The sequence below is a fragment of the Pseudomonas sp. 1D4 genome (assembly GCF_001728925.1).
GTDB lineage: Bacteria > Pseudomonadota > Gammaproteobacteria > Pseudomonadales > Pseudomonadaceae > Metapseudomonas > Metapseudomonas otitidis.
Genome location: NZ_LXJQ01000007.1, coordinates 111,804 through 158,216, shown reverse-complemented (window position 1 = coordinate 158,216; position 46,413 = coordinate 111,804). Strand labels below are relative to the sequence as shown.

At 64.4% G+C, this 46,413-nt stretch carries 45 protein-coding genes (1 of these 45 cut by a window edge); 12 read left to right on the top strand and 33 right to left on the bottom strand.

Going from position 1 to position 46,413, the window contains the following annotated elements; translation table 11 throughout:
• Window positions 1–261, top strand: a 261-nt coding sequence (locus tag A7D27_RS28510) for a hypothetical protein (RefSeq protein ID WP_205895360.1), incomplete at its 5' end; no start/stop codon positions are given.
• A 150-nt stretch (window positions 262–411) separates the two neighbouring features.
• Here A7D27_RS28510 and rpoS read toward each other — a convergent pair.
• The 8 genes from rpoS to A7D27_RS05990 all read right to left on the bottom strand — a co-directional run bounded on the left by rpoS (window position 412) and on the right by A7D27_RS05990 (window position 7,583).
• Window positions 412–1,413 (bottom strand): RNA polymerase sigma factor RpoS, encoded by a 1,002-nt coding sequence (gene rpoS / locus A7D27_RS06025; protein ID WP_069562165.1) that lies wholly within the window; start codon window positions 1,411–1,413, stop codon window positions 412–414.
• Window positions 1,414–1,517: 104 nt separating this feature from the next.
• Window positions 1,518–2,366 (bottom strand): peptidoglycan DD-metalloendopeptidase family protein, encoded by an 849-nt coding sequence (locus A7D27_RS06020; protein WP_069562164.1) that lies wholly within the window; start codon window positions 2,364–2,366, stop codon window positions 1,518–1,520.
• Window positions 2,367–2,522: 156 nt separating this feature from the next.
• On the bottom strand, window positions 2,523–3,158 hold the full coding sequence (locus A7D27_RS06015) for a protein-L-isoaspartate(D-aspartate) O-methyltransferase (protein ID WP_170832274.1): 636 nt from the start codon (window positions 3,156–3,158) through the stop codon (window positions 2,523–2,525).
• 41 nt (window positions 3,159–3,199) lie between these two features.
• On the bottom strand, window positions 3,200–3,949 hold the full coding sequence (surE, locus tag A7D27_RS06010) for a 5'/3'-nucleotidase SurE (RefSeq protein ID WP_069562162.1): 750 nt from the start codon (window positions 3,947–3,949) through the stop codon (window positions 3,200–3,202).
• The gene (gene truD, locus A7D27_RS06005) at window positions 3,937–4,995 is read right to left on the bottom strand and encodes a tRNA pseudouridine(13) synthase TruD (protein WP_069564373.1); all 1,059 of its coding nucleotides are present in this window, start codon (window positions 4,993–4,995) and stop codon (window positions 3,937–3,939) included. The genes surE and truD overlap by 13 nt, the downstream gene beginning before the upstream one ends.
• Window positions 4,992–5,465 (bottom strand): 2-C-methyl-D-erythritol 2,4-cyclodiphosphate synthase, encoded by a 474-nt coding sequence (gene ispF, locus A7D27_RS06000; RefSeq protein ID WP_069562160.1) that lies wholly within the window; start codon window positions 5,463–5,465, stop codon window positions 4,992–4,994. Before ispF ends, truD begins: the two co-directional genes overlap by 4 nt.
• A gap of 81 nt (window positions 5,466–5,546) precedes the next feature.
• Window positions 5,547–6,392 (bottom strand): S-formylglutathione hydrolase, encoded by an 846-nt coding sequence (fghA, locus tag A7D27_RS05995; protein ID WP_069562159.1) that lies wholly within the window; start codon window positions 6,390–6,392, stop codon window positions 5,547–5,549.
• A gap of 78 nt (window positions 6,393–6,470) precedes the next feature.
• Complete coding sequence (locus A7D27_RS05990; protein WP_069564372.1) at window positions 6,471–7,583, bottom strand: S-(hydroxymethyl)glutathione dehydrogenase/class III alcohol dehydrogenase; 1,113 nt, start codon at window positions 7,581–7,583, stop codon at window positions 6,471–6,473.
• Window positions 7,584–7,687: 104 nt separating this feature from the next.
• Between A7D27_RS05990 and A7D27_RS05985 the strand changes: the two genes are divergently transcribed.
• Window positions 7,688–8,575 (top strand): LysR substrate-binding domain-containing protein, encoded by an 888-nt coding sequence (locus tag A7D27_RS05985; protein WP_069562158.1) that lies wholly within the window; start codon window positions 7,688–7,690, stop codon window positions 8,573–8,575.
• A 323-nt stretch (window positions 8,576–8,898) separates the two neighbouring features.
• On the opposite strand, the gene ispD is transcribed toward A7D27_RS05985, so the two are convergent.
• From ispD to rpsB, 24 genes are all read right to left on the bottom strand, one after another.
• Complete coding sequence (ispD, locus tag A7D27_RS05980; protein ID WP_069564371.1) at window positions 8,899–9,606, bottom strand: 2-C-methyl-D-erythritol 4-phosphate cytidylyltransferase; 708 nt, start codon at window positions 9,604–9,606, stop codon at window positions 8,899–8,901.
• Window positions 9,603–9,884, bottom strand: coding sequence for a cell division protein FtsB (gene ftsB / locus A7D27_RS05975; RefSeq protein WP_044414324.1), 282 nt, complete (start codon window positions 9,882–9,884; stop codon window positions 9,603–9,605). The genes ispD and ftsB overlap by 4 nt, the downstream gene beginning before the upstream one ends.
• 60 nt (window positions 9,885–9,944) lie before the next feature.
• Window positions 9,945–11,234: a phosphopyruvate hydratase gene (gene eno / locus A7D27_RS05970; RefSeq protein WP_069562156.1), complete on the bottom strand. Its 1,290-nt coding sequence runs from the start codon at window positions 11,232–11,234 to the stop codon at window positions 9,945–9,947.
• Window positions 11,235–11,381: 147 nt separating this feature from the next.
• Window positions 11,382–12,227 carry a 3-deoxy-8-phosphooctulonate synthase gene (kdsA, locus tag A7D27_RS05965; protein WP_069562155.1) on the bottom strand — a complete coding sequence of 282 codons (846 nt, stop codon included), beginning with the start codon at window positions 12,225–12,227 and terminating at the stop codon, window positions 11,382–11,384.
• A 2-nt stretch (window positions 12,228–12,229) separates the two neighbouring features.
• Window positions 12,230–13,861, bottom strand: coding sequence for a CTP synthase (locus A7D27_RS05960; RefSeq protein ID WP_069564370.1), 1,632 nt, complete (start codon window positions 13,859–13,861; stop codon window positions 12,230–12,232).
• Window positions 13,862–14,025: 164 nt separating this feature from the next.
• Window positions 14,026–15,396 carry a tRNA lysidine(34) synthetase TilS gene (tilS, locus tag A7D27_RS05955; protein WP_069564369.1) on the bottom strand — a complete coding sequence of 457 codons (1,371 nt, stop codon included), beginning with the start codon at window positions 15,394–15,396 and terminating at the stop codon, window positions 14,026–14,028.
• Window positions 15,383–16,333: an acetyl-CoA carboxylase carboxyl transferase subunit alpha gene (accA, locus tag A7D27_RS05950; protein ID WP_044414343.1), complete on the bottom strand. Its 951-nt coding sequence runs from the start codon at window positions 16,331–16,333 to the stop codon at window positions 15,383–15,385. Before accA ends, tilS begins: the two co-directional genes overlap by 14 nt.
• A 105-nt stretch (window positions 16,334–16,438) precedes the next feature.
• A complete protein-coding gene (dnaE, locus tag A7D27_RS05945) occupies window positions 16,439–19,963 on the bottom strand; it encodes a DNA polymerase III subunit alpha (protein ID WP_069564368.1) in 3,525 nt (1,174 codons plus the stop codon).
• Between the two features lie 93 nt (window positions 19,964–20,056).
• Window positions 20,057–21,469: a sodium:alanine symporter family protein gene (locus A7D27_RS05940; protein WP_069564367.1), complete on the bottom strand. Its 1,413-nt coding sequence runs from the start codon at window positions 21,467–21,469 to the stop codon at window positions 20,057–20,059.
• 177 nt (window positions 21,470–21,646) lie between these two features.
• Window positions 21,647–22,249, bottom strand: coding sequence for a ribonuclease HII (rnhB, locus tag A7D27_RS05935; protein WP_069562149.1), 603 nt, complete (start codon window positions 22,247–22,249; stop codon window positions 21,647–21,649).
• Window positions 22,249–23,382, bottom strand: coding sequence for a lipid-A-disaccharide synthase (gene lpxB, locus A7D27_RS05930; RefSeq protein WP_069564366.1), 1,134 nt, complete (start codon window positions 23,380–23,382; stop codon window positions 22,249–22,251). The genes rnhB and lpxB overlap by 1 nt, the downstream gene beginning before the upstream one ends.
• 3 nt (window positions 23,383–23,385) lie before the next feature.
• Window positions 23,386–24,162, bottom strand: coding sequence for an acyl-ACP--UDP-N-acetylglucosamine O-acyltransferase (lpxA, locus tag A7D27_RS05925; RefSeq protein WP_069564365.1), 777 nt, complete (start codon window positions 24,160–24,162; stop codon window positions 23,386–23,388).
• Window positions 24,159–24,599 carry a 3-hydroxyacyl-ACP dehydratase FabZ gene (fabZ, locus tag A7D27_RS05920; protein WP_044414358.1) on the bottom strand — a complete coding sequence of 147 codons (441 nt, stop codon included), beginning with the start codon at window positions 24,597–24,599 and terminating at the stop codon, window positions 24,159–24,161. Before fabZ ends, lpxA begins: the two co-directional genes overlap by 4 nt.
• A gap of 48 nt (window positions 24,600–24,647) precedes the next feature.
• Window positions 24,648–25,706, bottom strand: a complete 1,059-nt coding sequence (gene lpxD / locus A7D27_RS05915; protein WP_069564364.1) for a UDP-3-O-(3-hydroxymyristoyl)glucosamine N-acyltransferase — start codon at window positions 25,704–25,706, stop codon at window positions 24,648–24,650.
• Window positions 25,707–25,708: 2 nt separating this feature from the next.
• A complete protein-coding gene (locus A7D27_RS05910) occupies window positions 25,709–26,212 on the bottom strand; it encodes an OmpH family outer membrane protein (protein WP_069562145.1) in 504 nt (167 codons plus the stop codon).
• Between the two features lie 45 nt (window positions 26,213–26,257).
• Window positions 26,258–28,609, bottom strand: coding sequence for an outer membrane protein assembly factor BamA (gene bamA, locus A7D27_RS05905; protein WP_069564363.1), 2,352 nt, complete (start codon window positions 28,607–28,609; stop codon window positions 26,258–26,260).
• Between the two features lie 72 nt (window positions 28,610–28,681).
• Entirely contained in the window at window positions 28,682–30,037 is a 1,356-nt protein-coding gene (rseP, locus tag A7D27_RS05900) for an RIP metalloprotease RseP (RefSeq protein WP_069564362.1), read from the bottom strand.
• 16 nt (window positions 30,038–30,053) lie between these two features.
• Window positions 30,054–31,244: a 1-deoxy-D-xylulose-5-phosphate reductoisomerase gene (gene ispC / locus A7D27_RS05895; protein ID WP_069564378.1), complete on the bottom strand. Its 1,191-nt coding sequence runs from the start codon at window positions 31,242–31,244 to the stop codon at window positions 30,054–30,056.
• On the bottom strand, window positions 31,241–32,056 hold the full coding sequence (locus tag A7D27_RS05890; RefSeq protein WP_069564361.1) for a phosphatidate cytidylyltransferase: 816 nt from the start codon (window positions 32,054–32,056) through the stop codon (window positions 31,241–31,243). Before A7D27_RS05890 ends, ispC begins: the two co-directional genes overlap by 4 nt.
• Window positions 32,056–32,805 (bottom strand): polyprenyl diphosphate synthase, encoded by a 750-nt coding sequence (gene uppS, locus A7D27_RS05885; RefSeq protein WP_044414376.1) that lies wholly within the window; start codon window positions 32,803–32,805, stop codon window positions 32,056–32,058. The genes A7D27_RS05890 and uppS overlap by 1 nt, the downstream gene beginning before the upstream one ends.
• A gap of 12 nt (window positions 32,806–32,817) precedes the next feature.
• The gene (gene frr / locus A7D27_RS05880) at window positions 32,818–33,375 is read right to left on the bottom strand and encodes a ribosome recycling factor (RefSeq protein ID WP_044414379.1); all 558 of its coding nucleotides are present in this window, start codon (window positions 33,373–33,375) and stop codon (window positions 32,818–32,820) included.
• Window positions 33,372–34,115 (bottom strand): UMP kinase, encoded by a 744-nt coding sequence (gene pyrH / locus A7D27_RS05875; RefSeq protein WP_044414381.1) that lies wholly within the window; start codon window positions 34,113–34,115, stop codon window positions 33,372–33,374. Before pyrH ends, frr begins: the two co-directional genes overlap by 4 nt.
• A 191-nt stretch (window positions 34,116–34,306) precedes the next feature.
• Window positions 34,307–35,176: a translation elongation factor Ts gene (tsf, locus tag A7D27_RS05870; RefSeq protein WP_069562141.1), complete on the bottom strand. Its 870-nt coding sequence runs from the start codon at window positions 35,174–35,176 to the stop codon at window positions 34,307–34,309.
• A gap of 127 nt (window positions 35,177–35,303) precedes the next feature.
• The gene (rpsB, locus tag A7D27_RS05865) at window positions 35,304–36,044 is read right to left on the bottom strand and encodes a 30S ribosomal protein S2 (protein ID WP_044414387.1); all 741 of its coding nucleotides are present in this window, start codon (window positions 36,042–36,044) and stop codon (window positions 35,304–35,306) included.
• Window positions 36,045–36,301: 257 nt separating this feature from the next.
• Here rpsB and map point away from each other — a divergent pair, with 257 nt between their 5' ends.
• The 9 genes from map to A7D27_RS05820 all read left to right on the top strand — a co-directional run bounded on the left by map (window position 36,302) and on the right by A7D27_RS05820 (window position 45,090).
• On the top strand, window positions 36,302–37,096 hold the full coding sequence (map, locus tag A7D27_RS05860) for a type I methionyl aminopeptidase (RefSeq protein ID WP_256557148.1): 795 nt from the start codon (window positions 36,302–36,304) through the stop codon (window positions 37,094–37,096).
• Between the two features lie 29 nt (window positions 37,097–37,125).
• Entirely contained in the window at window positions 37,126–39,828 is a 2,703-nt protein-coding gene (locus tag A7D27_RS05855; protein ID WP_069564360.1) for a [protein-PII] uridylyltransferase, read from the top strand.
• Between the two features lie 30 nt (window positions 39,829–39,858).
• Window positions 39,859–41,055 (top strand): succinyldiaminopimelate transaminase, encoded by a 1,197-nt coding sequence (gene dapC, locus A7D27_RS05850; protein ID WP_069564359.1) that lies wholly within the window; start codon window positions 39,859–39,861, stop codon window positions 41,053–41,055.
• A gap of 160 nt (window positions 41,056–41,215) precedes the next feature.
• Complete coding sequence (locus tag A7D27_RS05845; RefSeq protein ID WP_069564358.1) at window positions 41,216–41,602, top strand: hypothetical protein; 387 nt, start codon at window positions 41,216–41,218, stop codon at window positions 41,600–41,602.
• Window positions 41,603–41,612: 10 nt separating this feature from the next.
• Window positions 41,613–41,834 carry a hypothetical protein gene (locus tag A7D27_RS05840; protein WP_069564357.1) on the top strand — a complete coding sequence of 74 codons (222 nt, stop codon included), beginning with the start codon at window positions 41,613–41,615 and terminating at the stop codon, window positions 41,832–41,834.
• Window positions 41,835–41,932: 98 nt separating this feature from the next.
• Window positions 41,933–42,280: an ArsC family reductase gene (locus A7D27_RS05835; protein ID WP_069562134.1), complete on the top strand. Its 348-nt coding sequence runs from the start codon at window positions 41,933–41,935 to the stop codon at window positions 42,278–42,280.
• A gap of 85 nt (window positions 42,281–42,365) precedes the next feature.
• Window positions 42,366–43,400, top strand: coding sequence for a 2,3,4,5-tetrahydropyridine-2,6-dicarboxylate N-succinyltransferase (gene dapD, locus A7D27_RS05830; protein WP_069562133.1), 1,035 nt, complete (start codon window positions 42,366–42,368; stop codon window positions 43,398–43,400).
• 86 nt (window positions 43,401–43,486) lie between these two features.
• The gene (locus tag A7D27_RS05825) at window positions 43,487–44,689 is read left to right on the top strand and encodes an aminotransferase class V-fold PLP-dependent enzyme (protein ID WP_069564356.1); all 1,203 of its coding nucleotides are present in this window, start codon (window positions 43,487–43,489) and stop codon (window positions 44,687–44,689) included.
• Window positions 44,686–45,090, top strand: coding sequence for a SufE family protein (locus A7D27_RS05820; protein ID WP_069564355.1), 405 nt, complete (start codon window positions 44,686–44,688; stop codon window positions 45,088–45,090). The genes A7D27_RS05825 and A7D27_RS05820 overlap by 4 nt, the downstream gene beginning before the upstream one ends.
• Window positions 45,091–45,367: 277 nt before the next feature.
• On the opposite strand, the gene tcdA is transcribed toward A7D27_RS05820, so the two are convergent.
• Window positions 45,368–46,168 carry a tRNA cyclic N6-threonylcarbamoyladenosine(37) synthase TcdA gene (gene tcdA / locus A7D27_RS05815; protein ID WP_069564354.1) on the bottom strand — a complete coding sequence of 267 codons (801 nt, stop codon included), beginning with the start codon at window positions 46,166–46,168 and terminating at the stop codon, window positions 45,368–45,370.
• Between the two features lie 148 nt (window positions 46,169–46,316).
• Here tcdA and A7D27_RS05810 point away from each other — a divergent pair, with 148 nt between their 5' ends.
• On the top strand, window positions 46,317–46,413 hold the start of the coding sequence (locus tag A7D27_RS05810) for an iron-containing alcohol dehydrogenase (protein WP_069564353.1). It continues 185 nt past the right edge of the window; only the first 97 of its 282 coding nucleotides appear in the window; its start codon is at window positions 46,317–46,319; its stop codon lies beyond the right edge, outside the window.

The following is a 46,413-nucleotide window of genomic DNA, read 5'->3' as shown; positions in this document are numbered from 1 at the left end:
CAAAAAAAGGGGCGGTTGCCCGCCCACTCTTTTGTCCCTATCCCTTTGTTTCCCAATCATCATCCTGATGAACCGCAATCCTGCGGCGTTCCTGGCAGAAATCCGTCTCTGCCTGCAACCATTCCGTGTCGCGTGGAAGTGATATTAACGGCTTCCTTGAACGGGACAAGCTCACTCCACGGTGCTGGAGAGCAATGCTCTCGTTTTTTATTTAGAAAAATATTATTTAATTTCAATAAGATAGAAACAAAAAAATCCTGAAGAGCTCGTTCACGTCGCGCTTTTTACATACTTCACTTACGCGACATGTAAGCGATAGCTTACAAAAGCTCTATCACTTCGGCCGGATACCCGCTGAGAACACCTCAATAAAAAACCCGGCCGAAGCCGGGTTCTCAAGGGCAACTCGCTTTATTGGAAAAGTGCGTCGCTGGAAAGCCCATTCTTTTCAAGGATTTCACGCAGGCGCTTCAGGGCCTCAACCTGAATCTGGCGCACGCGCTCTCGGGTGAGGCCAATCTCCTGGCCCACCTCTTCCAAGGTACAACTCTCATGACCACGCAGGCCGAACCGACGCACCACTACCTCTCTCTGCTTGTCCGTCAGATCGGAAAGCCACTGGTCGATGCTCTGGGACAGATCATCGTCCTGCAGAAGCTCGCAGGGATCGGTGGGGCGGTCGTCGGTCAGTGTGTCCAGGAGGGTCTTGTCGGAGTCCGGGCCCAGAGACACGTCAACCGAGGTCACCCGCTCGTTCAGGCCGAGCATGCGCTTGACCTCTTCGACAGGCTTCTCCAGCAGATTGGCAATCTCTTCGGCCGATGGCTCATGGTCGAGTTTCTGTGTGAGCTCACGAGCCGCACGCAAATAGACGTTCAGTTCCTTGACCACGTGAATCGGCAGCCGGATGGTCCGGGTCTGGTTCATGATCGCGCGTTCAATGGTCTGACGTATCCACCAGGTGGCGTAGGTGGAAAAGCGGAAGCCACGCTCGGGATCAAACTTCTCAACCGCCCTGATCAAGCCGAGGTTACCCTCTTCGATCAGGTCCAGCAGCGAAAGACCACGATTGACGTAGCGTCGCGCGATCTTGACCACAAGCCGGAGGTTGCTTTCGATCATGCGCTTGCGTCCGGCGGGGTCGCCCCGCTGAGCCAATCGCGCAAAGTGGACTTCTTCTTCTGGAGTAAGGAGAGGGGAAAAGCCGATTTCGTTGAGGTAAAGCTGGGTCGCGTCCAATGCGCGGGTGTAGTCGATGTACTTGTGTTGCTTGGGTGAGTTCGACTGCCTGGAACGCGTGCCAGACGGAGTTGCCTCGGGCTCCTCGATCAGCACGTCATCCACGACGCCCGGCTCAAGAATGAGCAGATCGTCATCGACATCAAACTCCGGCGCTTCTTTGTTGAGTGCCATTGTTGTTGTCCCTTGCTGAGTTCGACAACAAGCTCTGGCGGTACCATTTCCCTGGCTACGCCTGAGCCCGTCCAACCTACGAGGACGACGGGCTGAACAAACGATCAGCGAGGCGGCAGATATTGCAGCGGATCTACAGGTTTGCCCTGGCGGCGAATCTCAAAGTGCAGCTTCACCCGGTCGGTACCTGTGGAGCCCATTTCTGCAATGGTCTGGCCAACCTTGACCTGCTGTCCCTCCCGAACCAGCAACCTGCGGTTGTGACCATAGGCGCTCACGTAGGTATCGCTGTGCTTGATGATCACCAGTTCACCGTAGCCCCGTAATCCACTTCCGGCATACACAACGGAACCATCAGACGCAGCCAGGACAGGCTGGCCTAATTCCCCGCCTATATCAATGCCTTTATTCAAACTCCCGTTTGAGGAGAATCGGGCAATCAAGGGACCACCAGCCGGCCAGGCCCAACCTGCGTTGGAACGCCCGCGTGGCGGGGCCGGAGGGGGCTGGGAAACGCTTGGCGCAGGCTGCGGTTTAGTGGTGGACTGCGGAGCCTTGGTGGTAGAGGGGGGCGTGGCTGGCCGAGTCGACGTCGTAGGAGCCGTTGCCACGGTACGGGTAGGGGTTGAGCCGGTCTGGCCATCGAAACGGATGACCTGGCCCGGACGGATTACGTAGGGGGCCGGGATGCTGTTGCGCGCCGCCAGCGCCTTCCAGTCCCAACCGAAACGGAATGCAATGGAGTACAGGGTGTCGCCCCGCTGGACACGGTACTGCCCGGTGGTGATCGGCTGTCGTTGCGCACCGGTGGCCGACGGGTGGTTACGATCCACGACCTGGACACCGCCCTTGGGCGAACTGGCGCACCCCGCCACCAGCCAGACGATGACGGCCATCGCTGCCAGTGCGCGCATGCTTCCAGTGCTAATCCCTTGCCGAATGGCCAGGCTCATTCCCGTCCCCTTTCCATACGTCCCAAGGTCATGCCAATTGTTACCGATTATATCTGAGGGGCACGTTATCCAATGCGCACCGCAACGTACGGAGGTGCACCTGACCACCAGTTATTCATAGAGATGACCGGCTCTCCGCAGTCCTCGCTGACCCCATCAGGCCAACGGGCCGCTCAGCAAGGGTACAAACCGTACCGCGTCAAGGACATGCCGGGAGAAACCGTTTTCCTCACGGACGATCAGCATCAATTGCTGAACGTCCCCTGCCCCCACCGGAATCACGAGTCGCCCCCCCGGTGCCAACTGGTCCAGCAGCGCTTGCGGTACCTCGGCGGCGGCAGCCGTGACGATGATGCCGTTATAAGGTGCCAATGCGGGCCAGCCTTCCCAACCATCGCCCCAGCGGAAGACCACGTTACGCAGATTCAGCTCGGCCAGTCGCTCCTTCGCACGATCCTGCAATCCTTGGATCCGCTCGACGGAAAACACCCGCTCTACCACCTGAGCCAGGATCGCGGTCTGATAGCCGGAGCCGGTGCCGATCTCGAGCACCTTGTCCAATGGCCCTGCCGCCAGCAGCAGCTCGCTCATGCGCGCCACGATATAGGGCTGCGAGATCGTCTGGTTGTGGCCGATGGGAAGCGCCGTGTCTTCATAGGCACGATGGGCCAAGGCCTCATCGACGAACAAATGGCGCGGAGTCCGACGAATGGTTTCCAGTACGTGGGCGTTGGACAGCCCTTCCTCGTAGAGACGCTGGATCAGGCGCTCGCGGGTGCGCTGCGAGGTCATGCCAATGCCCCGACGCAAGAGATCATCCTGCTCACGGGCCATCAGGACAGGCCTCCCAACCAGCTTTCCAATGGGTCGAACGCCTGAGTGAAGGTGCGATCGAGCTGGAGCGGCGTGATGGATACGTAACCCTGCATTACGGCGTGGAAATCAGTCCCGGGCCCACCATCCTCCGCGTCCCCAGCGACAGAAATCCAGTAGCCCTCTTTCCCCCTCGGGTTCACCACCTTCACCGGCGCTGCAGCACGAGCGCGGTGGCCAAGGCGAGTGAGCTGGATGCCACGGATATGGTCCAGTGGGAGGTTGGGGATATTCACGTTGAGCACGGTGCGGGGCGGCAGGTCGAGCTGCTCGTGCGCCTCGACCAGCAGGCGCGCGAAATGCGCCGCTGTGGGCAGGTTGTCCGGCTGCCGGGAGAGCAACGAAAAAGCAAAGGCCGGGCGATCGAGGAAGCGCCCTTCCAAGGCAGCAGCCACCGTCCCGGAATAAAGGACGTCGTCCCCCAGGTTGGCGCCCAGATTGATGCCGGAGACCACCATGGCTGGGGCCTTCTCCAGCAAACCGTTCAAACCGAGGTGCACGCAGTCGGTCGGGGTGCCGTTGATGCTGATGTAACCGTTGGCCAGGACCTGCGGATGCAGGGGGCGGTCCAGCGTCAGTGCACTGCTGGCGCCGCTCCGGTCCTGGTCGGGCGCGATGACCACACACTCGGCATAACCCTCGAGCGCAGCATGGAGGGCGGCGATACCGGGTGCGTTCACCCCGTCGTCGTTGGAAATCAGAATACGCATGGATTGTCCGTGTGCCCCACCGGCACCAGATCGACAAGCTCGCGCACCACTGCGGTAGCGAAGCATCCGGCCGGCAGGACGAATTCCAGTTGCAGAACGTCAGGCCCGGGATAATGCCACGTAAGTCCCCCGATGGGGAGGCGCAGGATGCGCCGTTCGTGCGCCATGCCCGCCTCGACGAGCCAGTCACGCAGCGCCGGCTCGGCCAACGCCACGGATTGCTCCAATGCCTGCGTCAAAGCGCCGGCCGGCGAGTCACCCTGTCCCCACAGTGGGCCGGTGGGATGCAGGTCGAGAATCGCCAACCTGGGATCGGCGCACTCGGCCTCTCCTGCCGGGAAGAAACTCCGGCTGTCGGTAAAGGCCAGGAGATCGCCGACCTGCGCCTGGTTCCAGTTGCCATTGGCCACACGCGCAGCCAGTACCCGGTTGAACAGGTAACTGCGACCTGCCGAGAGCAAACGAGAGCGCAGGTTGCGCTGCTCGGGCAGTACCCGCTGCTCGGCGAAGTGCCTTGCCTGCAGCAGGTTGCCGCCTTCGTGGCCAAAGCGCTGCAGACCGAAGTAGTTGGGCACGCCGACGGCAGCCAGTGTCTTCAGCCGAGCCTCCAGGGCTGCCGGGTCGGCCCGCAAGGCCGTCAGCCTCAGGGTGAAGCCGTTGGCCGAGTGGGCGCCCCGCTGCAGCTTTCGCTTGTGGCGGACCTGGCGCAGGATGCGCAGGGTCTCGCCTTCTGCCGAAGCAAGGTCCGGATCAGCCTTGCCCGGCAGGTGCAGGCTGAACCACTGGCGGGTCAGCGCCTGGCGATCCTTCAGGCCGGCGTAGCTGATGGCCCGCTGGGGAACGCCCGCAGCCCGTGCAATGCGCCGCGCGGCCTCTTCGGTATTGAGGCCACGCTTTTCCACCCACAACCACAGGTGTTCGCCTTCACCGACCAGGGGAATATCCAGCACCTCGTCCACCTGGAAGTCTTCGGCCACCGCCTTGAGGACGGCCTGGCCGAGCGCTTCGCCATGGGCCCGCGGTCCCAGCAGTTCGAGTTCGGTCATAGCGGCAGTAGCAGGGCAACAGCGTGGACGGCGATGCCCTCCTCGCGCCCGGTGAAGCCGAGCCTCTCGGTGGTGGTCGCCTTGACGTTGACCTGGTCGATGCCGACTTCGAGGTCAGTCGCAATGACCGCGCGCATCGCCTCGATGTGCGGCGCCATCTTCGGCGCCTGAGCCACGATGGTGGCGTCGACGTTACCCACCTTCCAGCCCTTGCCCTTCACTTGGGCCAGGACATGGCGGAGCAGCACGCGACTGTCCGCTCCCTTGAACTGCGGATCGGTGTCCGGGAAGTGCTTGCCGATATCACCGAGTGCCGCCGCACCGAGCAAGGCGTCGGACAGTGCGTGAAGCACCACGTCGCCGTCGGAATGGGCCACCAGGCCGAACCTGTGGGGGATGCGTACCCCGCCGAGGGTAATGTGATCACCGTCACCGAAGCGGTGTACGTCGTAACCGTGTCCAATGCGCATGAGAGGAGTGCCCCGAAAGAACAGGAGCGGGATTCTACCCGAAAGCGGAGCGACCGATGGCCGCCCCGCCTGGGTAACGCGTCAGCCCCGCAGGGCTGCGGCGTGATGGTGCAGGTGATCGTCGATGAAGCTGGCGATGAAGTAGTAACTGTGGTCATAGCCCGGCTGCAGCCGCAGGTTCAGCGGATGACCAGCGGCGCGGGCGGCAGCCTGCAGCGCGTCCGGCTTGAGCTGGCCCTCCAGGAAATCATCGCGGTCACCCTGGTCCACCAGGATCGGCAGGCGTTCCCGGGCTTCGGCCAGCAGTGCACAGGCATCCCACTCGCGCCAGCGCGAACGGTCATCACCCAGGTAATGGGAGAACGCCTTCTCGCCCCAGGGGCAAGCCATTGGGTTGCTGATCGGCGCAAAGGCCGAAACCGACTGGTAGCGCCCGGGGTTCTTCAGGGCGCAGACCAGCGCGCCGTGCCCGCCCATGGAGTGCCCCGCGATGCCGCGGCGGTCCGAAACCGGGAAGTTGGCCTCCACCAGGGTTGGCAGCTCCTGCACCACGTAGTCGTACATGCGGTAGTGGCGGGCCCAGGGTTCCTGGGTCGCGTTGACGTAGAAGCCTGCACCCAGGCCGAAATCCCAGGCCTTGTCCGGGTCATCCGGCACACCCTCGCCCCGGGGGCTGGTGTCGGGCGCGACGATGATCAGCCCAAGCTCGGCCGCCAGGCGCTGGGCGCCGGCCTTCTGCATGAAGTTCTCGTCGGTGCAGGTCAGCCCGCTCAGCCAGTAGAGCACGGGCAGCTTCTCGCCCTGTTCCGCCTGGGGCGGCAGGTACACCGCGAACACCATGTCGCAGTTCAGGCAGGTCGAGCGATGGCGGTAGCGCTTGTGCCAGCCACCGAAGCTCTTGTTGCTGGAAACGATCTCGAGGGTCATGGGGGCCTCCGGGTCGTCCTCGGGGCAACGCACAGGCGACAGGCAATCCCTGCCGCCCTGCGCCAGCCGAAAGGGCGCTCAGTAGTGGATGACGGTGCGGATGCTCTTGCCTTCGTGCATCAGGTCGAAGGCCTCGTTGATGCGATCCAGCCCCATGGTGTGGGTGATGAAGGTGTCCAACGGGATCTCGCCCGACTGGGATTTCTCCACGTAGGTCGGCAGCTCGGTGCGGCCCTTCACCCCACCGAAGGCCGAGCCACGCCACACGCGACCGGTGACCAGCTGGAACGGACGGGTCTTGATCTCGGCACCGGCCGGGGCCACGCCGATGATGACCGACTCACCCCAGCCCTTGTGGCAGCACTCCAACGCCGCACGCATCAGGTCGACGTTGCCGACGCACTCGAAGCTGTAGTCCACGCCGCCGTCGGTCATCTCGACGATCACGTCCTGGATCGGCTTGGCATGGTCCTTCGGGTTGACGAAGTCGGTCGCCCCCAGCTCGCGGGCCACGTCGAGCTTGGAGGGGTTGATATCGATGGCGATGATGCGCGAAGCCTTGGCCATCTTGGCGCCGATGATGGCAGCCAGGCCGATGCCGCCGAGGCCGAAGATGGCAACGGTAGCGCCCTCCTCCACCTTCGCGGTGTTGAGCACGGCCCCGATGCCGGTGGTCACGCCACAACCCAGCAGGCAGACCTTCTCCAGCGGGGCTTCCTTGGGAATCTTCGCCAGGGAGATTTCCGGCAGCACGGTGTACTCGGAGAAGGTCGAGCAGCCCATGTAGTGGTAGATCGGCTGGCCGTTGTAGCTGAAGCGGCTGGTGCCGTCGGGCATCAGGCCCTTGCCCTGGGTCGCGCGAACCTTCTGGCACAGGTTGGTCTTGCCGGACTTGCAGAACTTGCACTCGCGGCATTCGGCCGTGTAGAGCGGGATCACGTGGTCGCCCACTGCCAGGGAGGTGACGCCTTCGCCCACCGCCTCGACGATGCCGCCGCCCTCATGGCCGAGGATGCACGGGAACACCCCCTCGGAATCCGCGCCCGACAGGGTGTAGGCGTCGGTATGGCAGACACCGGTGGCGACGATGCGCACCAGGACTTCACCCGCCTTGGGCGGCGCGACATCGACTTCGACGATCTGCAGGGGTTTGCCAGCCTCGAAAGCAACTGCGGCGCGGGACTTGATCATGGCGCTTCTCCAGCGATGTGAACGGTGGCGGGAGTGTAGATGACCTCGATTTGGTAAATAATCCGCCGCAAAGCAAAACTTTATTGCCATACAGGGATAATCAAATGAATCGCTGGGAAGGCCTGGACGAATTCATCGCCGTCGCGGAAACCGGCCAGTTCACCGCCGCGGCCCAGCGCATCGGCCTCTCTTCATCCCAGGTGAGCCGCCAGATCGCCCGCCTGGAAGAACGCCTGCAAACCCGCCTGTTCTACCGCAGCACCCGCAAGGTGGCGCTGACCGAGGCCGGGCAGACCTTCCTGCAGCACTGCCAGCGCCTGGTGGATGCGCGGGACGAGGCCATGCGCGCCATCAGCGACCTGACCGGCGAACCCAAGGGCCTGCTGCGCATGACTTGCGCAGTGGCCTACGGCGAGCGCTTCATCGTGCCGTTGGTGAACGCCTTCATGGCACGCCACCCGCAGCTGCGGGTCGACATCGAGCTGAGCAACCGCCCGCTGGACCTGGTACACGAAGGGCTGGACCTGGCCATCCGCCTCGGCCGCCTACAGGACTCGCGGCTCGTGGCGACGCGCCTTGCGCCCCGCGTCATGTACCTGTGCGCCGCCCCGAGCTACCTGGAACGTTACGGCCGGCCCCACAGCCTCTCCGAGCTGGCCCGGCACAACTGCCTGGTGGGCAGCTCGGATCAGTGGACCTTCCAACAAGACGGCAAGGAACAGAGCCTGAGGGTGCAGGGCAACTGGCGCTGCAACAGTGGCCAGGCCGTGCTGGATGCCGCGCTGCGTGGCTTCGGCCTGTGCCAGCTCCCCGACTACTACGTGCTGGACCACCTGAAGAGCGGCGAACTGGTGTCCCTGCTGGAGCAGCATCGCCCGCCGAATACCGCCGTATGGGCGCTGTATCCCCAGCAGCGCCATCTGTCGCCCAAAGTCCGCCAACTGGTGGACGCACTCAGGGACGGCCTGGCGTCGACCCACCCAGCGGCATAGGCGTCAACGTCCATCCACGTCGATGCAGGAAGCCATGGACATGCCCCGGGATGCGCGAGCCCCCAGGCAACCCCAGATACTTGAACACCTTGCCGGCAAGAAAGGCGGCGAACGCCCCCGGGTAGGCCAGCCGCATCCATCAGTGCCGAGGCGCAATGAGCACGGCGAGAACAACAACGGAATTGGTGGAAGAGAGCCGCCATCAGGTTGTCGCTGAAGGCCAGGCCCAGGCACACCCAGAGCAGTCGCCAGCCGTCACCGGCCCAGGTGCAAGTAGCCTTCCGGGCTGTACAGCCGGTGTCCCAGACACTTCATGGCAGGGCTCATCGGTCGAACAGGCCACGCTGCAGGCGCTGCAGGTCTTCGGGGGTGGTGACCTTGATGTTGTCGGCGCGCCCTTCCACCAGGCGGGGCGCGGCGCCGGCCCACTCCATCGCCGACGACTCGTCGGTGATCGCCACGCCGGCGACCAGTGCATCGGCCAGGGCCCGGTGCAGCGCACCGAAGCGGAACATCTGCGGGGTGTAGGCCTGCCAGACCTGGCTGCGGTCGATGGTGTCGGCGACTCGCCCATCAGGGCCGATCCGCTTGAGGGTGTCCCGGGCGGGGACCGCCAGCAGGCCGCCCACCGGATCGTCGGCCAGCTCCGCCAGCAGGCGATCCAGGTCGAAACGGGACAGATTGGGTCGGGCCGCATCGTGCACCAGCACCCAGTCGCGCGGTTGCGCGCCGAGTTCGGCCAGACGCAGTAGAGCATTGAGCACCGAGTCCGCACGCTCCCGGCCACCCTCGGCGCGCTCGATGCGCGGGTCACGGGATGCGGCAAGGCTCGGCCAGTACGGGTCATCTGGACTCAGGCTGACCACCAGGCGCCTGAGCCGAGGGTGGTCGAGAAAGGCTGCGAGGGTATGTTCGAGCAAGGTGCGCCCAGCCAGCTCCAGATACTGCTTGGGCCGATCGGCACGCATGCGGGCCCCCACGCCGGCGGCGGGGATCACAGCCCAGAATTCGGGGAGTTCGGGTGAGGTCATTCGGTGATCTGGTAGAGGGTCTCGCCCTCTTTGACCATGCCCAGCTCGTGGCGGGCACGCTCCTCGACGGTTTCCGTACCCTTCTTGAGCTCCGACACTTCGGCCTCGAGGATGCGATTGCGCTCGAGCAGGCGCTCATTCTCGCCCTTCTGCTCGGCGATCTGCTTTTCCAGTTCGGCGACCTGGGCGAGGCTGCCATCACCCACCCAAAGGCGATACTGCAACCCGGACAAGGCCAGGATCAGCACGACGAACAACCAGTAGGGGGATTTGGCCATCGAAAGAGGAGTATCCATACGAAAAGGGCAGCTTTCGCTGCCCTTTTTATCATCCCCGGCTTAGCCGCGGAACTCGGCACGACCACGGTAAGGGGCCTTTCCGCCCAGTTGCTCTTCGATACGCAGCAGCTGGTTGTACTTGGACACGCGGTCGGAGCGACACAGGGAGCCGGTCTTGATCTGGCCGGCAGCGGTGCCCACGGCCAGGTCGGCGATGGTGCTGTCCTCGGTTTCACCGGAACGGTGGGAGATCACCGCGGTGTAGCCGGCAGCCTTGGCCATCTGGATCGCTTCCAGGGTCTCGGTCAGGGAACCGATCTGGTTGAACTTGATCAGGATCGAGTTGGCGATGCTCTTGTCGATGCCTTCCTTGAGGATCTTGGTGTTGGTCACGAACAGGTCGTCACCCACCAGTTGCACCTTCTCGCCGATCTTCTCGGTCAGGGACTTCCAACCGGCCCAGTCGGACTCGTCCATGCCGTCTTCGATGGAGATGATCGGGTAGCGCTGGGTCAGGCCGGCCAGGTAGTCGGCGAAACCATTGGCATCGAACACCTTGCCTTCGCCGGCCAGGTCGTACTTGCCGTCCTTGAAGAACTCGCTGGAAGCGCAGTCCAGGGCCAGGGTCACGTCGGTGCCCAGCGTGTAGCCGGCATTGGCGACGGCTTCGGCGATGGCGCCCAGGGCGTCTTCGTTGGAGGCCAGGTTCGGGGCGAAACCGCCCTCGTCACCCACTGCGGTGTTCAGGCCACGGGCCTTCAGCACAGCTTTCAGGTGGTGGAAGATCTCGGCACCCATGCGCAGGGCGTCGGCGAAGTTCTTGGCACCAACCGGCTGGACCATGAACTCCTGGATGTCGACGTTGTTATCGGCGTGCTCACCGCCGTTGATGATGTTCATCATCGGGACGGGCATGGAGTACTGACCCGGAGTGCCGTTCAGGTCGGCAATATGGGCATACAGCGGGACGCCCTTGGCCTGGGCAGCTGCCTTGGCAGCCGCCAGGGACACGGCGAGGATGGCGTTGGCGCCCAGCTTGGCCTTGTTCTCGGTACCGTCGAGCTCGATCATCGCGCGATCCAGGGCTTTCTGGTCGGTCGCGTCCTTGCCCAGCAGCAGGTCACGGATCGGGCCGTTGATGTTGGCCACGGCATTCAGCACACCCTTGCCCAGGTAACGGCTCTTGTCGCCATCACGCAGTTCCAGCGCCTCGCGGGAACCGGTGGATGCACCGGACGGCGCGCAGGCGCTGCCGATGAAACCGTTCTCGAGGATCACGTCGGCTTCCACGGTGGGGTTGCCACGGGAATCCAGAACCTCGCGGCCCTTGATGTCGACGATCTTTGCCATTGTTGTTAGCACTCCAAAATTGACGATTACGCTGCTGCGAAATTAGAGGGGCGGGTCGTCCGGATGTTCATTCGGCAGCTCCGGCGAAAAAACATGACCACATGGTCAGCTTGCGCCCGCCCGGCACTTTACCGGAGAACTGCCGGCTCAGGCAGTCTCGATCGGCGGGAAAGCCTTGACCAGGTCATCCAGGTGCTTGAGCTGGTCGAGGAACGGCTCCAGCTTGTCCAGGCGCAGGGCACAGGGGCCATCGCACTTGGCGTTGTCCGGGTCCGGATGGGCCTCGAGGAACAGGCCGGCCAGCCCCTGGCTCATGCCAGCCTTGGCCAGGTCGGTGACCTGGGCACGACGACCGCCTGCGGAGTCCGCGCGGCCACCTGGCATCTGCAGGGCGTGGGTGACGTCGAAGAACACCGGGTAGCCGAACTGCTTCATGATGCCGAAGCCGAGCATGTCGACCACCAGGTTGTTGTAGCCGAAGGACGAGCCGCGCTCGCAGAGGATCAGGCGATCGTTACCGGCCTCTTCGCACTTGGTCAGGATGTGCTTCATCTCCTGGGGTGCAAGGAACTGGGCCTTCTTGATGTTGATGACCGCGTCGGTCTTCGCCATCGCCACCACCAGGTCGGTCTGGCGGGAGAGGAAGGCCGGCAGTTGGATGATGTCGCAGACCTCGGCCACAGGAGCGGCCTGGTGCGGTTCGTGCACGTCGGTGATGACCGGCACGCCAAAAGTCTTCTTCACCTCTTCGAAGATTTTCATCCCCTCTTCCAGGCCGGGGCCACGGAAGGAGTTGATGGAAGAGCGGTTGGCCTTGTCGAAGCTGGCCTTGAACACGTAGGGGATGCCGAGCTTCTCGGTGACCCGCACGTACGCTTCACAGACCTTAAGCGCCAGGTCACGGGACTCCAGCACGTTCATGCCACCGAAGAGCACGAAGGGCTTGTCGTTGGCGATCTCGATGTCGCCGACGCGAACGATCTTCTGTTGCATGCTCACGCCTTCTTCGCTTTCTGGGCCAGGGCGGCCTTGACGAAGCCGCTGAACAGCGGGTGGCCGTCACGCGGGGTGGAGGTGAACTCCGGGTGGAACTGGCAGGCGACGAACCACGGATGATCCGGTGCTTCCACCACTTCGACCAGAGCGCCGTCGCCGGAGCGACCGGTGATCTTGAGGCCGGCTTCCTTCAATTGCGGCAGCAGGTTGTTGTTCACTTCGTAGCGGTGGCGGTGGCGCTCGACGATCTCGTCCTTGCCGTAGCAGGCGTGCACTTGCGAGCCGGCCTCCAACTGGCAGGCCTGGGCGCCGAGGCGCATGGTGCCCCCCAGGTCCGAGGCTTCGGTGCGGATCTCGGTGGCGCCGGTGGCGTCCTGCCACTCGGTGATCAGGCCGACCACCGGATGGCCGCTGGCCTTGTCGAACTCGGTGGAGTTGGCGTCGGTCCAGCCCAGTACGTTACGGGCGAACTCGATCACGGCCACCTGCATGCCAAGGCAGATACCCAGGTAGGGGATCTTGTTCTCGCGGGCGTACTTGACGGTACTGATCTTGCCCTCCACGCCGCGCAGGCCGAAACCGCCGGGAACCAGGATGGCATCGACGCCTTCCAGCAGGCTGGTGCCCTGGTTCTCGATGTCTTCGGAGTCGATGTAGCGCAGGTTCACCTTGGTGCGGTTCTCGATGCCGGCATGGCTCATCGCCTCGATCAGCGACTTGTAGGCATCCAGCAGCTCCATGTACTTGCCGACCATGGCGATGGTGACGTCCTTCTCGGGGTTCAGCTTGGCGTCAACCACGCGATCCCACTCGGAAAGGTCGGCACCGCCGCACTGCAGGCCGAAGCGCTCGACGACGAAGTCGTCCAGGCCCTGGGCGTGCAGCACGGAAGGAATGCGGTAGATGGTGTCGACGTCCTGCAGGGCGATGACCGCACGCTCCTCCACGTTGGTGAACAGCGCGATCTTGCGACGGGAGGACAGGTCGACCTCGTGGTCGGAACGGCAGATCAGCACGTCGGGCTGCAGGCCGATGGAACGCAGCTCCTTCACCGAGTGCTGGGTCGGCTTGGTCTTGGTCTCGCCGGCGGTGGCGATGTAGGGCACCAGGGTCAGGTGCATCAGCATCGCGCGCTTGGCGCCGACCTCCACCCGCAGTTGGCGGATGGCTTCGAGGAAGGGCTGGGACTCGATGTCACCCACGGTGCCGCCGATCTCCACCAGGGCCACGTCGGCATCGCCGGCGCCCTTGATGATGCGACGCTTGATCTCGTCGGTGATGTGCGGGATCACCTGGATGGTGGCACCCAGGTAGTCACCACGGCGCTCCTTGCGCAGCACGTCGGCGTAGACGCGGCCGGTGGTGAAGTTGTTGTTCTGGGTCATGGTGGTGCGCACGAAGCGCTCGTAGTGGCCCAGGTCGAGGTCGGTCTCGGCGCCATCCTCGGTGACGAACACTTCGCCGTGCTGGAACGGGCTCATGGTGCCCGGGTCCACGTTGATGTACGGGTCCAGCTTGAGCATGGTGACCTTCAGGCCCCGCGCTTCCAGAATGGCGGCCAAGGATGCCGAGGCGATGCCTTTCCCCAATGAAGAAACAACACCACCCGTGACGAAGATGTAGCGCGTCATGAATAACCCTAGAAGTCAGCGTTTAGGCGGAAGGCCGCCGGAGAGAGCGAATCGGGCCAGGGCCCGGAATCTGGAACAGTGCCGAAACGGCAAGCACCTGCCAGTTCCGAGGGAATCGGCAGGTGCTCTGTAAGACGGGAGCGTAGTCTACCGGAAAGACCCTTTCAGCTCAAACCTCGGTCATTCGTCGGGGGTGTCCAACACAGGGTCCAGCCCCCCTCCCGAGGCCCCTCCAGCCCTTGCAGATTGGCTACCGCAAGCAGTTCGTCGCCTCGGTAGAGCAAGGGCAGGCGACCCCGGGCAAAAGCCGGGAAACCCCGCTCGTTGAGCAAGCGCTTGAGGTCACGGCGCCCCCGTCCGTCGATCTGCATCGACTCCCCACCTTGGCGATAGCGCACCTGCAAGGGACCTTCCGGTTCCCGCCCTTCGATCCACACCACACCATTGCCGTCCAGGGCCAGGGGATGCTCGGGATTAGGCCAGGGCTGAGCCGTCGGCACGGCATCCAGCCAGGCGTTGCCGAGCCACCAGAGCCGGCCACCGGCGCGGCGCAGCTCGCCATCGGCCAGACGCCAGACCGGTTCGGCATCCGGCGCGGCGTCACGCAAGGCCACCCAGCCCGTCCAGTGATCGCTGTCGGGCATGGCCGTGAAGGGGGCGAGCCAGTGACGCAGGGCATTGCGCTGCCTTGGTTCGGACAACGCCAGCAGCGGATCGAGGGAGAGGGTCGGCAAACTCAGCCAGGGGAATACCTCGGTGTCTCGCGCGGCAGCCAGATCGATGGCTGCCAACTCCCCCAGCAGCGCCTCACCCTCGGCCAGGTGCGCAGCACTGCGGGCCATGCCACCGAGCGCGCGCGGCCAGCGCGACACCAGGGCAGGCAGGACGATCTGTCGCAGGTAGTTGCGGTCCAGCCGGGTGTCCTGGTTCGACGGGTCCTCGACCCAGTCCAGCCCTTGCTCCCGCGCATAGGCCTCCAGGTCCTGGCGAGCCACGTCCAGCAACGGCCGCAGCAAATGACCGTCGCCCAGAGCGCGGCTCACCGGCATCCCCGCCAGGCCTCGCACGCCAGCGCCGCGCATCAACCGGAACAGCAGCGTCTCGGCCTGGTCGTCACGGTGCTGGGCCAGCATCAGCACCTTCCCGCCCTCCACAGCCCGCTCGAAGGCGCCATAGCGCGCCCGACGAGCGGCATTCTCCAGGCTGGCGCCCTCCTCCACGACCACGGAGGCATGCATCAAGGGCACGCCGAGTCGGTCACACACGGCCTGGCAATGGGCCGGCCATGCCTCGGCAGCCGACTGCAGGCCGTGATGGACATGAAGTGCGCTGAGCGGCGGCACGTCACCCTGGCGGGAGAGCGCAACCAGCAGATGCAGCAGGACGGTGGAGTCGAGGCCACCGGAGAAGGCGACCGTCCACCCCGGCGCGGAACGCCAGGGCAGGGCGCGGGACAGCAGGAGGGAATGGAGCGAGCGGGCCAGTGGCGAGCCCTCATCAGCCCGCCCCGGCGCGTGGCCCTCAGGCCACGCCATAACTCATCAGACGCTCGTAGCGACGGGCCAGCAGGTCGTCGACCGACAGCTTCTTCAGGGTCTTGAGCTGGCCGAGCAGCTCCTCGCGGATCGACTGGGCCGCAATGGCGGGCTCGCGGTGGGCACCACCCAGCGGCTCGGGAATGACCTTGTCGACGATCCCCAGACCCTTCAGGCGCTCGGCGGTGATGCCCATGGCCTCGGCCGCGTCGGGCGCCTTCTCGGCGGTTTTCCACAGGATGGAGGCGCAGCCTTCCGGCGAGATCACCGAGTAGGTGGAGTACTGCAGCATGTTCAGGCGATCGCACACGCCGATGGCCAGCGCACCGCCGGAACCACCTTCGCCGATCACGGTGGCGATGATCGGGGTCTTCAGACGCGCCATGACCCGCAGGTTCCAGGCGATGGCCTCGCTCTGGCCGCGCTCTTCGGCATCGATGCCCGGGTAGGCACCAGGGGTGTCGATGAAGGTCAGGATCGGCATCTTGAAGCGCTCGGCCATCTCCATCAGGCGGCAGGCCTTGCGGTAGCCCTCGGGACGGGGCATGCCGAAGTTGCGACGGACCTTCTCGCGCACTTCACGGCCTTTCTGGTGACCGATCACCATCACCGGCTGGTCGTCCAGGCGGGCTACGCCGCCGACGATGGCCGCATCGTCGGAGAAATGGCGATCGCCATGCAGCTCGTCGAACTCGGTGAAGATGTGGCTGATGTAGTCCAGGGTGTAGGGCCGGCGCGGATGGCGGGCCAACTGGGCGATCTGCCAGCTGGTCAGGTTGCCGAAGATGCTTTCGGTCAGGGCGCTGCTTTTTTCCTGAAGGCGGGCAATCTCGTCGCTGATGTTCAGCGCATTGTCGTTGCCGACCAGGCGCAGCTCCTCGATCTTGGCTTGCAGGTCAGCGATCGGCTGTTCGAAATCCAGAAAATTCGGGTTCATAGGCTTCCGTCGTGCGCGTGGGGCCAGGCGGCTGGGTCCATTTGGCGCCCTACCTTAAAGGAAGGGCGCATGTGGGTCGAGAGAACGCGGCGCGTCAGCCGCGTCTCACCGGTAGTGCAGGAAGACGTTGTCGCGCCCGAACTGGTCACGCAATGCCTGAATCAGCGTATCGGCCGGGTCGATGCACCACTGCTCGCCGAACTGCAGCAGGGCACGGGCACTGGGGCCTGCGTAGTCGATGGTGATCGGGCAGGAGCCCCGGTGGCGCCCGCACAGGTCGGCGAGCCAGCGCAGGCGGTCGCCTTGCAGGGCGCTGTGATCCACCTTCATCCGCAGGCTCTCGGCCAGCCCGGTACGCGCCTCCTCCAGGCTCATGACGCGCTTGGCACGCAGGCGCAGGCCACCGGAGAAGTCGTCGTGGCTCACCTCCCCTTCCACCACCACCAGCGCATCGGTCTGCAGCAGGGTATGGGCGGAGGCGAAGGCATCGGCGAACAGGGAGGCCTCAATACGCCCGGAGCGGTCGTCGAGGGTGATGAAGCCCATCTTGTCGCCCTTCTTGTTCTTCATCACCCGCAGGTTGACGATCAGGCCGGCGATGGTCTGGGTATCCCGCGCGGGCTTGAGCTCGACGATGCGCTGGCGGGCGAAGCGGCGCACCTCGCCCTCGTACTCGTCGATGGGGTGGCCGGTGAGGTAGAGCCCCAGGGTGTCCTTCTCGCCCTTGAGGCGCTCCTTGAGGGTCAGCTCCTTGGCCCGACGGTGGTTGGCGTAGACGTCGGCGTCGGGCTCGGCAAAGAGCCCGCCAAACAGGTCCATGTGGCCGCTGTCGTGGCTGCGGGCGGTCTGCTCGGCGGCCTGGATGGCTTCCTCCATCGCTGCCAGCAGCACGCCCCGGTTGCGGTCGATGCCAGCCTGGTAGGCCTTGGGCTCGTCACTGAAGAACGGCCCGAGGCGATCCAGCGCACCGCCACGGATCAGCGCTTCCAGCGTGCGCTTGTTGATGCGCTTGAGGTCGACACGGTTGCAGAAGTCGAACAGGTCCTTGAACGGCCCGCCCTCGTCACGGCATTCGACGATGGCCTCCACCGGCCCCTCGCCCACGCCCTTGATCGCACCGAGGCCATAGATGATCTGCCCGGCGTCGTCGACGGTGAAGCGGTAGTCGGAGTTGTTCACGTCCGGCGCGACGATGCGCAGCTTCATGCTGCGGCACTCTTCGATGAGCGTCACCACCTTGTCGGTGTTGTGCATATCCGCCGTGAGCACCGCCGCCATGAAGGGCGACGGGTAGTGGGCCTTCAGCCACGCGGTCTGGTAGGAAACCCAGCCATAGGCGGCGGAGTGGGATTTGTTGAAGCCATAACCGGCGAACTTCTCCACCAGATCGAAGATGTTGCCCGCCAACTCGGCATCGATCCCATTGCTGGCGCAACCTTCGATGAAGCCGCCGCGCTGCTTGGCCATTTCCTCGGGCTTCTTCTTGCCCATGGCGCGACGCAGCATGTCCGCGCCGCCGAGGGTGTAGCCCGCCATCACCTGGGCGATCTGCATCACCTGCTCCTGGTACAGGATGATGCCGTAGGTGGGCTTGAGCACCGGTTCGAGGCCGGCGTACTGGTAGTCCGGGTGCGGGTAGGACAGCTCGGCACGGCCGTGCTTGCGGTTGATGAAGTCGTCCACCATGCCGGACTGCAGCGGCCCCGGACGGAACAGGGCCACGAGGGCGATCATGTCTTCCAGGCAGTCGGGCTTGAGCTTCTTGATCAGCTCCTTCATGCCGCGGGATTCAAGCTGGAAGACCGCGGTGGTCTCCGCCTTCTGCAGCATGTCGTAGGTTTTCTTGTCATCCAGCGGGATGCGGTCGATGTCCACCAGCGGCAGGCCGTTCTTCTCCTGCTCGCGGTTGATCATCTCCATGGCCCACTTGATGATCGTCAGCGTGCGCAGGCCGAGGAAGTCGAACTTCACCAGGCCGGCCGCCTCCACGTCGTCCTTGTCGAACTGGGTCACCAGGCCGCCGCCTTCCTCGTCACAGGCGATGGGCGCGAAGTCGGTCAGCTTGGTGGGGGCGATCACCACGCCGCCGGCGTGCTTGCCGGTGCCCCGGGTGATGCCTTCGAGCTTGAGGGCCATGTCCCAGATTTCCTGGGCTTCCTCGTCGGACTTGAGGAAGTCCCGGAGGGCCTCTTCCTGGTTGTAGGCCGCCTCCAGGGTCATGCCCACTTCGAAGGGGATCATCTTCGACAGGCGATCAGCCAGGCCATAGGACTTGCCCTGCACCCGTGCCACGTCACGCACCACCGCCTTCGCCGCCATGGAGCCGAAGGTGATGATCTGGCTCACCGCGTTGCGGCCGTACTTCTCGGCCACGTAGTCGATCACGCGGTCGCGGCCGTCCATGCAGAAGTCGACGTCGAAGTCGGGCATGGAGACCCGCTCGGGGTTGAGGAAGCGCTCGAACAGCAGGTCGTAGGCCAGCGGGTCGAGGTCGGTGATCTTCAGCACGTAGGCGACCAGCGAGCCGGCGCCCGATCCACGGCCAGGCCCCACCGGGACGCCGTTGTTCTTCGCCCACTGGATGAAGTCGGCAACGATCAGGAAGTAGCCGGGGAAGCCCATCTGAATGATGGTGCCCAACTCGAACTCCAGGCGGTCGATGTAGAGCTGGCGCTTCTCTTCGTAGTCCGGGGTCGTTTCCTTAGGCCAGAGCACCGCGAGGCGCTCTTCGAGGCCTTCGTAGGAGGCGTGGCGCAGGTAGTCGTCGATGCCCATGCCATTGGGCGTCGGGAAGTCGGGCAGGAAGTGCTTGCCCAGGCGCACATCGATGTTGCAGCGCCGGGCGATCTCGACGGTGTTCTCGATGGCGTCGGGGAGATCACTGAACAGCTCGGCCATCTCTTCCGGCGACTTCAGGTACTGCTGGTTGGAGTAGTTGCGCGGCCGGCGCGGGTCGTCGAGGGTCCGGCCCTCGCCGATGCACACGCGGGTCTCGTGGGCCTCGAAGTCGTCGGCCTTGATGAAGCGCACGTCGTTGGTCGCCACCAGCGGCGCACCGCAGCGATCCGCCAGGGCCACGGCCGCGTGCACATGTTCCTCGTCATTGACCCGGCCGGTGCGCTGCAGCTCCAGGTAGAAGCGATCCGGGAACACAGCCTGCCACTCCGCCAGCAGGCGCTCGGCGGCCGCCGTGTCGCCGTTGAGCAGCGCCATGCCGATCTCGCCTTCCTTCGCGCCGGACAGGGCGATCAGGCCTTCGGCGGCTTCCTTCACCCAGTCACGCTGGATGATCACCAGGCCGTTGCTCTGGCCATCGGACCAGCCACGGGAGATCAGCTCGGTGAGGTTGCGATAGCCCTTGCCGTCCATCGCCAGCAGCGTCATGCGGCTGAGGGGGCCGTCTTCGTCCAGGCTCGCCAGCCAGATGTCGGCGCCACAGATGGGCTTGATGCCGCCACCCTGGGCCGCCTTGTAGAACTTGACCAGGGAGCACATGTTGCTCTGGTCGGTGACCGCCACCGCTGGCATGCCGGCAGCCGCCACGGCCTTGATCAGGGGCTTGACCCGCACCAGGCCGTCGACCAGGGAATACTCGGAATGGAGACGGAGATGCACGAAGGAAACGGTCATGACGATCCTTTGGAAGAGGCAGAAACGGCAGGGCCCGGATTGTACCGGGCCCGATGGTAAAGCTACAGGTTTGCGCTCAATGCCTTGGCGAGGTCAGCGGCGGTCGTCCCAGATGCCAGGCTCCAGCTTCTCCTGGATCTCCGGGTACTGGCTGGCGTCGAAGGTCGGCAGCTTGCCGGCCTTGCGCTGTGCGTTGTAGTCACGGGCGAGCTTTATGGCCAGGTTGGAGAGCAGGAGGATGGCGATGAGGTTGGTAATCGCCATCAGCCCCATGGACACGTCAGCCAGGTTCCAGACGAAGGGCAGCGACGCCTGGGCACCGAACATCACCATTCCGAGCACCGCCAGGCGGAACGCCAGCAGGCCGCCCGGGTGGTTGTGCTCGAGGAATACCAGGCAGTTCTCGGCGTAGAAGTAGTTGGCGACGATGGAGGTGAAGGCGAAGAACAGGATGATCACCGCCAGGAAGTACTTGCCCCACAGGCCCACCTGGCTGGTCAGGGCGTTCTGCACCAGCATGATGCCCTCGCCTTCCTGCGGACCGGCCAGGAGGATGATGGCGGCCGAGGCGGTGCAGATAAGCAGAGTGTCAATGAACACACCGGCCATCTGCACATAGCCCTGGGAGGCGGGGTGCGGCGGATAGGGTGTTGCCGAGGCAGCCGCATTGGGGGCCGAGCCCATGCCGGCCTCGTTGGAGAACAGCCCACGCTTGAAGCCGTTCATGATCGCCGCGCCGATGCCACCGGCCGCTGCCTCATGCCAACCGAAGGCACTCTTGACGATCATTACCAGGATGCCCGGCAGTTCACTGGCCTGGGTGATGATCAGCACGACCGCCACCAGCAGGTAGGCCACGGCCATGAAGGGCACCGCCAGCTCGGAGAAGCGAGCGATGGAGCGGATTCCACCAAAGATGATCAGGGCCGTGATGCCCACCAGCACCACCCCGCTGACCCACAACGGCAGGCCAAACGCCCCTTGCAGGGCACCGCTGATGGTATTGGCCTGGACCGAGTTGAAGACGAAACCGAAGGCGAGGATCAGGAACAGCGAAAACAGCACGCCCATCCAGCGCGCCCCGAGACCCTTTTCCATGTAGTAGGCCGGGCCGCCGCGGAACTGCCCCTTGTCGTCACGGGTCTTGAACAACTGGGCCAGGGTCGCCTCGACGAAGCCAGTGGCCATGCCGACCATCGCGATCATCCACATCCAGAACACGGCGCCAGGGCCGCCCAGGGTGATGGCGACGGCGACACCGGCGACGTTGCCGGTCCCGACCCGGGCCGCCAGTGAAGTGCACAATGCCTGGAACGAGGAAATGCCGGAGTCATCCGCCTGGCGACTGCCCTTGAGCACGCTGAAGGTGTGCCCGAAATGGCGGAACTGGATCAGCCCAAGGCGGATGGTGAAGTAGAGGCCGCAGCCCACCAGCAGCCAGATCAGGACCTTGCCCCAGATGAAGCCGTTGAGCGAGTTGACCACTAGGTTGGCCATGTCTTGCATGAGGAACTCCTTGGGCCGCTTGTGGCGGCACTCAGTGAAACGCTGGAATACCCGGATGAAGTATCGCAGCGGAAAGAAGATCTCGCTGGGGCGCCCGGCAGCCGACTGAGAGGCAGCGCATGGCGTCCGCGAAGCCACACGGGCCTTGAGACGAGATCAGACGTTCAAAGTGGCGGATCAGCGCCCGATTTCGAGCAACTCCCGGACGGGCGCGAACGAACGCCGGTGGATCGCCGTGGGACCGAGGCGCTTCAGCGCCTCGAGGTGCACAGGGGTGGGATAGCCCTTGTGTCCGGCCAGGCCGTAGCCTGGGTAGAGCGTGTCCAGCTCGGCCATTTCACGGTCTCGGGAGACCTTGGCCAGAATGGACGCGGCCGCAATCGCGGGGACTTTCGCATCCCCCTGGACAACAGGTGCACAGGGTACCGCGAGCCTGGGGCAGCGATTGCCGTCGATGAGGGCCAGTTTCGGGGTCACGGAGAGCCCCTCCACCGCACGCTGCATGGCCAGCATGGTGGCGTGCAGGATGTTCAGTTGGTCGATTTCCTCGACCTCGGCCCGAGCAATGCACCAGGCCAGTGCCTTCTCGCGAATCTCGTCGAACAGCGCCTCGCGGCGTGCCTCGGAGAGCTTCTTGGAGTCGTTCAGCCCCTGAATCGGGCGTGCAGGGTCGAGGATCACCGCAGCCGTGACGACCGGGCCGCACAGCGGGCCCCGGCCAACTTCGTCAACGCCTGCCACCAGTTCCTCGACCAGGTCGAAGTCCATGCCCATCTGCATCAGCGTGCCTCCGCCAGTTGCAATACCGCCAGGGCGGCCTCTGCGGACGCATCACGACGCAGGGCGCGATGAATGGTGTCAAAGCCTTCGGTCTGTACCTCGCCGTCGTCGAGCAACGGCGACAGGGTCTGGGCCAGCGCTTCGGGGGTCGCAGCGTCCTGGATCAGCTCCGGCACGAGCAGGCGCTGGGCCAGCAGGTTCGGCAACGATACATAAGGGCTCTTCACCAGACGTCGCAAAATCTTGTAAGTGAGCGGCGCCAGACGATAGGCCACCACCATCGGGCGCTTATAGAGCAGCGCCTCCAAGGTGGCCGTACCGGAAGCGATCAGAACGGCATCGCAGGCAGCCAGCGCCAGATGAGAACGCCCATCGAGCAAGGTCAGCGGCAGGTCACGTCCCGCGAGCATCTGCTCCAATTGCTCACGGCGCGCGGCATTCGCGCACGGCAATACGAACTCGATTCCGGGGCGCAGCGCACGAAGCTGCTCGGCTGCATCCAGGAACAGCGCGCCAAGCTTGCCCACTTCGCCCCCCCGACTGCCGGGCATGAGCGCCACAACGTTGGACTCGACCGGCAGATCGAGGGCCAGGCGAGCAGCAGCACGATCAGCCTTGAGGGGGATGGTGTCCGCCAGCGGGTGACCAACGAAGCGGACAGGCACCTGATGCTCTTCGTAGAAGCGCGCCTCAAAGGGGAACAGGGTCAGCATCAGGTCGCAGGCATCACGAATCTTCAGCACCCGCTTCTGTCGCCAGGCCCACACCGAGGGGCTGACATAGTGCACGGTGCGGATACCCGCCTGATGCAGCTTGAGCTCGACGCCCAGATTGAAATCGGGCGCATCGATACCGATGAAGACATCGGGTCGGGCGTCGGTCAGGGTACGGATGAGGTGTTTGCGTCGCCGTAGCAGTTCGGGCAAGCGACCAAGCACCTCCACCAGGCCCATCACCGCCAGGCGCTCCATGGGGAAATAGGGAAGCAGCCCCTCGGCTTCCATCAAGGGACCGCCGACGCCGATGAACTCGACATCGGGGCGTTGGGCCTTGAGGGCTTTCATCAGGCCGGAGCCAAGGATGTCACCGGACGCCTCGCCAGCGACCAGCGCGATGCGCAGGGGACGGGCCATGGCTCAGCGAGTGATGCCGCGGGTGGACGACTGGATGGAGTCGCGGAAGACGGCCACCTCGGGGAACTGGACAGCGGATTCAGCCAGTTCGGCCAGCGCCTGCTCGACCGTCAGGCCCTGGCGATAAACCACTTTATAAGCCCTTCGCAACGCCTGGATGGCCTCGGCACTGAAACCGCGACGGCGCATGCCCTCGAAGTTCATGCTGCGAGCCTCGGCCGGGTTGCCGAACACGGTGACATAGGCCGGAACGTCCTTGCCGATTGCGGTGCCCATGCCGGAGAAGCTGTGCGCGCCGATGCGGCAGAACTGGTGGACCAGGGTGAAGCCGGAGAGGATGGCCCAGTCATCGACATGGACATGCCCCGCCAAGGCGGTGTTGTTGACCAGGATGCAATGGTTGGCAATCACGCTGTCATGCCCCACATGCACGTAGGCCATCAGCAGGTTGTGGTCGCCGATGGTGGTCTCGCCACGGTCCTGGATCGTACCGCGATGGATAGTGACACCTTCACGGATCACATTGTGATCGCCGATCACCAGGCGAGTAGGCTCACCCTTGTACTTCAGGTCGGGGGTGTCTTCCCCGACCGAGGAGAATTGGTAGATACGATTGTGACTACCAATGCGGGTCGGTCCCTTGATGACCACATGCGGACAGACCACGGTACCCTCGCCGATTTCCACATCGGGTCCAATGATCGACCAGGGGCCGACCTGAACACCATCCGCCAGCTTTGCCGACGGATCGATGATGGCGCGAGGGTCAATCAAACTCATAGTTTGCGTTCCGCACAGATGATCTCGGCCGAGCAGACTTCCTTGCCATCGACGTTGGCCTTGCATTCGAACTTCCAGATCCCGCGTTTGACGCTGAGGAAACGCGCCTCGAGGATCAGCTGGTCGCCCGGCAGCACAGGCTGGCGGAAACGCAGCTTGTCCGAACCCACAAAGTAGTAGAGGGTGCCGTCGGCCGGTTTGACGTCGAGCATCTTGAAACCAAGGATCCCCGCCGCCTGGGCCATCGCCTCGATGATCAGCACGCCCGGCATGATGGGGTGCTCAGGGAAATGGCCGTTGAAGAATGGCTCGTTGATGCTGACATTCTTGTAGGCGCGAATGCGCTTGCCCTCGATATCCAGGTCCACGACCCGATCCACCAGAAGGAAAGGGTAGCGGTGCGGCAGATATTCGCGAATCTCGTTGATGTCCATCATATTCCTGGAGCCTTGAATGGGGATTTGGGACGCGCGGCGCTGCGCGGGTCACGCATCAGATGAAGCATCCCCGCCCGGGGTCACTGCCGCCAGGCGCTTTTCCAGCTGTTGCAGGCGACGCGCCATGTCGTCCAGTTGACGAATCCGAGCGGCGCTCTTCTTCCAATCCGCCGCGGTCTGCATGGCGGTACCGGAGGAGTAGGCACCCGGTTCGGTGATGTTGCGGGTCACCATGGTCATTCCGGTGACGAACACGTTGTCGCACACCTCGATGTGCCCGACCATGCCGACGCCGCCTGCAATCATGCAGTTGCGGCCGATCTTGGTGCTGCCCGAGATGCCCACGCAGCCAGCCATGGCGGTATTGTCACCGACCTGCACGTTGTGGGCGATCATGATCTGGTTGTCCAGTTTCACACCGTTGCCGATGAGCGTGTCGGACAGGGCGCCACGGTCGATGGTGGTGTTGGCACCGACCTCGACATCGTCGCCCAGGGTCACGCCACCGATCTGCGCGATCTTCTGCCAGGCGCCCTTTTCCTTGGCGAAACCGAAGCCTTCGCCGCCGATCACGGCGCCGGACTGGATGACCACTCGCTTGCCGATCTTCACGTCGTGATAGAGGGTCACGCGCGGAGCCAGCCAGCCGCCTTCGCCGATGACGCTACGCGCACCGATGACACTGTAGGCACCGATGGTGACGCCAGGGCCTATGCAGGCACCTGACTCGATCACGACGCCGGGACCGATACTCGCACTCGGGTCGACCTGTGCATCCACAGCGACAACGGCGGACGGGTGGATACCCGCAGCAGCGACCGGCTTGGGATCGAACAGGTGCGACAGGCGCGCATACGCCAGGTAGGGGTCCGGCACCACCAGCGCATCCCCCGCAAACCCTTCGGCATCACCTGCAGTCAGCAGCACGGCACCGGCACGGGTCTCCGCAAGGAACTTGCGGTACTGAGGGTTGGCCAGGAAGGTCAGTTGATCCGAGCTGGCATCCTGCAGAGTAGCCAGCCCGCTGATCAGACGCGCTTCATTGCCGCGCACAGTGGCGCCAAGGCGCTCGGCCAACTGGCCGAGGGTGTAAGAGACGGCTGTCATGTTCAGCGCAGCTGGTTCATGCGCTCGATGACTTGGCGGGTGATGTCGAACTGCGGCTTCACGTCGATCACGGCACCACGCTCGAGCACCAGGTCATAAGAGCCCTTCTTCAGGACTTCTTCGACGGCCTGGTCCAGCTTCGGCTTCAGTTGCTTGAGCATGTCGCGATCGGCAACGGCCTTGGCTTCGTTCAGTTCCTTGGACTGGAACTGGAAGTCACGTGCCTTCTGCTTGAACTCGAGTTCGAGGCGCTCACGCTCGGCCTGCTGCATCTTCTCGCCATCCTTGACCAGACGGTCCTGAATGCGCTTGGCGTCGCTTTCCAGAGTCTTGAGCTTGTTCAGTTGGGGGCCAAATTTCTTCTCGGCATCGACGGCGTACTTCTTGGCAGCGTCGGACTCCAGGAGCGCCATTTGGTAGTTCAGTACCGCGATCTTCATTTCGGCAAACGCCGGGGTGGCCATCATGGCCGCGGCTACCAGAACGAGTTGAGTCAACTTACGCACGATGCACTCCTGCAACAAATACTGTTGTCGTCTTGATCAAAACACTTAGAAGGTCTGGCCCAGGGAGAACTGGAACACCTGGGTGTCGGCATTGTCGGGCTTCTTGATCGGCATGCCCAGGCTGAAGCTCAGCGGGCCCAGCGCAGTGATCCAGGTCAGCCCTACACCCACCGAGCTGGCAAGGTCGCCCAGGTTGATGTTGCTGCAGTTCTTCGCGGTGGACGAGCAACTGGTGTCGAACACGTTGCCCACATCCCAGAACAGCACGGTACGCAGCTGACGCTGGTCTTTCACGAAAGGCAGCGGGAACAGGTATTCGACGCCGCCCTGTACCAATACGTTGCCACCGAAAGGCAACGGGTCCTGATCCGGGTCAGCCAGGGTTCCGGGGTTGGTACCCTTGCTCGGTGTGCTGCGTGGACCGAGGCTGCTGTCCTCGAAACCACGAACGGAATTGAAACCACCGGCGAAGTAATGCTCGTAGAACGGCAACTCCGAAGTGGAGCCGTAGCTGTCGCCATAGCCCAGCTCCGTGTGCCAGCGCAGAGCGGTGTTCTGGGTCAGCGGGGTGAAGATCTGGCCACGGTAGTCGAGCTTGTAGAACGACAGGTCGCTGCCGGGAATGGTGGTCTCCAGCACCAGGCTCTGGGAGTGGCCTCGGGTCGCCATGACGCCCTTGTTGAGGGTGGACTCGGACCAGCCGATCGAACCCTTGAAGTTCAGGTACTTGTCGCCTTCGTTCTTGATGAAGTTGAAGATCTCATCAACGGTGTAGCGGCCCGTCCCGATTTCGTCCTGCTGTACGGTCAGGCCGAAGGTCAGGCGTGAGGTCTCGCTGATCGGGTAGCCAACGCTCACACCAGCACCCAGGCTGTCCACGGAGTAGCTGGAAACGTCCACGTCCAGCTTGTCGTAGTCAGTGGTGCGGTAGAAGGCGTTATAGCCCAGGCTGACGCCATCGACGGTCCAGTAGGGGTCGACAAAACCGAAGTTGTAGCGGGTCTGATACTCGGAACGGGTCAGGCCGATGCTGACCTTGTTGCCGGTACCAAGGAAGTTGTTCTGGCTGATGGAGCCGCCCAGGATCAGACCGGCGCTCTGGGCGAAGCCCACGCTGGCGGTGATCGAGCCGGAGGGTTGCTCTTCCACGCTGTAGTTCACGTCCACCTGGTCATCAGTGCCCGGCACCTGTGGAGTTTCGACGTTAACTTCCTTGAAGAAACCCAGGCGCTCGAGTCGGGTCTTGGACTGGTCGATCAGGTAGGTCGAGGCCCAGCCACCTTCCATCTGACGCATCTCGCGGCGCAGCACCTGATCTTCGGTCTTGGTGTTGCCGCGGAAATTGATGCGGTTGACATAGGCGCGCTTGCCCGGGTCGACGGCGAAGGTCACGGAGACGGTGTGGTCATCGTCGTGAGTCTGTGGGATACCGTTGACGTTGGCGAAGGTGTAGCCCTCATTACCCAGGCGACGGGTGATCAGTTCGGACGTAGTGGTCATCACCTTGCGGGAGAACACCTGCCCTTCCTTGACCAGCAGCAATGCCTTCACTTCCTCCTCGGGAACCTTGAGGTCGCCGGAGAGCTTCACGTCGCGAATGGTGTACTTCTGGCCTTCATCAACGTTGACGGTGATGTAGACGTGCTTCTTGTCGGGCGTGATAGACACCTGGGTAGAGGAGATGTCCATGTTGATGTAGCCGCGATCCAGGTAATAGGAGCGCAGGCGTTCCAGGTCACCGGAGAGCTTTTCGCGGGCGTACTTGTCGTCGTTCTTGAAGAAAGACAGCCAGTTGGTGGTCTTCAGCTCGAACAGATTGATCAGGTCTTCGTCGGGGAACACGGTGTTGCCGACAACGTTGATGTGCTGGATCGCCGCGACCGTACCTTCATTGATGTTGATTTTCAGCGCGACGCGGTTGCGCGGCTGGGGAATCACATCGGCCTCGATCTCGGCGGAGTAGCGGCCCTGGGCCACGTACTGCCGCTGCAGCTCGTTGCGCACGCCTTCAAGGGTCGCACGCTGGAAGATCTCACCTTCGGAGAGGCCAGATTGCTTCAGCCCCTTGAGCAGGTCTTCGGTGCTGATGGCCTTGTTGCCCTCGATCTCGATGCTGGAGATGGACGGGCGTTCGACTACGCTGATAACCAGCACGCTGCCATCGCGGCCAAGCTGGATGTCTTGGAAGAAGCCGGTCTTGAACAGGGAACGGGTGGCCTCGACCAGGCGACGATCATCAACCTGGTCGCCCACATTCAGCGGCAGGGCGCCGAACACACTGCCTGCGGATACACGCTGCAGGCCGTTGACGCGGATGTCGGAGATGGTGAAGGACTCGGCGTGAACTTTGCCGATCATGAGTGCGGCAAACACCGCGGTTAGCAGCAGGCGTTTCATGAAGTCCTTTTTTTCCAACTGATAATAAGGAATCTGCCGCATAGCGCGGCAGATCCGGAATTCAGTGACGCGTTACAGTCGGCTCAAGTCATTCACCAGGGCCAGAAGCATGACCCCAACGACCAGACTGATACCGATCTGTACCCCCCAAGCTTGCACCCGTTCTGACAATGGGCGGCCACGCGTCCACTCGATCAGGTAAAACAGCAGGTGCCCCCCATCAAGGACGGGAACTGGCAGTAGATTGAGAACCCCCAGGCTTATGCTCAGGTAGGCCAGGAAATTCAGGAAATCCCCCACGCCCGACTGGGCCGAAGCGCCCGCCACTTTAGCAATGGTTATCGGCCCGCTCAAGTTTTTTACCGAGAGCTCGCCGAGCAACATTTTCTTTAGGGAATCCAGAGTTAGCAGACTCATGGACCAAGTGCGTGCCGCTGCCTCAGCGACCGCATCCAGCGGCCCGAAGGCCACCTCGCGGAGCATTTCCGGCGGCCAGTCGACCGGCTTGACACCCACACCCATGAAACCCCGGCGTGCCTCGCCCTCCCCAGCACTGCCCAGGGTGATGGAGACCTCAGCTACGCTGCCGGCACGCTCATAGCGGACCAGGACTGGCTGACCGGCACGGGGGCGGACGTAGTCCACCAACTGCTGCCAGTCGTCCAGACGAACATCGTCCAGCGCGAGAATGCGATCCCCCACCTGCAGCCCGGCAACCTTGCCGGGCCCATCCGGCACTTCACCCACCACAGGCGGCAAGGCCGGGCGCCAAGGCGTGATACCGAGCGAACCGATGGTATCGGGCTCTTCAGCACCCTTGAGCCAGTTATCGAGCTGCAGTTGCACGGACGCATCGACGCTTGAGCCGGGCTCGCGAACCTGCACATCCAGTGTTCCGGACTCCCCCAGGCGACGCACGAGCTGGAGATTGACGCCGCCCCACCCGGTCACCGCCTTGCCGTCCACAGCGACGATTTCCTGCCCAGGCATCAGGCCGGCACGCGCCGCGATACTATCCGGCGCAACGGCGCCGACCACCGGGCGAACCTGCTGACTGCCCAGCATGGCCAACACCCAGAAGAACACCAGCGCCAGAATGAAGTTGGCCACCGGCCCCGCCGCGACGATGGCGATACGCTGGCCGACAGGCTTTCGATTGAAGGCTTGATCGAGCTGTTCGGGCGGAACCTCGACATCGACCTCACGCTCATCGAGCATCTTGACGTAGCCGCCCAGCGGGATGGCAGCGATGACGAACTCCGTGCCATGGCGGTCATGCCAACGCACCAGCGGCGTACCGAAGCCTACGGAGAATCGCAGCACCTTGACGCCACAGCGACGGGCCACCCAGAAGTGCCCGAACTCGTGGAAAGTCACCAGCACCCCGAGTGCTACCAGGGTGCCCACGAACATGTATAGCGCGCTCATCGAATCACCTTCGGGCTCAACGCCCGTTCCGAACCAGCCATTGCTGAGCCGCTGCACGGGCGCGAGCGTCCGCCTCGACCACGGCGTCGAGCGATTCGACCGCCAGCGCCGCCTCTCGGTTCAGCACCTGGTCGATGATACTCGCGATCTCGGTGAAGCGAATCCGCCGCTCAAGGAATGCCGCAACGGCAACTTCGTTGGCAGCATTGAGCATGGCCGGTGCACTGCCACCCGCCTCGGCCGCCTGACGAGCCAGGCGCAGGCAGGGAAAACGCCCCTCATCGGGCTCCTGGAAATCGAGCCGACCGACGCGGAAAAGATCGAGCGGCGCGACACCGGAATCCACCCGCTCCGGCCAGGCAAGCGCATGGGCTATCGGCGTCCGCATGTCGGGGTTACCGAGCTGCGCCAGCACTGAACCATCGACATAGTCGACCAGGGAATGAATGACGCTCTGCGGGTGGATCACCACCTCGACCTGGGAAGGTGCCGCATCGAACAGCCAGCAGGCCTCGATCAACTCCAACCCCTTGTTCATCATGCTGGCCGAATCGACAGAGATCTTCCGCCCCATGGACCAGTTGGGATGAGCGCACGCCTGCTCCGGCGTGACATTGTCCAGCGCTTCCAGAGGCGTCTCGCGGAAAGGCCCTCCAGAGGCCGTGAGCAGGATGCGCCGTACGCCGACCTGCGCCAGGCCACGCCCATAGTCTCCGGGCAGGCACTGGAAGATCGCATTGTGCTCACTGTCGATCGGCAGCAGCACTGCACCATGGCGGCGCACTGCCTGGATGAACAGGGCACCGGACATCACCAACGCTTCCTTGTTGGCCAGCAGGACACGCTTGCCCGCTTCGACCGCTGCCAGGGTCGGACGCAACCCGGCCGCGCCGACGATGGCGGCCATTACCGTATCCACGTCCGGATGTGCGGCGACTTCACATAGCCCCGCCTCTCCCGACAACACCTGGGTCCCGAGACCGGCAACCACCAGCGCCTCCTGCAGGACGCGCGCTGCTGGCGCATCCGGCACCACCGCGAAACGTGGCCGATGGCGCATGCACAGGGTTTGCAGTTCAGCCAGGCGGGAAAAGCCGCTGATAGCGAAGACTTCATAACGCAAAGGGTGGCGAGCAATCACATCCAGGGTGCTGAGCCCGATGGAGCCCGTGGCCCCCAGCACCGAAACGCGCAGAGGACGGCTCACAATGCGCCCCAACCCGCGGCCCACAACAGGGTGGCGAACACAGGGATAGCGGCGGTCAGACTGTCTATGCGATCCAGCACACCGCCATGACCGGGCAGCAGGCTGCTGCTGTCCTTGATGCCGGACTGGCGCTTGAACATGCTCTCGGTCAGATCACCTACCACCGAGATAAGCACCACCACGGCCGCGCCCAGCAACCCCAGCACGAGCTCACCGGTGGACCAACCGCGGTAGAGACCGACACACAGAGTGATGACGAGGCAGGTGATGAGCCCGCCGATCAGCCCTTCCCAACTCTTGCCGGGACTCACCGCGGGAGCCAGCTTGCGCTTGCCGAAGGTCTTGCCGGAGAAGTAGGCACCGATGTCAGCCGCCCAGACCAGCACCATGACTGCCAGGATGAGCAGATTAGCCAGCGGCCACTGCTTGAACAGCACCAGCCCTTGCCAGGCCGGCAGCAGGATCAGCAGACCGATCACCCACTTGCTGGCCTGGGCCCGCCAATGCCGACTGCTTTCGGGATAGCCCAGCACCAGGACGGTGGCAGCCCCCCACCAGAGCACGCCCAGCAGCAGGACCAGCGGCGCCAACGCCGGCAATTGATAAAGGGCCAGCAGCGCCACGGCGACGACAGCGGCATAGCCGATACGGACGCCCTGGGACTCATGCCCTGCCAGGCGCGCCCACTCCCAAGCTCCAAGCGTCACCACGGCACCGATGAACAGCGCAAAGGCCGCTCCATCCAGGAGGAAGAAGCCACCAAGGGCGAGCGGCAGCAGCACCAGAGCGGTGATGATTCGTTGCTTGAGCATCAGGGACGGGCCTCGGCCTCTATTTGTTCACTGGTCTTGCCGAAGCGGCGCTGGCGCGTCGCGAAGTCCGCCAGAGCCTTGCGCATGGCGTCATGCTTGAAGTCGGGCCAGAACAGATCGGAAAAATAAAGCTCGGCGTATGCCAGCTGCCAGAGCAGGAAATTACTGATGCGATGCTCACCACCGGTGCGGATGCACAGGTCGGGGAGCGGCAGGTCACCCGTGGCCAGGCAGTTCTGCAGGAGCCCGGGCGTGATCTCGTCCACCTGGAGGTGGCCGGCCTGGACTTCGCGCGCCAGCCGTTGCGCAGCCTGGGTGATATCCCACTGCCCGCCGTAGTTGGCGGCGATCTGCAAGGTGAAACGATTGTGCCCCGCCGTCAGCAGTTCGGCCTCGCGCATGGCGGCCTGCAGCTCGGGGTGGAAACGGGAACGGTCGCCGATGATACGCAGACGGATGCCGTTGTCATTGAGCCGCCGCGCCTCGCGCCGCAGGGCGCCGAGGAACAGCTCCATGAGCGCGCTGACCTCGTCGGCCGGCCGCTGCCAGTTCTCACTGGAGAAGGCGAACAGGGTGAGCACATCCACCCCTGCATCCGCGCAGACCTCAATGACCGCACGGACCGCGTCGACGCCGGCCTTGTGGCCGGCGACGCCGGGGAGCAGGCGCTTCTTGGCCCAGCGATTGTTGCCATCCATGATGATCGCCACATGCCGCGGGACCGCTGGAGAAACGCCTTTCTTTTCCATTTCAGAACGCCGTCAGACCGCCATCAGGTCGGCTTCTTTGGCCTCCAGGGCCTTGTCGATCTCGCCAACGTACTTGTCGGTGAGCTTCTGGACCTCATCAGCAGCACGACGCTCTTCGTCTTCGCTGATTTCCTTTTCCTTCACCAGGTCCTTCAGCTGAGCGAGCGCATCACGACGGATGTTGCGCACGGCCACGCGGGAGTTCTCGGCTTCGGCGCGGGCCTGCTTGGTGTAACCCTTGCGGGTTTCCTCGGTCAGGGCCGGCATCGGAACGCGAATGGTGGTGCCGGCGGTAGCCGGATTCAGGCCCAGGTCGGAGGTCATGATGGCCTTCTCGACCGCCTGGATCATGCTCTTGTCGAACACGGTCAGGGCCAGGGTGCGGGAGTCCTCGGCCACTACGTTGGCGACCTGGCGCAGAGGAGTATCGGCGCCGTAGTAGGAGACCATCACGCTGTCCAGGATGCTCGGGTGAGCACGGCCGGTGCGGATCTTGGCGAAGGCGTGATCCAGGGCCTCCAGGGTTTTCTTCATGCGCTCCTGCGCGTCCTTCTTGATCTCGTTGATCATTGTTCGCCCTCCTCGATCAGGGTTCCTTCGGCACCGCCCACCACGATATTCAGCAGGGCACCGGGCTTGTTCATATTGAAGACCCGCAGCGGCATCTGCTGGTCACGGCACAGGCAGATGGCGGTCAGGTCCATCACCCCCAGCTTGCGATCCAGCACCTCGTCGTAGGTCAGGCGCTCGAACTTCTCGGCATTGGGGTCCTTGAAGGGATCGGCAGTGTACACGCCATCCACCTTGGTCGCCTTCAGCACGACGTCGGCATCGATCTCGATGGCCCGCAGGCAGGCAGCCGAGTCAGTGGTGAAGAAGGGGTTGCCGGTGCCGGCGGAGAAGATCACCACTTCACCACTCTTGAGGTGGCGCATCGCCTTGCGGCGGTCGTAGTGATCAGTCACGCCAACCATGGAGATGGCCGACATCACCAGCGCGGGAATGTTGGAGCGCTCCAGGGCATCGCGCATGGCCAGGCCGTTCATCACGGTGGCCAGCATGCCCATGTGGTCGCCGGTCACCCGGTCCATGCCGGCCGCACTGAGGGCCGCGCCACGGAACAGGTTGCCACCACCGATCACCAGGCCGACCTGGACACCGATGCCGACCAGTTGACCGATCTCCAGCGCCATGCGGTCCAGGACTTTCGGATCGATACCGAACTCCTCGGACCCCATCAGCGCTTCGCCGCTGAGTTTGAGCAGAATGCGTTTATAGCGAGGTTGACGACCACTCACCTGCTGAGCCATTACGAGTCTCTCCTGCGGCGTTTTTCGAATTCATGGGCCAAAGGCCCGGTACGCGGGGCACGGCACTGGCCGTGCCGATGGCGAACGCCAGGCGCACGCCACGGAACCTGCCCCAAATGGGTTCCCCAGTTTGACGAAGAGGCCGCGCGCGTGAGCGGGCAGCCTCTTGCGGGGCGACAGCCGAGGCCGTCTTATTGCTGGGTGGCAGCGACCTGGGCAGCTACTTCAGCAGCGAAGTCCACTTCCACCTTCTCGATGCCCTCGCCCACTTCGAAGCGAACGAAGGAAACGATTTCAGCACCGGCTTTCTTGGCCAGCTCGCCGACCTTGACTTCCGGGTCCTTGACGAACGGCTGCTCGACCAGGCTGGCCTCGGCCAGGAACTTGGAGATACGGCCTTTGACCATGTTCTCCACGATGTTCTCCGGCTTGCCGGCAATCTTGTCGGCATTCAGGGCCAGGAAGATTTCCTTTTCCTTGGCGATGGCTTCTTCGGAAACCTCGGAGGCGTTCAGGAACTGCGGGTTGCTAGCAGCGACGTGCATGGCGATGTCTTTGGCCAGCTCGACGTTGCCGCCCTTCAGGCTCACCAGAACACCGATGCGGTGGCCGTGCAGGTAGGCACCGACGATGTCACCCTCGACACGGGCCAGGCGGCGGATATTGACGTTCTCGCCGGTCTTGGCAACCAGGGCCAGGCGGGCGTCTTCACGGGAGGCGACCAGCGGAGCAGCGTCGGTCAGCTTCTCGTTGAAGGCTTGCTCGACGGAGGCGGCAACGAAAGCCTTGAAGTCGTCCTGCAGAGCCAGGAAGTCGGTCTGGGAGTTGACTTCGATGATGACGGCAGCCTTGTTGTCGTCAGCGATCTTGACCGCGATGGAGCCTTCGGCAGCGATGTTGCCGGACTTCTTGGCGGCCTTGATGGCGCCAGCGGCGCGCATGTCGTCGATGGCCTTCTCGATGTCACCACCAGCGGCGGTCAGGGCCTTCTTGCAATCCATCATGCCCAGGCCGGTGCGCTCGCGCAGTTCTTTCACCAGGGCTGCAGTAATCTCTGCCATGTCGCAATCCTCTTGAATAGGTTTTCAACCATTCAGCCCGGCAACCCGGGCAGACAATTCTGTGAGGTGGCAAAAAGGGGGCCTAGCCCCCTTCCTGCGCACCGGGTAACGCTGGAGCGCTCCGAAATCAGCCTTCGGCTGCCTCGGAAGCCGCTTCCTCGACGAACTCGTCCGGACCGCCAGCAGCGTTCTGACGACCGCGAATAACGGCGTCGGCCATGGCAGCCAGGTACAGCTGAACGGCGCGAATGGCATCGTCGTTACCGGGGATGACGTAGTCAACGCCTTCCGGGCTGCTGTTGGTATCGACAACGCCGATGACCGGAATGCCCAGCTTGTTGGCTTCGGTGATGGCGATGCGCTCGTGGTCGACGTCGATCACGAACAGAGCATCCGGCAGACCGCCCATGTCCTTGATACCACCCAGGCTGCGCTCGAGCTTCTCGAGGTCGCGAGTGCGCATCAGGGCTTCTTTCTTGGTCAGCTTGGCGAAGGTGCCGTCCTGGGCCTGGGTTTCCAGGTCGCGCAGGCGCTTGATGGACTGACGGATGGTCTTGTAGTTGGTCAGCATGCCGCCCAGCCAGCGGTGATCGACGTACGGGGAGCCGCAACGAGCAGCTTCTTCGCGGACGATCTTGCCAGCGGAACGCTTGGTGCCGACGAACAGGATCTTGTTCTTGCCTGCAGCCAGCTTCTCAACGAAGGACAGGGCCTCGTTGAACATCGGCAGGGTTTTTTCCAGGTTGATGATGTGGATCTTGTTGCGCGCGCCGAAAATGTACTTGCCCATTTTCGGGTTCCAGTAACGGGTCTGGTGGCCGAAGTGCACACCGGCCTTCAGCATGTCGCGCATGTTGACTTGGGACATCTCAATTCCTCGATAAGTCGGGTTAGGCCTCCACGTATCCCGATATCCAACCCTTGCGGGCACCCAGGAGACCGTGTCGATACGTGTGTGGGTTTGAGCCTTGCGGGCACCACTGCCCGTAAAGCGGCGCGTTTTATAGCATAAAAAGTGGCAGCAAGCTACATGGAACCGGCAAGCCGGACGGGGCACGCCGCGCCCTCGCGGCTTCTGGCTTGCCGCTCGAAGCTGATAAGATTGCCGCCTTCATACGGATACGCCTGAGAACCGCCATGACCGTCACCATCAAGACCGCCGACGAAATCGAGAAAATGCGCGTGGCAGGCCGCCTGGCCGCCGAAGTGCTGGAGATGATCGGCGAGCACGTCAAGCCCGGGGTGACCACCGAAGAGCTCGACCGCATCTGCCACGACTACATCGTCAACGTCCAGCAGGCGATTCCCGCCCCGCTGAACTACAAGGGCTTCCCCAAGTCCATCTGCACCTCCATCAACCACGTCGTCTGCCACGGCATCCCCAACGAGAAGCCGCTGAAGGATGGCGACACCCTGAACATCGACGTGACCGTCATCAAGGACGGCTACCACGGTGACACCAGCCGCATGTTCCACGTCGGCAAGGTGCCGGTCTGGGCCGAGCGCCTGTCCCAGGTGACCCAGGAATGCATGTACAAGGCCATCGAACTGGTCAAGCCGGGCTGCCGCCTGGGCGACATCGGCGAGGTGATCCAGAAGCACGCCGAGAAGAACGGTTTCTCGGTGGTCCGCGAGTTCTGCGGCCATGGCATCGGCGCCGTGTTCCACGAAGAGCCCCAGGTGCTGCACTACGGCCGTGCCGGCACCGGCATGGAGCTGAAGGAAGGTATGACCTTCACCATCGAACCGATGATCAACCAGGGCCGCCCCGAGACCAAGGTACTGGGCGACGGCTGGACCGCCATCACCAAGGACCGCAAGCTCTCCGCCCAATGGGAGCACACCATCCTGGTGACCGCCGACGGCTACGAGATCCTCACCCTGCGCAGCGACGACACCCTGCCGCGCACCGCCCCCTGATCGTTTCCTCCATATAAGGAAGGCCGTAGATGCCGCAGGTTGATCCCGAGCTTTTCGACCGCGGCCAGTTCCAGGCCGAACTGGCGCTGAAGTCCAGCCCCATCGCCGCGTTCAAGAAGGCCATCCGCCAGGCCAAGGATGTACTCGACGCCCGTTTCGCCAGCGGCCGGGACATCCGCCGCCTGGTCGAGGACCGCGCCTGGTTCGTCGACCAGATCCTGCGTGAGGCCTGGGCACGCTTCGACTGGAGCGAAGACGCCGACATCGCCTTGCTGGCGGTCGGCGGCTACGGCCGGGGCGAACTGCACCCCTACTCCGACATCGACCTGCTGATCCTGCTGGACAGCGCCGACCACGAGACCTTCCGCGAACCGATCGAAGGCTTCCTCACCCTGCTCTGGGACATCGGCCTGGAAGTCGGCCAGAGTGTGCGCTCCGTCAACGAATGCGCCGAAGAGGCCCGTGCCGACCTCACCGTCGTCACCAACCTGATGGAAAGCCGCACCATTGCCGGGCCGGAATCTCTGCGCCGGCGCATGCAGGAGGTCACCAGCTCGGAGCGGATGTGGGCCAGCAAGGACTTCTTCCTAGCAAAGCGCCAGGAGCAGAAGGCCCGCCACGCCAAGTACAACGACACCGAGTACAACCTCGAGCCCAACGTGAAGGGCTCCCCCGGCGGCCTGCGTGACATCCAGACCATCCTCTGGGTCGCCCGCCGCCAGTTCGGCAGCCTCAACCTGCACGCTCTGGCCAAGGAAGGATTCCTCGTGGAGAGCGAATGCAGCATGCTCGCCTCCAGCCAGGAGTTCCTCTGGAAGGTCCGCTACGCCCTGCACATGCTCGCCGGCCGCGCCGAAGACCGCCTGCTGTTCGACCACCAGCGCAAGCTCGCCGGCCTGCTCGGCTTTCACGGCAGCGACGCCAAGCAGGCTATCGAACACTTCATGCAGAAGTACTATCGCGTGGTCATGGCCGTCGCCGAGCTCAGCGACCTGATCAACCAGCACTTCGAAGAGGTCATCCTGCGCAGCGGCGAGAACACGGTCGCCCAGCCGCTCAACAGCCGCTTCCAACTGCGTGACGGCTACATCGAAGTGGCCCACCCCAACGTCTTCAAGCGCACCCCCTTCGCCCTGCTGGAGATCTTCGTGCTGATGGCCCAGCACCCGGAGATCAAGGGCGTGCGCGCCGATACCATCCGGCTGCTGCGTGACAGCCGCCACCTGATCGACGACGACTTCCGCAGCGACATCCGCAACACCAGCCTGTTCATCGAGCTGTGCAAGTCCCCCCAGGGCATCCACCGCAACCTGCGCCGCATGAACCGCTACGGCATCCTCGGGCGCTACCTGCCCGAGTTCGGCCACATCATCGGGCAGATGCAGCACGACCTCTTCCACATCTATACGGTCGACGCCCACACCCTCAACCTCATCAAGCACCTGCGCAAGCTCAAGTGGCCGGAGCTGGCGGAGAAGTTCCCCCTCGCCAGCAAGGTCATCGACAAGCTGCCCAAGCCCGAGCTGATCTACATCGCCGGGCTCTACCACGACATCGGCAAGGGCCGCGGCGGTGACCACTCCGAACTGGGCGCCATCGACGCCGAGGCCTTCTGCGCCCGCCACCAGCTGCCGGCCTGGGACTCGCGCCTGGTGGCCTGGCTGGTGCAGAACCACCTGGTGATGTCCACCACCGCCCAGCGCAAGGACCTCTCCGACCCGCAGGTGATCCTCGACTTCGCCCGCCTGGTGGGCGACCAGACGCACCTCGACTACCTCTACGTGCTCACCGTGGCCGACATCAACGCCACCAACCCGAGCCTGTGGAACTCCTGGCGCGCCAGCCTGCTGCGCCAGCTCTACACCGAGACCAAGCGCGCCCTGCGCCGCGGCCTGGAAAACCCGCTGGACCGCGAAGAACAGATCCGTCAGACCCAGGTCGCCGCCATCGACATCCTCGTGCGCAACGGCATCGACCAGGACGACGCCGAACAGCTCTGGGCCCAGCTCGGCGACGACTACTTCCTGCGCCACACCGCCAGCGACGTGGCCTGGCACACCGAAGCCATCCTCCAGCACCCGGACGGCAACGACCCGCTGGTGCTGATCAAGGAAACCGCCCAGCGCGAGTTCGAAGGTGCCACCCAGATCTTCATCTACGCCCCCGACCAGCACGACTTCTTCGCCGTGACCGTGGCGGCGATGAGCCAGCTCAACCTGAACATCCACGACGCGCGGATCATCACCTCCACCAGCCAGTTCACCCTCGACACCTACATCGTGCTGGACACCGCCGGCGGCTCCATCGGCAACGACCCGGCACGCATCCAGGAAATCCGCGAGGGTCTGATCGACGCCCTGAAGAACCCCGACGAGTACCCGGCCATCATCCAGCGCCGCGTCCCGCGCCAGCTCAAGCACTTCGCCTTCCCGCCGGAGGTCACCATCTCCAACGACGCCCAGCGTCCGGTGACCGTGCTGGAAGTGATCGCCCCCGACCGCCCAGGCCTGCTGGCGCGCATCGGACGCATCTTCCTCGACTTCGACCTGTCGCTGCAGAACGCCAAGATCGCCACCCTCGGCGAGCGGGTAGAGGACGTCTTCTTCATCACCGATGCCGACAACCAGCCACTGTCCGACCCCGAGCTCTGCCAGCGCCTGCAGGCGGCCATCGTCTCCCAGCTCTCCGAGGCCAGTGGCCAGAACGCCCAGCTCGGCCGCATCAGCATCTGACGCGCCCGACCGCACCACCAGGAACCACACATGAACGACGCCCTGAACCAGCTGCAGCCCTACCCCTTCGAAAAGCTCCGCGCCCTGCTCGCCGGCGCCCAGCCCCCGGCCGACCGCGCACCCATCGCCCTCTCCATCGGCGAGCCCAAGCACCGCTCGCCGGACTTCGTCGCCAAGGCCCTGGCCGACAACCTCGACCAGCTCGCCGTCTACCCCACCACCCTGGGCATCCCCGCCCTGCGCGAAGCCATTGCCGCCTGGTGCGAGCGCCGCTTCAAGGTGCCAGCCGGCTGGCTCGATGCCGCGCGCCACGTACTGCCGGTCAACGGCACCCGCGAAGCGCTGTTCGCCTTCACCCAGGCCGTGGTCAACCGCGCCGACAACGGCCTGGTGGTCAGCCCGAACCCCTTCTATCAGATCTACGAAGGCGCAGCCCTGCTGGCCGGCGCCGAACCCCACTACCTGCCCTGCGAAGCGGAAAACGGCTTCAACCCCGACTTCGACGCCGTACCGGTCGAGGTGTGGAAGCGCTGCCAGATCCTCTTCCTCTGCTCCCCGGGCAACCCCACTGGCGCGCTGGTGCCGGTGGAGCAACTGAAGAAGCTGATCGCCCTGGCCGACGAACACGACTTCGTCATCGCTGCCGACGAGTGCTACAGCGAGCTGTACTTCGACGAAGCCAACCCGCCGGCCGGCCTGCTCACCGCCTGCGCCGAGCTGGGCCGCAGCGACTTTGCCCGCTGCGTGGTGTTCCACAGCCTGTCCAAGCGCTCCAACCTGCCGGGCCTGCGCTCCGGCTTCGTCGCCGGTGACGCCGCCATCCTCAAGGCCTTCCTGCTGTACCGCACCTACCACGGTTGCGCCATGCCCGTGCAGACCCAACTGGCCAGCGTCGCCGCCTGGAACGACGAGGCCCACGTGCGCGCCAACCGCGACCTGTACCGCGAGAAGTACGACGCCGTGCTCGACATCCTCGGTGGCGTGCTCGACGTGCAGCGCCCGGATGGTGGCTTCTACCTCTGGGCCAAGACCCCGGTGGACGACACGACCTTCACCCGCGAACTCTTCGCCCGCGAGCACGTCACCGTGGTGCCCGGCTCCTACCTCTCCCGTGAAGTGAATGGCATCAACCCGGGTGCCGGCCGCGTGCGCATGGCCCTGGTCGCCCCGCTGGCCGAGTGCGCCGAAGCCGCCGAACGTATCCGCCGCTTCGTCCGCAGCCTCTGACCCGACCGCCCGGTCATCAACCGGGCCGGTGTCACAAAGCGGGACATCCGGGCTTGCCTCCAGGCGCCCGCGCCCCGACTATCCGAGCGCTCATCCAGGGACGGGTGGGCAAGCAGCCCCGGCAGACGCCGGGAGCGGCCACCATGGAACGGGAGTCAGCATGAAAGTCTTCGAAGTCACCATCACCGTCGGCGGCGCCGTCGGCCACGTCATCATCGGCGGCGGCGTCTTCAACGCCAAGGTTCGCGACACCAGCAACAACCGCACCTCGCTCTACACCATCTACATGGCCGGCATCGGCGTTGGCCTGCCCGCCTTCCGCGCCACCTCCAGCACCTTCCGTTTCACCGACGACGACAGCAAGTCATCCGACAGCTTCGAGGGCTACGGCTACATGGGCGGCGTCTCCGTGGAAGCCGGTGCCGGCGTCAAGATCGGCGGCGGCATCAAGATCCCCAACGGCCCGCTGATCCCCACCACCGTCTCCACCGACTACGGCGGCGTCGACATCAGCGTGTCCCACAACGTCACCCGCTGGGCGCTGTGAAGGAGGCTGCATGGACCTTGCACTCAGACTGATCCTCGCCGCGCTGCTCCTGGCCCTGGCGCTCTACCTGCTGCTGCGCCCGGCCCAGGCCGGCGCCGTGCTGGCGCGGTTCTACGGGCGCTACCCGCTGGTGCGCCTGGCACCGACCGAGCAGCTCGCCTCGCGCCCCGCCCTGTTGCGCCTGCTGGGACTCGCCCTGGCCGTCTTGGGCGCCGCTACGCTGCTCCTGTAGCACGCTCCCACGCGGCGTCGGGCGTGGCATAATCGCCGACCGACGCCGCGCGGCTCCTCGCCGCGCGCCCCATGGCCCACCGCGAACCGAGCTGCTCAATGACCATTACCCTCTATGGCATCAAGGCCTGCGACACCATGAAGAAAGCCCGCACCTGGCTCGACGAGCAGGGCGTGAGCTACGCCTTCCACGACTACAAGACCGCCGCCATCGACCGCGCCAGCCTGAAGAAATGGTGCGACGAACACGGCTGGGAAACCGTGCTTAACCGCGCCGGCACCACCTTCCGCAAGCTCGACGACGCGCAGAAGGCCGACCTCGACCAGGCCAAGGCCATCGACCTGATGCTGGCCCAACCCTCGATGATCAAGCGCCCGGTGCTCGACCTCGGTGACCGCACCCTGGTCGGCTTCAAGCCGGACCTCTACGCCGCCGCGCTCAAGTAACCCCGAACACCGAACGGACATCCGACCGCCAGGCACGCGACCGGCAGCGGGCGTCCGAACCACCCTTTCAGAACGAGGAATGTCCATGTCTCACGCACTCTTCAGCATCGCCTTCGGCGTTGGCACCCAGAACCGCCAGGGCAACTGGCTGGAAGTCTTCTACGCACAGCCGCTGCTCAAGCCCACCGAAGCGCTGGTCGCCGCCGTGGCCCCGCTGCTCGGCTACACCGGCGGCAACCAGGCCATCACCCTCAGCAACGCCCAGGCCGCTGACCTGGCCAGCGCCCTGAAAGAGATCGACACCACCCAGGCCGCCCTGCTGACCCGCCTGGCCGAGAGCCACAAGCCGCTGGTCGCCACCCTGCTGGCCGAAGATGCCGCGCTGACCTCCACCCCCGAGGCCTACCTCAAGCTGCACCTGCTCTCCCACCGCCTGGTCAAGCCCCACGGCCTGAACCTCACCGGCATCTTCCCGCTGCTGCCCAACGTGGCCTGGACCAGCGAAGGCGCCGTGGACCTGGCCGAACTGGCCGAGCGCCAACTGGAAGCCCGCCTGAAGGGCAACCTGCTGGAAGTCTTCTCCGTGGACAAGTTCCCGAAAATGACCGACTACGTCGTCCCCGCCGGCGTGCGCATCGCCGACAGCGCCCGCGTGCGCCTGGGCGCCTACATCGGTGAAGGCACCACCGTGATGCACGAAGGCTTCGTCAACTTCAACGCCGGCACCGAAGGCCCGGGCATGATCGAAGGCCGCGTCTCCGCAGGCGTCTTCGTCGGCAAGGGCTCCGACCTGGGCGGCGGCTGCTCCACCATGGGCACCCTCTCCGGTGGCGGCAATATCGTCATCTCCGTGGGTGAAGGCTGCCTGATCGGCGCCAACGCCGGCATCGGCATCCCGCTGGGCGACCGCAACATCGTCGAAGCCGGCCTGTACATCACCGCCGGCACCAAGGTCGCCCTGCTGGACGACCAGAACGCCCTGGTGAAAGTGGTCAAGGCCCGCGACCTGGCCGGCCAGCCCGACCTGCTGTTCCGTCGCAACTCGCAGAACGGCGCCGTCGAGTGCAAGACCAATAAAACAGCCATTGAGCTGAACGAAGCCCTCCACGCCCACAACTAAGCTGCACAGGGAAGCCGGCGTCGGATGCTCCACAGCCTCCGGCACCGGCTTTTCACTTCCCGCCGTCCGGCTTCAGGCCCATCGTCATGCTCCCATCTCCCTGGCGCTCCGACTTCCCCGCCCTCTCGGCCCTCGACGCCGAGGGCCAGACCTACCTGGACAGCGCCGCCACCTCGCAGAAGCCCCAGGCGGTGCTGGATGCGCTGCTCGGCTACTACGCCAGCGGTGCCGCCAACGTGCACCGGGCCCAGCACCTGCCGGGCGAGCGCGCCACCCGCGCCTTCGAAGGCAGCCGCACCCGCGTTGCCCAGTGGCTTAATGCCAAGCACCCTGCACAGATCGTCTTCACCCGGGGCACCACCGAAGCGCTCAACCTCCTGGCCTACGGGCTGGAGCAGCAGTTCCGGCCGGGCGAACGCATCGTCATCAGCGCCCTGGAGCACCACGCCAACCTGCTTCCCTGGCAGCAACTGGCCCGCCGACGCCAGCTCGAACTGGTGGTGCTGCCGCTGGATGCACGGGGTGACATCGACCTCGACCAGGCCCGCCAGTTGATCGACTCGCGCACCCGCCTGCTGGCCGTCAGCCAGTTGTCCAACGTGCTCGGTCGCTGGCAACCCCTCGGCGAACTGCTGGCCCTGGCCCGTGCACAGGGCGCCCTGAGCGTGGTGGATGGCGCCCAGGGAATAGTCCATGGGCGCCATGACGTACAAGCGCTGGGCTGTGACTTCTACGTGTTCTCCGGGCACAAGCTCTACGGCCCGGAAGGCATCGGCGTGCTCTACGGCCGCACCGAAGCCCTGGCCCGCCTGACCCATTGGCAGTTCGGTGGCGAGATGGTGCGCCGTGCGGGCTACCACGACGCCGACTTCCACGATGCCCCGCTGGGCTTCGAGGCCGGCACCCCGGCCATCGCCTCGGTGATCGGCCTCGGCGCTGCACTGGACTACCTCGCCAGCCTCGACGCTGCAGCGGTCAGCGCCCACGAGACGGTGCTCCACGCCAAGCTGATGGCCGGCCTCGCCGCCCGCGACGGCGTGCGCCTGGTGGGTGAGCCCCAGGTGGCGCTGGCCTGCTTCTGCGTCGACGGCGTGCACAACGCCGACCTCGCCCACCTGCTCACCGAGCAGGGCATCGCCGTGCGTGCCGGGCACCACTGCGCCATGCCGCTGTACCAGGGGCTCGGACTCAGCGGCGCGATCCGCGTGTCCCTCGGGCTCTATAACGACGGCGCTGACCTGGAGCGCTTCCTCTCAGCCCTGGACAATGCCCTGGAGCTGCTGCGATGAACCTTCCCCCCCAAGCCACCGAAGCCCTGGCTGCCTTCAGCGCCGCCGGCAGCTGGGAACAGCGCGCGCGCCTGCTGATGCAATGGGGTGAGCGCCTGGAGCCCCTGAGCGACACCGAACGCAGCGAAGCCAACCGCGTGCACGGCTGCGAAAGCCAGGTCTGGCTGGTGGAGGAGATAAAGGAAGGGCGCCGCCACTTCCGCGCCACCAGCGATGCGCGGCTGATCCGTGGCCTGCTGGCCGTGCTGCTGGCGCGGGTCGACGGACTGGCGCCGGAGGAGCTGGCCACGCTGGACCTCAGCGACTGGTTCGCCCAACTCGGCCTCTCCCGCCAGCTCTCACCGTCCCGCACCAACGGCCTCAACGCTGTGCTCGACAGGATGCGTAAGGCCGCACTGTGAAGGGTGGGTTAATGAATCCGCTCGCGCCTGTAGGAGCCAGCTCTGCTCGCGCAGCCTCCGGCCCGGTAGCCCGGGCTTCAACCCGGGAGCAGCGTGGCACGTCCCGGACTGAAGTCCGGGCTACGTCAGGCTCGCCCATGGGGCTGCGGGTGACTCCGATGATGGGCTGAAGCGGAACGCCGCCCGGCCCACCCTATGGGGAATGCCCCTGAACCGCGTGCTACCACCCAGTGGGAGAAGCGAATTCATTCGCGAAACAGCTCCCGGTGCAAACGTGCTAGCCCGCAGCCCGCTCCGACGGCCGCCGCGCACCGGCCACCAGCTTGTCCACCGTCTTCGCCGCCGCAGCCATGCCGAAGCTGGCGGTGACCATCATCACCGCGCCGAACCCGCCGGCGCAGTCCAGCCTCACACCTTCCCCGACGAAGCTCTTCTGCTGGCACACCGAGCCATCGGGCTTGGGGTAGCGCAGCTGCTCGGTGGAGAACACGCAGGGCACGCTGTAGGTACGCCCCGGTGTGCGGGAGAAGTTGTAGTCGCGGCGCAGCATGGAGCGCACCTTGGCCGCCAGCGGGTCGTTGAAGGTCTTGTTCAGGTCGGTGACCTGGATCTGCGTCGGGTCCACCTGGCCACCGGCGCCACCGGTGGTGACGATCTGGATCTTGCGCCGCTTGCACCAGGCGATCAGCGCCGCCTTGGCCGCCACGCTGTCGATGCAGTCGATCACCGCGTCCAGCTCCACAGTGATGTACTCGGCCATGGTCTCGCGGGTGACGAAGTCGGCCACCGCGTGGACCACACAGGCCGGGTTGATGGCGCGGATGCGCTCGGCCATCACCTCCACCTTGGCCTTGCCGACACTGCCGGCGATGGCATGTACCTGGCGGTTGGTGTTGGTGATGCAGACGTCGTCCAGGTCGAACAGGGAAATCTCCCCGACGCCGGATCGTGCCAGCGCCTCGGCCGCCCAGGAGCCGACGCCGCCGATGCCGACCACGGCCACATGGGCGGCCTGCAGGCGCGCGAAGCCTTCCTGGCCGTAGAGGCGGGCGATACCGCCAAATCGTTCGTCTGTCATCTCGTCACTCCGTCGCCCACCGGCGGGCGGCGCGCATTATAGGAAGGGCCCTGCTCCGCCCCAAGCCCATCCCGGCTGAATGGCAGCCCATAGATTCAGCCGGGGTAGGCCGACGCTATAGTCCCTGCACATCGACAGGGGGAGCCCGATGCGCAACTTCACCTTCTACCGCGAGAAGCTGCTGCAGCACGCCGAGCGGGTCTGGGGACTGACCGGCGACGAGGCTGCGCGCATCGACGGCGCCA

Excerpts from the sequence above, each read along its gene's own strand:
- tcdA (WP_069564354.1), bottom strand. The coding sequence starts at position 46,168 with ATGACAGACGAACGATTTGGCGGTATCGCCCGCCTCTACGGCCAGGAA.
- surE (WP_069562162.1), bottom strand. The coding sequence starts at position 3,949 with ATGCGTATTCTGATTTCCAACGACGACGGGGTGAACGCACCCGGTATC.
- A7D27_RS06015 (WP_170832274.1), bottom strand. The coding sequence starts at position 3,158 with ATGACCTCGCAGCGCACCCGCGAGCGCCTGATCCAGCGTCTCTACGAG.
- A7D27_RS05960 (WP_069564370.1), bottom strand. The coding sequence starts at position 13,861 with ATGACGCGCTACATCTTCGTCACGGGTGGTGTTGTTTCTTCATTGGGG.
- fghA (WP_069562159.1), bottom strand. The coding sequence starts at position 6,392 with ATGACCCTCGAGATCGTTTCCAGCAACAAGAGCTTCGGTGGCTGGCAC.
- A7D27_RS05985 (WP_069562158.1), top strand. The coding sequence starts at position 7,688 with ATGAATCGCTGGGAAGGCCTGGACGAATTCATCGCCGTCGCGGAAACC.
- A7D27_RS05990 (WP_069564372.1), bottom strand. The coding sequence starts at position 7,583 with ATGATCAAGTCCCGCGCCGCAGTTGCTTTCGAGGCTGGCAAACCCCTG.
- lpxB (WP_069564366.1), bottom strand. The coding sequence starts at position 23,382 with ATGGCCCGTCCCCTGCGCATCGCGCTGGTCGCTGGCGAGGCGTCCGGT.
- kdsA (WP_069562155.1), bottom strand. The coding sequence starts at position 12,227 with ATGCAACAGAAGATCGTTCGCGTCGGCGACATCGAGATCGCCAACGAC.
- ftsB (WP_044414324.1), bottom strand. The coding sequence starts at position 9,884 with ATGGCCAAATCCCCCTACTGGTTGTTCGTCGTGCTGATCCTGGCCTTG.
- bamA (WP_069564363.1), bottom strand. The coding sequence starts at position 28,609 with ATGAAACGCCTGCTGCTAACCGCGGTGTTTGCCGCACTCATGATCGGC.
- A7D27_RS05890 (WP_069564361.1), bottom strand. The coding sequence starts at position 32,056 with ATGCTCAAGCAACGAATCATCACCGCTCTGGTGCTGCTGCCGCTCGCC.
- A7D27_RS05855 (WP_069564360.1), top strand. The coding sequence starts at position 37,126 with ATGCCGCAGGTTGATCCCGAGCTTTTCGACCGCGGCCAGTTCCAGGCC.
- lpxA (WP_069564365.1), bottom strand. The coding sequence starts at position 24,162 with ATGAGTTTGATTGACCCTCGCGCCATCATCGATCCGTCGGCAAAGCTG.
- rseP (WP_069564362.1), bottom strand. The coding sequence starts at position 30,037 with ATGAGCGCGCTATACATGTTCGTGGGCACCCTGGTAGCACTCGGGGTG.
- lpxD (WP_069564364.1), bottom strand. The coding sequence starts at position 25,706 with ATGACAGCCGTCTCTTACACCCTCGGCCAGTTGGCCGAGCGCCTTGGC.
- dnaE (WP_069564368.1), bottom strand. The coding sequence starts at position 19,963 with ATGACCGTTTCCTTCGTGCATCTCCGTCTCCATTCCGAGTATTCCCTG.
- A7D27_RS05835 (WP_069562134.1), top strand. The coding sequence starts at position 41,933 with ATGACCATTACCCTCTATGGCATCAAGGCCTGCGACACCATGAAGAAA.
- rpsB (WP_044414387.1), bottom strand. The coding sequence starts at position 36,044 with ATGTCCCAAGTCAACATGCGCGACATGCTGAAGGCCGGTGTGCACTTC.
- rnhB (WP_069562149.1), bottom strand. The coding sequence starts at position 22,249 with ATGCAGATGGGCATGGACTTCGACCTGGTCGAGGAACTGGTGGCAGGC.
- pyrH (WP_044414381.1), bottom strand. The coding sequence starts at position 34,115 with ATGGCTCAGCAGGTGAGTGGTCGTCAACCTCGCTATAAACGCATTCTG.
- truD (WP_069564373.1), bottom strand. The coding sequence starts at position 4,995 with ATGACCGAACTCGAACTGCTGGGACCGCGGGCCCATGGCGAAGCGCTC.
- uppS (WP_044414376.1), bottom strand. The coding sequence starts at position 32,805 with ATGGAAAAGAAAGGCGTTTCTCCAGCGGTCCCGCGGCATGTGGCGATC.
- frr (WP_044414379.1), bottom strand. The coding sequence starts at position 33,375 with ATGATCAACGAGATCAAGAAGGACGCGCAGGAGCGCATGAAGAAAACC.
- A7D27_RS05940 (WP_069564367.1), bottom strand. The coding sequence starts at position 21,469 with ATGCAAGACATGGCCAACCTAGTGGTCAACTCGCTCAACGGCTTCATC.
- eno (WP_069562156.1), bottom strand. The coding sequence starts at position 11,234 with ATGGCAAAGATCGTCGACATCAAGGGCCGCGAGGTTCTGGATTCCCGT.
- rpoS (WP_069562165.1), bottom strand. The coding sequence starts at position 1,413 with ATGGCACTCAACAAAGAAGCGCCGGAGTTTGATGTCGATGACGATCTG.
- tilS (WP_069564369.1), bottom strand. The coding sequence starts at position 15,396 with ATGGCGTGGCCTGAGGGCCACGCGCCGGGGCGGGCTGATGAGGGCTCG.
- accA (WP_044414343.1), bottom strand. The coding sequence starts at position 16,333 with ATGAACCCGAATTTTCTGGATTTCGAACAGCCGATCGCTGACCTGCAA.
- ispD (WP_069564371.1), bottom strand. The coding sequence starts at position 9,606 with ATGACCTCACCCGAACTCCCCGAATTCTGGGCTGTGATCCCCGCCGCC.
- A7D27_RS05840 (WP_069564357.1), top strand. The coding sequence starts at position 41,613 with ATGGACCTTGCACTCAGACTGATCCTCGCCGCGCTGCTCCTGGCCCTG.
- A7D27_RS05825 (WP_069564356.1), top strand. The coding sequence starts at position 43,487 with ATGCTCCCATCTCCCTGGCGCTCCGACTTCCCCGCCCTCTCGGCCCTC.
- A7D27_RS05845 (WP_069564358.1), top strand. The coding sequence starts at position 41,216 with ATGAAAGTCTTCGAAGTCACCATCACCGTCGGCGGCGCCGTCGGCCAC.
- fabZ (WP_044414358.1), bottom strand. The coding sequence starts at position 24,599 with ATGATGGACATCAACGAGATTCGCGAATATCTGCCGCACCGCTACCCT.
- ispF (WP_069562160.1), bottom strand. The coding sequence starts at position 5,465 with ATGCGCATTGGACACGGTTACGACGTACACCGCTTCGGTGACGGTGAT.
- tsf (WP_069562141.1), bottom strand. The coding sequence starts at position 35,176 with ATGGCAGAGATTACTGCAGCCCTGGTGAAAGAACTGCGCGAGCGCACC.
- dapD (WP_069562133.1), top strand. The coding sequence starts at position 42,366 with ATGTCTCACGCACTCTTCAGCATCGCCTTCGGCGTTGGCACCCAGAAC.
- A7D27_RS06020 (WP_069562164.1), bottom strand. The coding sequence starts at position 2,366 with ATGAGCCTGGCCATTCGGCAAGGGATTAGCACTGGAAGCATGCGCGCA.
- A7D27_RS05820 (WP_069564355.1), top strand. The coding sequence starts at position 44,686 with ATGAACCTTCCCCCCCAAGCCACCGAAGCCCTGGCTGCCTTCAGCGCC.
- dapC (WP_069564359.1), top strand. The coding sequence starts at position 39,859 with ATGAACGACGCCCTGAACCAGCTGCAGCCCTACCCCTTCGAAAAGCTC.